General features: G+C 34.1%; 45 protein-coding genes. 22 read left to right on the top strand and 23 right to left on the bottom strand.

Features of this window, described 5'->3' with window-relative positions; genetic code table 11:
- Positions 1–32: 32 nt before the first annotated feature.
- Positions 33–515, bottom strand: coding sequence for an NTP transferase domain-containing protein (locus tag A9Q93_RS02030; RefSeq protein WP_303685716.1), 483 nt, complete (start codon positions 513–515; stop codon positions 33–35).
- Here A9Q93_RS02030 and A9Q93_RS02025 point away from each other — a divergent pair.
- Both A9Q93_RS02025 and A9Q93_RS02020 read left to right on the top strand, forming a co-directional pair.
- Positions 399–3938: a T9SS type B sorting domain-containing protein gene (locus A9Q93_RS02025; protein ID WP_303685715.1), complete on the top strand. Its 3540-nt coding sequence runs from the start codon at positions 399–401 to the stop codon at positions 3936–3938. The two genes, A9Q93_RS02030 and A9Q93_RS02025, sit on opposite strands and share 117 nt — an antisense overlap.
- A gap of 259 nt (positions 3939–4197) precedes the next feature.
- On the top strand, positions 4198–4608 hold the full coding sequence (locus A9Q93_RS02020) for a DUF2452 domain-containing protein (protein WP_303685714.1): 411 nt from the start codon (positions 4198–4200) through the stop codon (positions 4606–4608).
- On the opposite strand, the gene A9Q93_RS02015 is transcribed toward A9Q93_RS02020, so the two are convergent.
- The 3 genes from A9Q93_RS02015 to A9Q93_RS02005 all read right to left on the bottom strand — a co-directional run bounded on the left by A9Q93_RS02015 (position 4605) and on the right by A9Q93_RS02005 (position 6263).
- Positions 4605–5666, bottom strand: coding sequence for a DUF3137 domain-containing protein (locus A9Q93_RS02015; RefSeq protein WP_303685713.1), 1062 nt, complete (start codon positions 5664–5666; stop codon positions 4605–4607). The two genes, A9Q93_RS02020 and A9Q93_RS02015, sit on opposite strands and share 4 nt — an antisense overlap.
- 8 nt (positions 5667–5674) lie before the next feature.
- Positions 5675–5923, bottom strand: a complete 249-nt coding sequence (locus tag A9Q93_RS02010; RefSeq protein ID WP_303685712.1) for a LemA family protein — start codon at positions 5921–5923, stop codon at positions 5675–5677.
- 88 nt (positions 5924–6011) lie between these two features.
- Positions 6012–6263 (bottom strand): LemA family protein, encoded by a 252-nt coding sequence (locus A9Q93_RS02005; protein WP_303685711.1) that lies wholly within the window; start codon positions 6261–6263, stop codon positions 6012–6014.
- 613 nt (positions 6264–6876) lie between these two features.
- Here A9Q93_RS02005 and A9Q93_RS02000 point away from each other — a divergent pair.
- The 7 genes from A9Q93_RS02000 to A9Q93_RS01970 all read left to right on the top strand — a co-directional run bounded on the left by A9Q93_RS02000 (position 6877) and on the right by A9Q93_RS01970 (position 15384).
- Positions 6877–7005 carry a hypothetical protein gene (locus A9Q93_RS02000; RefSeq protein ID WP_303685710.1) on the top strand — a complete coding sequence of 43 codons (129 nt, stop codon included), beginning with the start codon at positions 6877–6879 and terminating at the stop codon, positions 7003–7005.
- Positions 7006–7185: 180 nt separating this feature from the next.
- Positions 7186–8379: a PQQ-dependent sugar dehydrogenase gene (locus tag A9Q93_RS01995; protein ID WP_303685709.1), complete on the top strand. Its 1194-nt coding sequence runs from the start codon at positions 7186–7188 to the stop codon at positions 8377–8379.
- A 152-nt stretch (positions 8380–8531) separates the two neighbouring features.
- On the top strand, positions 8532–9962 hold the full coding sequence (locus A9Q93_RS01990; RefSeq protein WP_303685708.1) for a S41 family peptidase: 1431 nt from the start codon (positions 8532–8534) through the stop codon (positions 9960–9962).
- Between the two features lie 5 nt (positions 9963–9967).
- On the top strand, positions 9968–10345 hold the full coding sequence (locus tag A9Q93_RS01985) for a VOC family protein (protein ID WP_303685707.1): 378 nt from the start codon (positions 9968–9970) through the stop codon (positions 10343–10345).
- Positions 10346–10393: 48 nt separating this feature from the next.
- Positions 10394–10810, top strand: coding sequence for a hypothetical protein (locus A9Q93_RS01980; protein WP_303685706.1), 417 nt, complete (start codon positions 10394–10396; stop codon positions 10808–10810).
- A 115-nt stretch (positions 10811–10925) separates the two neighbouring features.
- On the top strand, positions 10926–12179 hold the full coding sequence (locus A9Q93_RS01975) for a hypothetical protein (RefSeq protein WP_303685705.1): 1254 nt from the start codon (positions 10926–10928) through the stop codon (positions 12177–12179).
- A 73-nt stretch (positions 12180–12252) separates the two neighbouring features.
- Positions 12253–15384 (top strand): hypothetical protein, encoded by a 3132-nt coding sequence (locus tag A9Q93_RS01970; protein WP_303685704.1) that lies wholly within the window; start codon positions 12253–12255, stop codon positions 15382–15384.
- A gap of 224 nt (positions 15385–15608) precedes the next feature.
- Here the strand turns inward: A9Q93_RS01970 and A9Q93_RS01965 are convergent, their stop codons facing one another.
- Together A9Q93_RS01965 and A9Q93_RS01960 are read right to left on the bottom strand one after the other, a co-directional pair.
- On the bottom strand, positions 15609–15755 hold the full coding sequence (locus tag A9Q93_RS01965) for a hypothetical protein (RefSeq protein WP_303685703.1): 147 nt from the start codon (positions 15753–15755) through the stop codon (positions 15609–15611).
- 75 nt (positions 15756–15830) lie between these two features.
- Positions 15831–16415: an RNA polymerase sigma factor gene (locus A9Q93_RS01960; RefSeq protein WP_303685702.1), complete on the bottom strand. Its 585-nt coding sequence runs from the start codon at positions 16413–16415 to the stop codon at positions 15831–15833.
- A gap of 208 nt (positions 16416–16623) precedes the next feature.
- Between A9Q93_RS01960 and uvrA the strand changes: the two genes are divergently transcribed.
- The 3 genes from uvrA to A9Q93_RS01945 all read left to right on the top strand — a co-directional run bounded on the left by uvrA (position 16624) and on the right by A9Q93_RS01945 (position 21615).
- Positions 16624–19428, top strand: coding sequence for an excinuclease ABC subunit UvrA (uvrA, locus tag A9Q93_RS01955; protein ID WP_303685701.1), 2805 nt, complete (start codon positions 16624–16626; stop codon positions 19426–19428).
- Positions 19429–19493: 65 nt separating this feature from the next.
- Positions 19494–20570 (top strand): magnesium/cobalt transporter CorA, encoded by a 1077-nt coding sequence (gene corA, locus A9Q93_RS01950; RefSeq protein WP_303685700.1) that lies wholly within the window; start codon positions 19494–19496, stop codon positions 20568–20570.
- Positions 20571–21078: 508 nt separating this feature from the next.
- Complete coding sequence (locus tag A9Q93_RS01945; protein WP_303685699.1) at positions 21079–21615, top strand: hypothetical protein; 537 nt, start codon at positions 21079–21081, stop codon at positions 21613–21615.
- Positions 21616–21696: 81 nt separating this feature from the next.
- On the opposite strand, the gene A9Q93_RS01940 is transcribed toward A9Q93_RS01945, so the two are convergent.
- The 3 genes from A9Q93_RS01940 to A9Q93_RS01930 all read right to left on the bottom strand — a co-directional run bounded on the left by A9Q93_RS01940 (position 21697) and on the right by A9Q93_RS01930 (position 26375).
- Entirely contained in the window at positions 21697–22953 is a 1257-nt protein-coding gene (locus A9Q93_RS01940; protein WP_303685698.1) for an aminotransferase class I/II-fold pyridoxal phosphate-dependent enzyme, read from the bottom strand.
- A gap of 208 nt (positions 22954–23161) precedes the next feature.
- Positions 23162–24202, bottom strand: a complete 1041-nt coding sequence (locus A9Q93_RS01935) for a PLP-dependent cysteine synthase family protein (RefSeq protein WP_303685697.1) — start codon at positions 24200–24202, stop codon at positions 23162–23164.
- 121 nt (positions 24203–24323) lie between these two features.
- A complete protein-coding gene (locus tag A9Q93_RS01930) occupies positions 24324–26375 on the bottom strand; it encodes a S9 family peptidase (RefSeq protein ID WP_303685696.1) in 2052 nt (683 codons plus the stop codon).
- Positions 26376–26522: 147 nt separating this feature from the next.
- On the opposite strand from A9Q93_RS01930, the gene A9Q93_RS01925 reads away from it, so the two are divergent.
- Positions 26523–26846 carry a YbaB/EbfC family nucleoid-associated protein gene (locus A9Q93_RS01925; RefSeq protein WP_303685695.1) on the top strand — a complete coding sequence of 108 codons (324 nt, stop codon included), beginning with the start codon at positions 26523–26525 and terminating at the stop codon, positions 26844–26846.
- Positions 26847–26927: 81 nt separating this feature from the next.
- On the opposite strand, the gene A9Q93_RS01920 is transcribed toward A9Q93_RS01925, so the two are convergent.
- From A9Q93_RS01920 to A9Q93_RS01890, 7 genes are all read right to left on the bottom strand, one after another.
- Positions 26928–27305, bottom strand: a complete 378-nt coding sequence (locus tag A9Q93_RS01920) for a LysM peptidoglycan-binding domain-containing protein (RefSeq protein ID WP_303685694.1) — start codon at positions 27303–27305, stop codon at positions 26928–26930.
- A gap of 186 nt (positions 27306–27491) precedes the next feature.
- Positions 27492–28235, bottom strand: a complete 744-nt coding sequence (locus A9Q93_RS01915) for a YebC/PmpR family DNA-binding transcriptional regulator (protein ID WP_303685693.1) — start codon at positions 28233–28235, stop codon at positions 27492–27494.
- Positions 28236–28349: 114 nt separating this feature from the next.
- A complete protein-coding gene (locus A9Q93_RS01910; protein ID WP_303685692.1) occupies positions 28350–28727 on the bottom strand; it encodes a hypothetical protein in 378 nt (125 codons plus the stop codon).
- Positions 28728–28820: 93 nt separating this feature from the next.
- Positions 28821–29753 (bottom strand): hypothetical protein, encoded by a 933-nt coding sequence (locus tag A9Q93_RS01905; protein WP_303685691.1) that lies wholly within the window; start codon positions 29751–29753, stop codon positions 28821–28823.
- 97 nt (positions 29754–29850) lie between these two features.
- Complete coding sequence (locus tag A9Q93_RS01900; protein WP_303685690.1) at positions 29851–30735, bottom strand: OmpA family protein; 885 nt, start codon at positions 30733–30735, stop codon at positions 29851–29853.
- Between the two features lie 86 nt (positions 30736–30821).
- Positions 30822–31832 (bottom strand): glycosyltransferase family 2 protein, encoded by a 1011-nt coding sequence (locus A9Q93_RS01895; protein ID WP_303685689.1) that lies wholly within the window; start codon positions 31830–31832, stop codon positions 30822–30824.
- Entirely contained in the window at positions 31829–32275 is a 447-nt protein-coding gene (locus tag A9Q93_RS01890; RefSeq protein ID WP_303685688.1) for a type I restriction enzyme HsdR N-terminal domain-containing protein, read from the bottom strand. The genes A9Q93_RS01895 and A9Q93_RS01890 overlap by 4 nt, the downstream gene beginning before the upstream one ends.
- Before the next feature lie 33 nt (positions 32276–32308).
- Here A9Q93_RS01890 and holA point away from each other — a divergent pair, with 33 nt between their 5' ends.
- From holA to A9Q93_RS01875, 3 genes are all read left to right on the top strand, one after another.
- Positions 32309–33319, top strand: a complete 1011-nt coding sequence (holA, locus tag A9Q93_RS01885) for a DNA polymerase III subunit delta (RefSeq protein ID WP_303685687.1) — start codon at positions 32309–32311, stop codon at positions 33317–33319.
- On the top strand, positions 33319–34380 hold the full coding sequence (menA, locus tag A9Q93_RS01880; protein ID WP_303685686.1) for a 1,4-dihydroxy-2-naphthoate octaprenyltransferase: 1062 nt from the start codon (positions 33319–33321) through the stop codon (positions 34378–34380). The genes holA and menA overlap by 1 nt, the downstream gene beginning before the upstream one ends.
- A 529-nt stretch (positions 34381–34909) precedes the next feature.
- Positions 34910–35107, top strand: coding sequence for a hypothetical protein (locus tag A9Q93_RS01875; RefSeq protein ID WP_303685685.1), 198 nt, complete (start codon positions 34910–34912; stop codon positions 35105–35107).
- Between the two features lie 129 nt (positions 35108–35236).
- Here A9Q93_RS01875 and A9Q93_RS01870 read toward each other — a convergent pair whose 3' ends face one another.
- Entirely contained in the window at positions 35237–36175 is a 939-nt protein-coding gene (locus tag A9Q93_RS01870; protein ID WP_303685684.1) for a hydrogen peroxide-inducible genes activator, read from the bottom strand.
- Positions 36176–36308: 133 nt separating this feature from the next.
- Between A9Q93_RS01870 and A9Q93_RS14395 the strand changes: the two genes are divergently transcribed.
- From A9Q93_RS14395 to A9Q93_RS01855, 3 genes are all read left to right on the top strand, one after another.
- Entirely contained in the window at positions 36309–36755 is a 447-nt protein-coding gene (locus tag A9Q93_RS14395; protein WP_369674682.1) for a cytochrome c, read from the top strand.
- A 67-nt stretch (positions 36756–36822) separates the two neighbouring features.
- Positions 36823–37323 (top strand): thiol peroxidase, encoded by a 501-nt coding sequence (gene tpx, locus A9Q93_RS01860; RefSeq protein WP_303685683.1) that lies wholly within the window; start codon positions 36823–36825, stop codon positions 37321–37323.
- On the top strand, positions 37324–37701 hold the full coding sequence (locus A9Q93_RS01855) for a diacylglycerol kinase (protein WP_303685682.1): 378 nt from the start codon (positions 37324–37326) through the stop codon (positions 37699–37701).
- Between the two features lie 53 nt (positions 37702–37754).
- Here the strand turns inward: A9Q93_RS01855 and A9Q93_RS01850 are convergent, their stop codons facing one another.
- The 6 genes from A9Q93_RS01850 to A9Q93_RS01825 all read right to left on the bottom strand — a co-directional run bounded on the left by A9Q93_RS01850 (position 37755) and on the right by A9Q93_RS01825 (position 43362).
- Positions 37755–40460: a carboxypeptidase-like regulatory domain-containing protein gene (locus A9Q93_RS01850; RefSeq protein ID WP_303685681.1), complete on the bottom strand. Its 2706-nt coding sequence runs from the start codon at positions 40458–40460 to the stop codon at positions 37755–37757.
- 2 nt (positions 40461–40462) lie between these two features.
- The gene (locus tag A9Q93_RS01845) at positions 40463–41275 is read right to left on the bottom strand and encodes a GLPGLI family protein (protein ID WP_303685680.1); all 813 of its coding nucleotides are present in this window, start codon (positions 41273–41275) and stop codon (positions 40463–40465) included.
- A 329-nt stretch (positions 41276–41604) separates the two neighbouring features.
- Positions 41605–41910, bottom strand: coding sequence for a hypothetical protein (locus A9Q93_RS01840; RefSeq protein ID WP_303685679.1), 306 nt, complete (start codon positions 41908–41910; stop codon positions 41605–41607).
- Positions 41911–42011: 101 nt separating this feature from the next.
- Positions 42012–42236, bottom strand: coding sequence for a hypothetical protein (locus A9Q93_RS01835; protein ID WP_303685678.1), 225 nt, complete (start codon positions 42234–42236; stop codon positions 42012–42014).
- A complete protein-coding gene (locus A9Q93_RS01830; protein ID WP_303685677.1) occupies positions 42220–43047 on the bottom strand; it encodes a GLPGLI family protein in 828 nt (275 codons plus the stop codon). The genes A9Q93_RS01835 and A9Q93_RS01830 overlap by 17 nt, the downstream gene beginning before the upstream one ends.
- Before the next feature lie 18 nt (positions 43048–43065).
- Positions 43066–43362 carry a hypothetical protein gene (locus A9Q93_RS01825; protein WP_303685676.1) on the bottom strand — a complete coding sequence of 99 codons (297 nt, stop codon included), beginning with the start codon at positions 43360–43362 and terminating at the stop codon, positions 43066–43068.
- 191 nt (positions 43363–43553) lie between these two features.
- On the opposite strand from A9Q93_RS01825, the gene A9Q93_RS01820 reads away from it, so the two are divergent.
- Genes A9Q93_RS01820 through A9Q93_RS01810 form a run of 3 tightly spaced genes read left to right on the top strand, consistent with a single transcriptional unit; the run spans position 43554 to position 48059 of the window.
- Positions 43554–45986 carry a DNA translocase FtsK gene (locus tag A9Q93_RS01820; protein ID WP_303685675.1) on the top strand — a complete coding sequence of 811 codons (2433 nt, stop codon included), beginning with the start codon at positions 43554–43556 and terminating at the stop codon, positions 45984–45986.
- Between the two features lie 9 nt (positions 45987–45995).
- Positions 45996–46640, top strand: a complete 645-nt coding sequence (locus A9Q93_RS01815) for an outer membrane lipoprotein carrier protein LolA (RefSeq protein ID WP_303685674.1) — start codon at positions 45996–45998, stop codon at positions 46638–46640.
- Positions 46641–46682: 42 nt separating this feature from the next.
- Positions 46683–48059: an LptF/LptG family permease gene (locus A9Q93_RS01810; RefSeq protein ID WP_303685673.1), complete on the top strand. Its 1377-nt coding sequence runs from the start codon at positions 46683–46685 to the stop codon at positions 48057–48059.
- The last annotated feature ends 91 nt before the right edge of the window (positions 48060–48150 follow it).

Here is a 48150-nt window from a genome sequence, read left to right as displayed (position 1 = left end):
TTATTTGTAAGTGGTGAAAGCTCTTTTTTACTTCAATTGGTATTATAAAGTTTTTTTAGTTCTGTCAGCTGTTTAGGTGTATCTAAATCAATAAAGGCTGCTGGCATGCGAATGCTTCGTAATATTTTAGTGTGTTGATCAATCACTGATTTTGCTCCATGGCCTCGTTTGAGTTGGCTCAAATCACTAAAGCAGTGCTGTGGAAATATTACCGGAGGCCCTTTAATACCAGTGTCATTAGAGGCTGTATAGATATATTCAGGTTTTTTCTGCCACTTCCGTATAAATAATGTAAGCTCATCAATACCCAACTGCCATTGGTCAACCAATAACAACATCACGGCTTGAGTATTAGAATTAAGAGCAGAAACCCCTTTAGCAATTGAAGAAGCAAGACCTTGCTGCCAATTTTCATTAATAATATATTTGATCGCAGTTTTACCCTTCCTGATGACAGTGGATTTAGATTTCCATGGAATGGTGCACCAGGTGATGAGATAAGAATTACTGCCCAAAGTAATACACAGATATTTCCTGGTGATGATGTTAGGATAGGGATTTTCTTTACCATCGATTCAAGTTTAACACCAGGAACTATAGTTACAAACTGTGTCGACTTAACTGCTGATATTGTTCTCAATAATGCACCAAATCTTCCTACTGGAAATGAATCCTGTATAGATTTACTTATTGAAGCGCCATCTATGGACGTTTGTATCAATAAAAATGTGAGACTAGCAGATTCTTTGAATCCATTTGTTACTAGTATTACAAATATTTCTCCTAATGATGAAGTTGAATTTGAAATATGCGTTCAAAATAATGGGAGTTTAGACTTTAATGGCCGGATGGAAGATATACTAGACCCTAAATACGAATTCATTTCTGTAGATAACTCAAATATGCCATTAGGAGTTACTTTTACCCAGAATGGTCAGAATTTAATCTGGGATAATTTAAATGTTGATCAAACATGTGATGTATTTGAATATGATACCGGATGTGCGATCACTGGAATCTTTTATTGCGCAAGGGTAAAGGCAAGAGTTAGACCTCAAACCGTAGCAGGCAACATAGATAATAATGCAAGTTTAATTGATAATTCTGGAGTAATTCTAGAAACCTCCGATTTTGCAAAGGTTAATGTTATTGAATCTTCCGTATTTGTAATTAGAAAAGAAGTCTCTGTTGATAATATCAATTTTCAATCAGCTCCATTAGTTATTGATCCTAATTGTGATAATACTGTATTCTATCGTATTACTGTTGAAAACATAGGTAATAGAGATGCTACACAATTCTTGCTTTTTGATGAACTACCATTTCTAGGAGACGTGTTTTATCCTACCTCGTTAGGTCGCAATAGTACATTCTCCTTTATGAACGCAACTAGTACTACCAGTGATTTTAATACCAGTTATTTAAATTATTATCCATCCTTTAATTTTTCACCTAGTAATTTTAATTGTAACTCTACTCCTATAGGGACCTCAAGTTTTGATGCTAGTAGTAGAACAATCCGTTTTGAGAACAGTCGTACATTAACAAATGTAGATATATTTGAGGTAGTGATAGAACTAGAATTACCTAATTCATTAACTTCAAATGATATAGCCATTAATAGTGCATATGTTGTAAACTGCGCGGTTCCTGGTAGCATTATATCTACATCAAGTATTACTTCACCAGCAATAATAGACATTCAAAAAACTGTAGAAGCTGGTTTTGATATATCTACAGATTTATGTTCCACTAGTGCTGCAGTAGATTTATTCAGTTTAATACCTGGAAATCCAGATGCAGGAGGAACTATATCACCTGTACTTGCTAGCGGCAGTAATATTTTTGACCCAGCAATTGATGTCGCAGGAACCTATACTTATACAGTAACAGGAACTCCTTCTTGTGCAACTGATAGTTCTGAAATAACGATAACCATAACACCACAGCCAGATCCTGGGCTAGATGCTACTATCACACTTTGTGAGACAGATACTGCTGTAAATTTATTCAATTTTTTAAATGGAACTCCAGATAATGGTGGATCATGGACACCATTATTAATGAGTAACAGTGGTATTTTTGATCCCGCGATAGATCCAGCAGGAACGTATACTTATAGCATTCCATCATTAAATTCTTGTCCAGGAGTTAGTGCAAATGTTACAGTGATAATTAACTCAGCGGCAAACGCTGGAATGGATAATTCTATAGATTTATGCTCCACCGATAATCCAGTAGATTTGACATCATTGCTCTTAGGAGCACCTGATCTAGGCGGAACTTGGTCGCCAGCTTTAGCCAGCGGAACTAGCATGTTTGATCCGAGTATAGACCTTGCTAACACCTATACATATACCGTTAGTGGTAACGCACCTTGCACTGATGATACTTCTCAACTTAATATAAGTATTACTACAGCACCTGATCCTGGAATTGATGGAACAGTAGATATATGCGCAAATGCAAATTCTATAGATCTTTTTAATAGTATTAACGGTACACCACAACCAGGTGGCGTATGGACACCTACCTTAAATAGTGGTAGCGGTATATTTGACCCTTCAATAGATCTTGCAGGAAATTATATGTATACTATTGCCGCCACGGGCTCATGTCCACCAGTTTCTTCACAAGTATCAGTAAACATTACGCCAGCACCAGATCCAGGTTTAGATTCTATAGTCAACATTTGTACAACTGGGCCAGAAATAAATTTAATTACTCTTCTTGATGGTACTCCAGAAAATGGTGGAGTCTGGAGCCCTACATTAGCATCTGGAACGGGACTTTTTGATCCTGCATTAGATAATGAAGGTATCTATACTTATACCGTAAGCCGCAATGGTTGTAATGATGAAAGTTCTTTATTACAAATTATATTTAATCCTGATGTTGTTATAGCCAGTGCAAATGATCAAGAAGAATGTGATGCTATAGGTGATAATGATGGCCTTACCTTATTTGATTTGTCTATAGAAGAATCTGCTATTTTAAATGGGCTAAATACTACTGATCATACGATAACATATCACCTATCTAATGAAGATGCATTAAATGGGAATAACAGCGTTAATGTCAATTACACAAATTCAAATATAACCGAAACAATTTATGTAAGAGTTGAAAATAATACGACCGGTTGCTTCTCAATTACCACCTTTAGTATTACCGGTATTAAACTTCCAGAATCACAATTATTTGATGAATATGAAGCTTGTTTAAATGAAAATGGTGTCCCAATAAATCCATCGAGATTACCGATTTTAGACACACAACTATCTAACGCTTCCTATGAGTTTAACTGGTTTTATGAAGGAAATCCTATAGCAGGTGCCGTAAATAGCACTTACACAGCAAACGCTATAGGAAACTATAGTGTAGAGATAACTGATAGAAATACAGGATGTGTAAACGTAGATGAAACCGCTGTAATTCAAGAGCCTTATCTTGTGGCACAGGCGATTTTAATTACCAATCAATTTGATCGTAATCCTACCATCGAAGTGAATGTTTTAAATGATCGTGGTGACACCTATTTATATAGATTAGATAATGGACCATGGCAAGAAAGTAATAGGTTTGAAAATCCTGAAGATGGTATTCATACTATAAGTGTAAAGGGACCTAACAGTTGTGGCATCGCGACAGACCGAATCCTAGTTTTACGATATCCTAGGTTTTTTACACCTAACAATGATAATTTTAATGACTACTGGCAAATTGAAAACCTAAGAGATCGCGATGGTAATAAATTATATATCTATGATCGTTTTGGAAAGTTACTTAAACAACTTTCCTTAGATGGTCCTGGATGGGATGGAACGTATAATAATAAACCTTTACCATCGTCAGATTACTGGTTTACAATTGAATATGTAGACCCCAATACTGGTGAAGAAGCCGTATTGAAATCACATTTTTCTTTAAAGAGGTAGTAATATGATTGTCCCGCTTTCGCGAAAGCGAGATTAAATCAAATCAATTCAAGTATACGGTTTATGGAATGAAACTTGAACTTAATGGATTGCTATTATATCAAAGAAGTGTACGCCCCTATATTTACAATGTAATTTTACAATTTGGGGGAATTGAAAAATTGGCCAAATCGAGACGGTGAAAGCTGTCTCGATTTTTTGTTTAAGAAAATCATGTTAATCTTCTACAAGAAAAGCTGCCAAGTCGTAACTTTGTCACATGAGTGAAGAAAAAAAACCAGATTACGTAGTTTACGACGAAGAAACAGGCACCTATAATGCTGCGCTTCTTCCCTACTCTAGTGGCGTGTCTGCCCCTAAAATTACTACTCCAGACATCACTTCATGGAAACAAACTAATATCAATAAGGTGAACCATGAGATTAAATCACAATTTGACCAACTCAAAGAGCAGTACGATGCCATGGTTAAAAAATATGAGGATAATCAACTAGTTTATGGTGCAAAATTCTCCTTTGAACCTATCGTAGGAGAAACCTATCATCTCTACAAAGGTCGCAAAGATGGATTACCATTCTTATCTGTAATACATCCTACAGAGTGTTCATGGGATTTTGTAGGGACGTACCGATTAACTTCTGAAAAGCTTTGGGAAGAAATAGATAACTAGGATTTACTCCATATTTTTACATCTAATTTTAAGTGCTTAATGATTTTTTCAAAGGATTTAATGTCTTCTATGTAATTAGTAAAATAAGCCGCTCCGTTTACTGGTTCATTGATATCTACACTGAAGTAATCACGATCCCAAGGAATAGTCATATACATTTTGCCAGATCTAAAGGAAATCATAGGATGTACTTTCTCTGTTTCAATAATCTGGACTATAGAGTTGATCAAGCTAGGCGATAATACATAATATGCCATTTGCGCGTTAGTGGTATAAACAGAGTAATTACTGCTTACTGTATGATTATCTATTTCCATTTTTGAATAAGACGATCCAAAAACAGCATCGCTAAATTTATCCCAATTACTTTCTAGTTTTTTAGGGATCAATATCACATCACCTTCAAAACTTTTATTAAAATTTGCATAAAGAAATAAACCTCTGTAATACTTAATGGTATCACGTACAAAACCAAATTCAACTATAGGTTGAACGCCATCTTCCTGATTAAACAATCCGTGTAATATCGCTATAGGAAATAACAAAATGGCTAGAATAAACCCACCAAATGATTTTAACCAATTAATATCTTTTCTATAAAACGCAACTTCAGTAAAATCAACTGTAACATTATCTACGATTCCTGTAACACGATCTTCTCCATGTATGAAGACATTATTTCTAAAAAATGATTTATTAAAAAAACCACTGTTACTTAATGCCTCGTTGTTGATACCAAATGGATGATATTCATAATTAGGATGAACTTCTTTAAAAATTTGAGGTAAAACATCTTCCTTTACGTAATCGTGGTAACTCTCCTTAGGATGTGGTACAAAGCTTAGTCCTATATAGACCACAAATAGTAAAATAAGCCAAAGCCAAAACGGTGGAAAAAAAATTCCGCCCACTACCACGACAACAGTAGCAATTTGCAGTAAAAAATTGAGAGGTAATATGGTTAAATTATACAAACCGTAAAAGCGTTTTAATCTAATACGCTTTTTCTCTAATTGAGTTGCTGTGGTTTCCAGCAATTGAAATAGTTGATGCTCCATAAATTTGATTACCTAAATAAAAAACTAACGTTTGGGTCACTATTCTCACTTTCCCTAGCTTCAAAACATATAGCTGGCTGGTACTCTAAATATGCGGCTAGAACAATAGTAGAAATACTTACTATTTTATCATTAAGCACGAGAACATTAGAATTGTAAGCTCTTATTGCGCTGTTTATTTGTTCTTCCATGACTCTAAGTGTTCTTTGCAACTGTATCATATTTTCAAATGACTTTAAATCTAGATAGTTTTTCATAAAACATTGATCACTCCTAAAAGTTGGGACACTTCATTTTCCATCTCAAATCGTTCTTCTTTGGAACTTGCCTTGAGAATTTTACTTCTCAACAAAGTAATACTTTCAAAGAGCTTTTTTCATAATTCTTATATTCTTTTACACTTGCAACAAGATTAGGAATAAAATCGTATCTCTTTTTAAGAACAAGATCAATACCGCTGCCGCTCATGTCTACCCTATTCTTCTGTCGTACCAAAACATCGTAAGAAGTAAGTAATACAAGAATTCCATTGAAATAAAATGGACTTGTAAGGATAAGAAAAACGATGGTGATAATTAAAGCGGTAGACTTACTCATTTGAATAACTATTATAATGCAAAATACTTCATTTAGAGTTTTGAAAAAATAGTACAAGCATGATGATAAAATTGCCATTCCATTAAATAGAGACATATGCTAATGCACTAGACATAAAATCTTAGGCTAAAAATGTTGAACTTCAAGAAGAAGTTTCTTGTGTCATCCATATGCTGCCTCAAATGATTCCAAGAAAGCAAAATAGTCAAGCGGTAATATTATATATACGTTACCTATAATTTTTCAAGTTCAAGAGTAACTAGTTTATGATCTCGCTTTCGCGAAAGCGGAACTCTCATCCTAAAGCGGTTCTTTACTAATAAGAATCGCTTTTTTATTTTTTTTGCTAAAATAATTAGCAATTTATGACATTGTAATTCAGTTATTTACATATTTTATCAAAATTAAATTTAATAATTACTGTAACAATTAAAAAGTAGTGTCGTCTATTAGATATAACCACAAAATATAAATATTATGAAAACGACTAAAGGATTTTTAAACGGAAACAACGCAACGAACAACAGAACTAGCAACCAGAATACTTTTGCAGATTCTTGGAATTCTAAACGTAGACACAGATAATTTAAAACGAACTCTTAAAACCAAAAACATGAAAAATTCAAACCGAATTCTCAACCTCAACTCAGACTTCCCGATGCTTTCTAGAAATCGCTCTTTTGATGAAAATCTACCATTTGATGAAGATATGGAAGCTTCAAGATTGTTTTTCTTATGCTAGAAAAAAAAGTGTTTTTTACAAACGATTTCATTGAATTAGCCATCTTTAAATTTATTAGAAAACACTACCATATAATAACCACCAGAAACTGATCAATCCCTTAGTACGTACTTAGGGATTTTTCTTTTTATTAACGTTTTGTAACTTGTGAAGATTTAATTTTAAATTAAATATTGAATCATGAAACGTATTGCCTTTTTCTTCCTATTCACATTACTTTTTATAAGCTGCAAGAATGAATCTCAAAAAACTGATCAACTCGCAGTGAATGAAAACACTACTGCCGTAAATTCAAATCAAGAGAGCAATCAATCTAAGCCAATTGTAGAGAACATTCCATTGATTGAAGACCAAAAAGATTATACTGTTACTCCTATTATAAAAGATCTTACTAATCCATGGGGAATGACTTGGTTACCTAATGGTGATCTTATTTATACAGAAAAAGAAGGTGAAATGTACAGGTTTGATGGTACTACCTCACACAAAATATCCGGAGTTCCTGAGGTTTACTTACGAGGACAAGGTGGTTTGCTAGATGTAATTATTCATCCTAATTTTAAAGATAATAATAAAATCTATATCTCTTATGCAAGCTCTGAAGGTGAAGGCTCTGGAGGTAATACTGCTATAGCGAGTGCTGTCTTAAAAAATGACCAGCTTATAGATTTAAAAGTACTTTATAAGGCAACTCCTAATACTAAGAGAGGACAACATTTTGGAAGTCGTTTTGCTTGGGACAGTGAAGGATATTTATATTTCTCTATTGGAGAGCGTGGTGAGCGAGATGTGAATCCGCAAGATTTAACTAGAGATGGTGGTAAAATATACAGGATTCATGCTGATGGACGTATTCCAGAAGATAATCCTTTTGTAGACGTTAACGATGCAAAAACTGCTGCTTTTACTTATGGAAATAGAAATCCACAAGGGATGACTGTTCATCCTAGGACTGGAGAAATAATTGCTCATGAACATGGTCCACAAGGTGGAGACGAGATTAATTTTATTAAAGCTGGTCGTAATTACGGCTGGCCAGTAATTAGTTACGGAGAAAATTATGGTGGTGGAGAGTTTGCAGAAAGCACTGCAAAAGAAGGAATGGAACAACCTTTTTATTATTGGGTACCGAGTATTGCGCCTAGCGGTTTTGCAATTATCGATAATGAAGCTTACAAAAACTGGAACGGCAATTATCTCGTAGGTTCTTTAAAGTTCCAATATTTAGAGATGCTTTACGTTAATGATAAAGGAGTTACCAAGAGAGAAAAATTAGTCGACGGATTAGGTCGTATGCGCAATGTAAAGATAGGTCCTGATGGAATGATCTACATAGGCGTAGAAGGAAAAGGAATCTTTAAAATTACTAGGTAATAATAGACAAATACCCTAAAACATTAAGCAAACACTATTATATCTATATTGATTATAAAACAGATTTGAATAGATGTAGCTGTCTGTAACATCAGATTCATTAACCTTTTGTGACGTGTTTTCCTTAGTTTTACTTCAAAATAAGCAATTAGATGAATAATTTTTTTAAGTACATAATTTTTACGTTATTAACGGTAATCACACTATCAAGCTGTTTTCAGGATAATGATGATGTTTTTGCTGGCAAAAGCGAGATCAACAACTTTGTATATCGTGGTATGAATGCATTTTATTTATACAAGCCGCAAATAGATGTGCTATCCGATGATCGATTTGCAAATACCGCAGAGCTTGAAGCTTTTCATGCACAATATGCTAGTCCGGAAGAATTTTTTGAATCACTAGTTTTTGATAGAGCGAGAACAGACCGTTTTAGTGTCATATTTGATGATTATGTGGCTCTTGAAAATATTTTATCTGGTAATTCACTTTCAAACGGTATGGAATTCGGTACCGTTGCTGAAGCTGGTAGCGCTACAGATATTTACGGATATGTAAGATATGTTCAACCCAATACCAGTGCTGAAAGAGAAGGCGTTACTCGTGGTATGATCTTTAATACTATAGGTGGCATTAGAATGACCAGAGAAAATATTAGAACCTTACTAGCTCAAGACGTTTATACTATTGGGCTTGCAGATCTTAATAATGGGATGACTACTTCAAATGGAATTGAGATTACACTTACTAAAGAAGTAAATCAAGAAGATCCTATATTAGTCACTAACGTGATAGATCAAGGAACTCAAAAAGTAGGTTACTTAATGTACACTGGATTCTTATCACAGTTTGATGAGCAACTTAATAATGTTTTTGGTGATTTTAGAGCTCAAGGAATTACTCACCTTGTTTTGGACTTGAGATATAATGGTGGTGGCTCTGTAAATACAGCTATTATTCTAGGAAGTTTAATTTCTGGAAATCCAGTTACTGATGTGTATTCTACTGAAGAGTGGAATCCAGATATTCAAGCGCAGTTATCAGCAAATTCACCTCAAGATTTAATTAATTTTTTTAAAAATCAAACTAACGCAGGTACGCCATTAAACAGTTTAAACCTCAATAAGGTTCATATAATTACAACTGGTAGTACGGCGAGTGCAAGTGAGTTAGTCATTAATTCTTTAAATCCATATATTGATGTAGTTCAAGTAGGTGATGACACAGCAGGGAAATTTCAAGCCAGTGTAACGTTGTACGATAGTCCAGACTTTAGAAGAAATGGAGCTAATCCAGCTCACCGATATGCGATGCAACCGCTCGTTCTTAAAAGTTTGAACTCCGTCGGGAATACAGATTATTTTGACGGATTATTACCAGATATAGCACAAGCAGAAGACTTTGAAAATTTAGGAATTCTAGGTGATGAAAATGAACCACTTCTCGCTCTTTGTTTAGAAGATATAAGACTCAACGGTCGTTCTTCAAGGTCTACTTTAAATTCTAGAACTTATGAAGAATTTATGGGTAGTAATGAGTTGCAGCCTTTTGGTAATGAAATGTGGAAATCCTTTGAAGATTAAGTAATATGAACTTAAATCAAATTACACTTCCTGCTTTAGACATTCCTAAATCCATTGCATTTTATGAAATGTTAGGGTTAAACTTGATCGTTCATACACACAATGCTTATGCTCGTTTTGAATTTCCTCATGGAGATGCTACTTTGAGTATCTCTGTGGTAGATCAATTACCACAAGGATCAGGTATCAAAGTTTTCTTTGAATGTGATGATCTGGATAAAAAGGTGGCGTTTCTTAAAACACAAGGTATCGAGTTTACGTCAGATCCAGAAGATCAACCTTGGTTGTGGAGAGAAGCTCATTTATTTGATCCAGATGGCAATCATTTAGTTCTTTATCGCGCTGGTGAAAATAGAAAAAATCCGCCGTGGAGGAAAAAGTAATCTCCTATTGAAATTTCATAACGGAATAATTATTGAGGTTTCTATTTTATGAAATTCGTTTACTCCGTTTTATTTATTCTAGTCAGCTCCTTTGTTTTTTCTCAAAATGAGACGTCATTGTCCACTGGTTATATAGTGGAAAACTGGAATCAAAGTCAGATCAATTTTATCGATGGTAAAGAAGTAACCACTTTTGTGAGAAGCAATTATAAGGAAAACGCAAATATGTTTCGTTCTTCCCGAAATTTCATCGTCACTTACATTCCGTACGATAAGCCATCAAAATCTCAAAAAACTATTGGCTGGTGCGGTAATGAATTAGGGAATCGTCAAAAACCCTATTACTACACTTATGATCCAGAAAAGGTTCAATTGATTTACTCAAATGACGATCATAGTGTTATAAATCAAATTAAGCTTATTGATAAGAATACTTTTATCATGTACACAGTCTCAGATAATTAATAAAAATTGTTGAAACTCCGCTTTCGCGAAAGCGATATCTATAAAAGGTTACAAGGATATTGCTAAGCGTTATACTTATAAAGATCTAAATTTAATAATATATTTAATGCTACCAATGCGACTCACAACTCTAATCATATTTCTTTCAATTACATATATAACAGCAGGTCAACAAGTATATATCGATCAAAATGGATTTGATATTTCTAAGAAAGAATTTAGAAAATTGAAAAGAAAGGGAAGTGATAGTTTAATAGCCATCTCTTCATATGATGGAATATATAATGAATTATTTCTAAGAAGAAAATCTGTAAACATCAAGGATTCAAAAAAAGAAATAGCATCCATTAATCTCATAACAGATAATGAATTTGATGTAGATCAACCACTTCTCATATTGTACTATCCATCAATAGAAGAAGCGACTTTATCACGAGACGAACTTTTACAATCAATACATTGGTACACCACACAATATTCTATTGTTTTAAGAGATATTCAAAATAATCTAGGCAACATACTCATCGTGGCGGCACCTAATTTTAATAATATTAGCTTACCTGGTATTTATAATGATGACCTCAATTTCTTTAACCTTCCTTATTTTGATTCTACAGTAAAGACACCACAATTCTTATGGATTTCAAAAGAAAATAGTTTCATTGAGCCTATAGATTTTATACAGAATTATGCAGTTTTAATCACTAGAAGTTTTATCACAGTTTCTAATGAAGTTAATTCTGATAATATTGTTACGGTAGATAAGACTTTTAAGAAAGTTGAGAAAGCCACCATGGAAAAACCTATTTCTAGGGTTGAACTTTTAAAAATTGATAATTCTAAACTATTTAAAATAATCTATGAGGATGATACAGAGCGGAAATTAGATACCGTAATCAGAAATGGTTATGCGGACTATTTCAGTGAATTAACAGGTGAAAACATTAAACGTAACGATACCATTATTGTAGACTTTCATATATACACTTCTAACTATAGGTCCTTTAAATCAGAACTTCAACGCAGGAGAAAATTACAAAAAGAAATTGATAAAAAGGATTCTATGAAGCTCGTGTGGATTGCTCAAGCAGGTTCTTTATATCTTCCAGATGGCTGTGTTTATGATAACAAAGATTTAATAAGGAAAAAACTAGCTACATATGGACCTACAGATGGCAACCACTTTATATTGTATCCCAATGGTAGGTTGCTTACTTTACCTGATTATCACGACGACTATATCGATTTAAGTAAATTAAAAAAAGATAAAGAACATTTTAAGAATAAAGAACTTGAGAAAATGCCGTATACCTTACTTATAGCTAAGAAACAGTTACCACCACCCAAGGTTTTAAATCCTGCGGAATAATCTTTTAAAAAAGTTAAAGGTTCTTAACATTTATTTTTAAGGTTTTATCTTTAGGTTTTAAGAAAAACCAAAAATGAAAAGACTCTTACTTCTAGTGTTGCTCTGTATCGTAGCAACCACAAATGCTCAAAAATTAGACTTAGAACTTGTCAAAAACCTAGAACCTAGAAATATAGGTCCTGGCGGTATGTCTGGACGTGTGACTTCCATAGATGTCGTGCACAATAATCCAAATATTATATATGCAGGAACCGCTAGCGGAGGTTTATGGAAATCTTCTAATGGTGGGATCACTTGGGACCCTATTTTTGATGATCAAGAAACTGCATCAGTAGGAGCTGTTGCTATACAGCAGTCTAATCCCAGTGTGATTTGGGTAGGAACAGGTGAAGGAAACCCACGTAATTCTCTAAATGGTGGAGAAGGAATCTACAAATCTCTTGACGCTGGAAAAAGCTGGACACGCATGGGGCTGGAAAAAACACGTAATATTCATCGTGTAGTTATAGACCCTACAAATCCAGACGTAGTATATGCTGCTGCAATAGGTTCTCCATGGGGAATTCATCCAGAACGTGGCGTTTTTAAAACTACCGATGGCGGGAAATCATGGAAGAAAATACTTTACACTAACGATAAATCTGGAGCGGCAGATCTTGTTATGGATCCTACTAATCCTAATAAGTTAATCGCTGCCATGTGGGAACACAAACGCGATCCATGGTTTTTTAAATCTGGTGGAGAAGGCTCTGGACTTTATATGACTCACGATGGTGGAGCTAGCTGGAAAAAAATAACTGAAGAAGATGGATTACCTAAAGGAGAGTTAGGTCGTATAGGTGTAGCTATAGCTCCTAGCGAGCCTAACGTAGTTTATGCACTTGTAGAAGCTAAGAAAAATGCGTTGTACAAATCAAAAGATGGTGGTTTTACATGGAAAATGATTAACAAAAAAAGTGATATAGGAAACCGTCCATTTTATTACTCAGAAATCTATGTAGACTCTCAAAATGAAAATAGAGTCTATTCCGTTTTTACTTATGTAAATGTTTCTGAAGATGGAGGTAAAAATTTTTCGCAATTAATGCCAGCTTATGGTGCTAATAATGGTGTGCATCCTGATCATCATGCGTTTTATGTACATCCTGAAAACGGTAAATTCTTGATAGATGGTAATGACGGTGGACTTAATATTTCTCGTGATCGAGGTAAAACATGGCGCTTCATAGGAAATCTTCCTGTGGCACAATTTTATCATATTAATGTAGACATGGAGACGCCATATAATGTTTATGGTGGTATGCAAGATAACGGTAGCTGGCGCGGTCCTGCTTACTCGTGGAGAGCGCAAGGTATAAGAAATAGTTACTGGCAGGAAATTAGTTTTGGAGATGGATTTGATGTAGTACCAGATCCAGATAATAGTAGATTAGGCTATTCTATGAGCCAGCAAGGATTTGTAAGTCGCTACGACTGGCAAACTGGTAATAATTACAGCGTTCGTCCTACGCATCCTGATGCAGATGTAAAGTTAAGGTTCAACTGGAATGCTGCCATTAATATAGATCCATTTGATAGTTCTACATTATATTTTGGAAGTCAGTTTGTACATAAGTCGACTGATAAAGGTCTGACTTGGGAAGTCATCTCTCCAGATTTAACTACTAACGATCCAGAAAAACAAAAGCAATCAGAATCTGGAGGCTTAACAATGGATGCTACTGGAGCAGAAAACCACACTACCATTCTAGTGATTGAACCTAGTGCTGTAGAAAAAGATGTTCTCTATGTAGGAAGTGATGATGGACTTGTTCATATCACTAAAAACGGTGGAGAAAGCTGGGAGAATATTACCAAAGGCCTAAAAGGACTACCAGAAGGCAGCTGGATTGCACAAATCAAAGCTTCAAAAACTAAAAAAGGACATGCGCTACTGGTTGCAAACGATTACCGAAGATTTAATTTTGAGCCCTATGTTTATCGTACTACTAACTATGGTAAAAGCTGGACGCGCATAGTCGATAAAAATGATGTGATAAGTTATGCGCTGAGCATTATCGAGCATCCAGAAGAGAATAACTTAATGTTTTTAGGTACTGACGATGGCCTTTATGTAAGTATTGATGCTGGTGCTAACTGGACAAAGTATACTAACGGTTTCCCTACAGTTTCTGTTAAGGATTTAGTGATCCATCCACGTGAGGATGATCTTGTAATCGGTACCTTCGGTAGAGCTGCTTGGGTACTTGACGATTTAGAACCTCTTAAAGCTTTCGCGAAAGCGAAACAAAGAAAAGCAATAGAATTATACGAGCCTCCTACTGCCTATTTTGCCCGCTATCAGCAACCTACAGGAAGTAGATTTGGCGCAGATGCAATGTTTCACGGAGAAAACCGTAGCCGTCCTATAGGTCGTTTCAAATACTTTTTTAATAAAGACCTAAAAGCAAAAAATGATACCGTAAAAACCGATTCATTATTTCTAAAAATATACGATGGTAATGAATTAATACGAACTTTGAGTAGTAAAGTACCTAAGGAAAAAGGGATCCATGAATGGTCATGGAGACTAGACGAAAAGGGAATCGAATATCCGTCCCGAAGAGTTAGAGACTCTAAAAGAGAACCAGGTGGAAATAGTGTTTTACCAGGAACATATAAAGCCGTTTTACACTATGGCGAGATGACCAGCGAGCAAATGATCGAGGTTAAGGAAGACCCAAGGATTGATGAATTTACTATGGCAAATCGCAAAGAACAACTCGCTGCTCTTGATAGGTTACAAAATTTAATTGCTGAAGTGGAATCTGTAACATTACAACTTGCAAAGAATAATGAGACAGCGACTAATTTTAAAAAGCTTTTAAAATCTCAAGATAAAGAGGCTTATAAAGAACAAATAAAAGCTACCGATTCTATTGTAAAACAAATAGAAAAATTGCAAAATAAATACTTCGGTACGCCGGATGATCGTCAGGGAATTACTCGCAATCCAGAAGTAACAGTTATGAATCGTATAGGTAGTGCTCGTAGTTATATAGGTAGTCGTCAAGGTTCACAAACAGAAACTGAGGAGCAATTGTATAATCAGGCGGCAACTCTTGCAAGAGAAGTTAATGCAGAATCAAAATCATTTCTTGAGAAAGAATGGGCAGCTTTCGTAGCAGAGATGAAACAAGTGACTATAGATATGTTTGAGGAGTAATTATCCTACATTATACTTAGATTTTAAAAAGCAGCTTAATACTAAGCTGCTTTTTTAATTTTAATTAATTTTAAAAAAAGAAAAAGAGCTAGGAAGTAAGCATGAAGTATTAAAAATTAAACCTCTGAAATAAGATATAAATGTTGATCAAAAAGAAAACCCATTCACAGTAGCTTTGTGAATGGGTTTTCAAATTGAAAACAAAAATTGACACTGGTTAGATGTCAGTTGTTAAGCGTTTCAAACGTCATATTCTTATATTTAGTAACACTTAATGCTTTAGAAAAATTAAGTAGGAAACTTATAGTTTCTGCTTTTGGACCTGTAGGCTTCACTGGTTCTTGTAATGATTCATTGTAAAGTTTTGCCATGCTATATTATTCGTTTAGTTATTAATACAACGAGCATTATCTTCATTTATTATGAATCATTAAAATTTATATTATTTATCTAGTAAGCACAATATTGTGCTTATCAATTACTTTGCGCAAGTTGATTAGGGCATACCTCATTCTTCCTAGTGCAGTATTGATACTTACATCTGTGCAAGCAGCAATTTCTTTAAATGACATCTCTTTAAAAATACGCATTGTAAGCACCTCTTTTTGATCTGCTGGTAGCTCTTCTACTAACTTACGTACATCCTCATGCATTTGATTAGTAATCATATCATACTCCATACTTTCTTCTCCATCACTGATCACATCAAAAATATCAAAGTCATTACGAGATTGAAACTTAGGCATACGCTTGTTACGTCTAAAGTGGTCTATTACAAGATTGTGCGCAATACGCATTACCCAAGGTAAAAATTTACCTTCTTCATTATACTTACCTTTCTTAAGAGTACGAATAACTTTTATAAAAGTGTCTTGAAAAATATCTTCAGTAATATCTCGATCCATTACCTTAGAAAAAATAAAACTGTAGATTCTTTGTTTATGGCGAGTTATTAAGACTTCCAGTCCTTTCTCACTACCATTAATATACTGTTTAACCAAAACAGCATCTTGTACATTTTCTATATTCATAATATAACAACTTAATTGATCTCAGTAAATGAGCCCTTGATCAGATTTTTAAAGTAATGTTATACTATACGCAGATTGTTTAAAAAATGTTAACGGGCTAAATATAGCAACATTTATTCCACTTATCCAAAGATTAGTAACATATTTTAACATATAAATTACAATATTCAATTCTTTCAAGCAAAACCTCACACTTATCTTTGTACTTATGCCTGAAACAAAATTGTTTGCCAACATAGATCAATTAAGCCCTAAAAAGAACATTCTAATTAAGGGCGCCGAACTTCATAACCTCAAAAGTCTAGACGCTGTAATCCCTAGAAATAAATTAGTGGTCATCACCGGTTTATCTGGTAGTGGTAAATCATCTTTAGCTTTTGACACTTTATATGCAGAAGGTCAACGTCGCTACGTGGAAAGTTTATCTTCCTATGCAAGACAATTCTTAGGACGTTTGAACAAACCAAAAGTAGAGTACATTAAAGGAATTGCTCCAGCAATAGCCATTGAGCAAAAAGTAAACTCTACAAATCCGCGATCTACTGTAGGTACTACTACCGAGATCTATGATTATCTTAAGTTACTCTTTGCTCGTATAGGACGCACCTACTCTCCTATTTCTGGTGATGAAGTAAAAAAAGATACAGTAACTGACGTTATTAATTATGTGAAGAAACAAAAGGAAGGTGCAAAACTATTACTAACGACCAGACTAATAGTCAAAGGTAAACGAGATATTAAAGAGCAACTTCAAGTCCTACTGCAACAAGGATATACACGTATTAAAATTAACGATTCTGTACATAGAATTGATGAAGAAGGTCTTAGCTATACTAAGAAAGATGAAGTTAAAATAGTTGTGGACCGTATTATAGTAAGAGACGATGAAGATTTTTACAATCGTCTAGCAGATGCTGTTGACACCGCCTTTTTTGAAGGAAAAGGAGTTGCATTTATTGAATATATGGATGGCAGCAAAGTCCGTGAATTTACTAATATGTTTGAATTAGATGGGATGGAATTTCTGGAGCCTAATCCACATCTTTTTAGCTTTAATAATCCTTATGGAGCATGTCCTAAATGTGAAGGTTATGGAGATGTGATAGGAATTGACGAAGATCTTGTCATTCCTAATACGGCACTTTCTATTTATGAGCAAGCAGTTTTCCCATGGCGCGGCGAGAGCATGTCTTATTATAATAATCAACTTATTAAAACGGCAAGCAAATTTGATTTTCCTATCCACCGTCCATGGTTTGAGTTGACAGATAAACAAAAACAGTTGGTCTGGGATGGTAACCAGTATTTTGAAGGAATTCATTCGTTTTTTGAAGAGCTCGAGGCAAAAGCTTATAAAATTCAAAACCGTGTGATGCTTTCTAGGTATCGTGGTAAAACTAAATGTAGCAATTGTCATGGTGCTCGATTAAGAAAGGAAGCTAATTATGTGAAAATTGCTGGTGTTACTATTACCGATTTGGTCACCATGCCTATTAAAGAGTTGGTTCCGTTTTTTGAACAATTAGAATTGAGCCAAAACGATCAAGATATCGCTAAGCGATTACTCATTGAAATCAACAATAGGTTGGCTTTTTTATCTGATGTAGGACTGGATTACTTAACCTTAAATCGCAAATCTAATAGCCTTTCTGGTGGAGAATCACAGCGTATTAATCTAGCGACTTCTTTGGGAAGTAGTCTTGTAGGTAGTATGTACATTCTCGATGAGCCTAGCATAGGGCTGCATCCACGCGATACTAAAAGATTAATAAAGGTTCTCAAGAATTTGCGAGATTTAGGTAATACGGTAATTGTTGTAGAACATGATGAAGAGATCATGCAAGCTGCAGATGAGATCATTGATATAGGTCCTGAGGCAGGAACACTTGGTGGTGAGGTTGTCGCTGCAGGAAACTTAGAAGAGATTTTAAAATCTACTAGTCTTACAGCACAATATTTGAATGGATCTATGGAGATTCCGCTTCCGCGAAAGCGTAGGTCGCATAAATATTATATAGATATTAAAGGTGCGAGACAGAATAATCTTAAAAACATAGACGTACGATTTCCATTAGGCGTTCTTACTATGATTACCGGAGTTTCTGGTAGTGGTAAATCAACCTTAATCAAACAGATATTATATCCAGCGATATTAAAAAAGCTAGATGGTTACGGGAAGAAAGCTGGCCAATTCACTGAGATATCTGGTAAGTTTGAGAATGTGAAAACAGTTGAATTTATTGATCAAAACCCTATAGGTAGAAGTTCGCGATCTAATCCTGTAACTTATATAAAGGCGTACGATGACATTCGTAATTTATTTGCAAATGAAAAGGTTGCCAAAATAAGAAATTATAAACCCAAGCACTTTTCATTTAATGTGGATGGTGGAAGATGTGAAACCTGTAAAGGAGATGGAGAAGTAACAATCGAAATGCAATTCATGGCCGATGTTACTCTGAAATGTGAAACCTGTAATGGCAAACGTTTTAAAAAAGAAATTCTTGAAATCAAGTTTCACGATCACAACATAGACGACGTGTTAAACCTCACGATCAATGACGCCATCGAGTTTTTTGATACCAATGGAGAAGCAAAAATAACTAGAAAACTAAAGCCATTACAAGACGTAGGTTTAGGATATGTGACTTTAGGACAAAGCTCCTCTACCCTATCTGGTGGTGAGGCGCAACGTATAAAACTAGCGAGCTTTCTGGTTAAAGGCACTACATCAGATAAAACGCTATTTATTTTTGATGAGCCTACAACAGGATTACATTTTCATGACATCAATAAATTGCTAGATAGTTTTAATGCTTTGATAGAAAAAGGACATTCAGTAATAGTTATAGAACACAATATGGATCTCGTTAAATGTGCAGATCATATCATCGATCTAGGTCCTGATGGTGGTAAAAATGGTGGACATTTAATTGCAGCTGGAACGCCAGAAGAAGTTGCAAAAGTAAAAGACAGTTACACAGCACCTTATATTGCAGAGAAGTTGAAGTAAATTCCTAGTTTAGGTTTAAACTTATTACATTTGATTGTGAAGCAATTCACATAACCAGCTGATTCATGAAAAAAATTAATCTTAGATTAAGACGTAAGGCAACGCCTAAATCTACTGGCACTGTATTCCAGCCGCCAGGCACTATTTCCTATGTAGGAGAAGAACGTACTGGTGAAGTATCAACTGAAACTATTCTATATGATACAGAGCATTATTCTAAGCAGGAAGGCATTTATCTAGATCAACTCAAGGAAGATCGTGTCAACTGGTTTAACATTGATGGTGTGCATGATATTGATTTGTTAGAAAAAGTAGGTAACAAATTTCATTTACATCATTTACTTCTGGAAGATATTGCAAACACCACGCAACGTCCTAAAACAGAATTTTATGGAGCCTATATCTATCAATGCATCAAAATGATCTCTTATGATGCACAGAATAATGAGTTGAATGAAGAACAGGTAAGTATCATTTTAACTGAAGATGCAGTAATATCTTTTCAGGAAAAAACGGGAGATGTTTTTGAGAACATTAGAGAACGGATTGAAAACAGTCGTGGACGTATAAGAAATGTAAAGAGTGATTACTTATTCTATGCCTTAATTGATAGTATTATAGATCATTATTTTTTAGTTATTGAGCAAATAGGAGAATATCTAGATCAGCTGGAAGATGAAATTTTTGATAATCCTCAAAAAGATTCTTTAAATCAGGCACAAAAAAATAAAAGAATGCTTTTAAAATTGCGTAGAGCTATATTTCCTTTGCGCGAGTCTATTTCTAGATTACTTAAAGAAGACAGCAGCTTAATTGAGTCTAAAACCCATGCCTACCTACAAGATGCTTACGATCATTGTATTCAAATTATAGAAACCGTAGAAACCTATAGAGAAATCAATGCCGGTCTACGAGACATGTATTTATCAAGCGTGAGTCATAAAATGAACCAAATCATGCAAGTGCTTACTATAGTATCGTCTTTATTTATACCTATGACATTTGTGGCAGGAATTTACGGGATGAATTTTGAACATATTCCAGAATTAACTTGGGATCATGGTTATCAATATTTCTGGATCATCAATGCTATTATATTTTTCAGTTTACTTGGTTTCTTTAAGTGGAAAAAATGGATTTGAAAAATGCAATTCATAACATTTAAGAAGGAACACCTTTATAGTATATCGGATAGTACTTAATTTTATAGTAATGTAGTCAACATTAACTTTCTAGTACTTCATTCTTTACTTAAACATCATGATTTATTAGTGGATATAAGTAAGATATGACAGTGACGTCATAATGTCATGTCGCATTACTAATTGCCTTATAATCAACTAAAACGATTAAGAAGAAAGATTTTACATTTAATTGCCACAAAAGAATCACTTTATAAAAATTTACTGTGCATGCATAACAGTTTGGCACAGGTATTGCACTGTAATACATGAAGGTTATTAAGAGTAATTTTCATAAAGTTTTTTGGTTGGTTAGTAGGAAATCCTGAGATGTCATTTATGGCTACTTGGGATTTCTTCATTTTAAAGAGGTTTTATTTTTTTCGCTTTCGCGAAAGCGAGATCCATATTCCAACACGTTGAAAGAATTTATTATTTTTAACGCATGACAAAATGGTATTACATAATATTGCTACTATTACTAAGCAGCTGTAAAGATAATAATCGTGAAGAACCGTTCACGAATAATGAGAACGCTCAAGAGTTTAAGAAGGAATTGTTTTTTCCTGATGATTTTTTAGGAGTGTATAAGGGTACTTTGCTCAATACATCAAGTAAGGGAACTGAAAATATCCCCATGGAATTGCATTTGTTAAAAACACCAGACTCTATGCGTTATGATTATAAAATATTTTATGGTGAAGAGAGATCTGAGAGAGGTTATACTCTTGTCAAAACAGAAAACCCAAACATTTACGAATTAGATGAAAATAACGGTATTATTTTACCTATCGCTCATTCTAAAAATACATTATTCAGCACGTACGACGTAGCTGGAAACTTATTACATACTAGTGAGGTTTTCTATGAAGATAGAATGGACTTTATGATCACTATGTCAAGTCTTGAAACAAAAGAACAAGCTGGTGAATCAGCAGGTTATGAAGTAACTAGTTATCCTGTATTAGTCATGCAACAAGCTACTCTTTATAAAATTGAAGAATAATGTATATGATCAATCGCGATTTAATGTAAAAAAAATGCCCTGTTTTCACAAGGCATTTTTTTTTATTGTCATTTTCTTAAATTAAGCCATTGCAGCTGCTACGCCTGCACTTAACCTTTTATAAACTCCGCCATCTAGACGCTCACGGATACCTTCAAACGCTGTGAGTGTTTCTTCAATATCTTGCATTGTGTGAGAGGCTGTAGGAATCAATCTCAATAATATCATTCCTTTAGGAATCACAGGATACACAACTATAGAACAAAATACTCCAAAATTTTCTCGCAGGTCTTTTACTAGAGCCATCGCTTCTGGAATACTTCCTTTAAGATATACTGGTGTTACACAAGATTGTGTCGTACCTATATCAAAACCTCTATCTTTTAAACCATTTTGTAACGCATTTACGTTTTCCCATAACTTTTCTTTGAGCTCTGGCATAGTGCGTAACATGTCTAAACGTTTTAAAGCTCCTACCACTAATTGTGATTGAAGAGACTTTGCAAACATTTGAGAACGCAAATTATATTTTAAGTAGTCTATTATTTCTTTATCGGCAGCAATAAACGCACCTGTACTTGCCAGTGACTTTGCAAATGTCGCAAAGTATACATCAATTTGATCTTGTACTCCTTGCTCCTCACCTGCACCTGCACCAGTTTTACCTAATGTTCCAAAACCGTGTGCATCATCTACAAATAACCTAAAATTATATTTCTCTTTTAAAGCAACAATTTCTTTAAGTTTTCCTTGCTCACCTCGCATACCAAAAACACCTTCAGAAATAACAAGGATACCACCACCTGTTTGCTCAGCAATTTTAGTAGCACGTTGTAAGTTCTTTTCTATACTATCTAGGTCATTATGCTTGTAAGTAAAACGCTTTCCATGATGCAAACGTACACCATCTATAATACATGCGTGAGCATCTACATCATAAACAATTACATCGTCTTTTGATACTAAAGCATCAACTGTAGAAACCATACCTTGATAACCGAAGTTCAATAAATAAGCTGCTTCCTTATTTACAAACGCCGCTAATTCATTTTGTAATTGCTCATGTAAATCAGTGTGTCCACTCATCATACGTGCTCCCATAGGGTAAGCACTACCGTACTCAGCTCCAGCTTCTGCATCTATTTTTCTAACTTCTGGGTGATTTGCTAGTCCTAGATAATCATTTACACTCCATGTAATTACTTCTCTACCGTTGAATTGCATGCGGTTTGCAATAGGACCTTCTAACTTAGGAAATACAAAATATCCTTCAGCTACACTTGCCCATTTTCCTAATGGTCCTTTGTCTTTGTAAATTTTATCAAATAAATCTTTCATGTCATAAAATTAAGGTACAAATATACGATTCTAATAATTATTAGACTGTATGTTATGCATGCATAATAAATAAGTTAATAACAACAATCTATTGATAAATAGCTTATTAAATGTTGTAAGGAATTCTGCTTTAAGAAAACAGCTATAAAAAAATCGCTATCTTATTAAAAGACAGCGATTAACAATTATTTAGATATGCTTAGGAATATTATTTAATATATTCTATATGTTGCTCGTTTGCAGTTGACTTAGCATCTACAAAGCCTTGCTCCTGCATCCATTGATCGTTATAAATTTTGCTCATGTATCTTGATCCATGATCAGGGAAAATTACTACCACATTTGCATTTTCATCAAATTCACCTTGTGCGACTAGTTGTTTAACTGCTTGTAAGGCTGCACCGCTAGTATAACCTACAAAAAGACCTTCTGTTTGAGATATTTTTCTAGCCATGTGTGCTGCATCTTCATCTTTTACCTTTGTAAAGCTGTCGATCACATCAAAATCTGTAGCCGTAGGTATTAAGTTTTTACCTAAACCTTCTATACGATAAGGATAGATTTCATCTTTATCAAATTCTTGAGTTTCATGATATTTTTTAAGAACGCTACCATAAGCATCTACTCCTAAAACTTTAATCTTAGGATTCTTTTCTTTTAAGAAACGTGCCGTTCCTGAAATGGTTCCTCCTGTTCCACTGCATGCAACTAAGTGCGTAATTTCACCAGCAGTTTGATTCCATATTTCTGGACCAGTAGATAAATAATGAGCTTCTGTATTTAACTCATTGAAGTATTGATTGATATAAATACTGTTTTTGATCTCATCGTGTAATCGTTTGGCAACTTGATAATAACTGCGAGGATCATCTGCACTTACATTTGCTGGACATACGTATACCTTAGCTCCCATAGACTTTAACATGTCTATTTTATCTGCGCTTGATTTTGAACTTACAGCAAGGATGCAATCATAACCTTTGATACGACTTACCATGGCAATACTAAAACCAGTATTACCAGATGTAGTTTCTATTATAGTATCTCCTGGATTTAAAATTCCCTTTTTTTCTGCCTGTTCTATTATATGAAGGGCTATGCGATCTTTTGAAGAATGACCTGGATTAAAGGCCTCTGCTTTTGCATAATAATTACCTGGAAAATCTTTTACAGTTTCAGAGAGCTTAATAAGTGGTGTTTCTCCTATTAATTCCAGTACATTATCGTACGCTTTTATGTTGTTACTCATATTTAGGGTTTTGCTTAGAAGCTCGACATTTCTCTCTTTTTAATTACAAGCGTTTTTAATGTCTGAGTTTCCAGATATGCATTCATTTTTGCACAAACGTTGCAAATTTACACAATTTTATCTAGCCTTTCTTATTTTGAAGATCCAGCAAGAAAGCGAAATCGATTGCGACCTCTTTAAGTGCATCATACCTGCCCGACGCGCCGCTATGTCCACTCGCAAGATCTGTCTTGAACAATAACAAATTGTTATCTTTTTTGAGCTCTCTTAATTTTGCGACCCATTTTGCCGGTTCCCAGTATTGAACTTGAGAATCATGATAACCTGTAGTTACTAGCATATTAGGATACTCTTGCTCCTTTACTTGATCATATGGAGAATAGCTCAACATATAATCATAGCTATCTTTGTTATTAGGATTTCCCCATTCGTCATATTCTCCAGTTGTAAGTGGTATACTTTCATCTAACATAGTTGTTACAACATCTACAAAAGGGACAGCACTCAGTATACCGTTATATAATTGAGGAGCCATATTTATTATAGCGCCCATTAACAATCCACCAGCACTTCCACCTGATGCATAAAGCTGGCTGGCAGTTGTGTATTTTTCTTTTATTAAATGCTCACTACAAGCTATGAAATCTGAAAACGTATTTCTTTTAGAAAACATTTTACCGTTTTCATACCATTCTCTTCCTAGATACTCGCCTCCTCTTACATGCGCAATGGCAAATATGAATCCTCGGTCTAACAAACTCAATCTGGAGATAGAAAAATAGGGATCAATAGTATGTCCATAGCTACCATAACTGTACTGCAATAATGGATTACCTTCTTCTTTTATCAACTCTTTTTTATAAACCAGACTTATAGGAACTTTTACTCCATCTTTTGCTGTTGCCCATATTCTTTCAGATTGATAATCAGTTGCATTAAAATTAGGATCTTCTATGGGTTGCGTTTTTAAAATAACCTCTTCCCTAGTTTCCATGTCAAATTCAATGACAGATGGCGGCATGGTCATAGAATTATAATTGTATCTCAGTTTTTTAGTTTGAAACTGAAAGTTTGCACTGGTAAACGCAGTATAAGTTTCATTATCAAAGGGCAAGAAATAATCTACCGTATTATCCCAGGCTTTAATCCTAATACGGTTCAAACCATTAAATCGGTCTGAAATAACAAAGTAATCTTCAAATAAATCAAAGTCTTCTAGCAGTACATCATGATCATGAGCTATAAAGTCCTGCCAGTTTTCCATTTCTGGGGTTTCAATAGCCGTTTTCATGACTTTAAAGTTAGTGGCTCCATCCTTATTAGTCATTATATAAAAACTATCTTGATAATGAGAGACACTATACTCCATGGCATCTTGTCGTTCTTGTACTACTTTAAAAGTACTATCAGGAAAGTTTGCATCTATAAATCGTACCTCATCAGATAATGTAGCAGATGATTTAATCATGATAAATCGCTCAGAAAGCGTCTTATACACAAAGCAATTAAATATTTCATCTTGCTCTTCAAAAACCAGCTGGTTTTCAATTGCTTGATCGCCTACTTTATATTTAAAAATTTTATTAGCTCTTAGAGTTTGTGGATCTTTTCTTGTAAAAAATAGAGTCTCATTATCATTTGCCCAGACAGATCCACCAGTGGTCAATTCTAGTTCTTGGTCCAGCGTCTCACCTGTCTCAAGATTCTTTATGAAAATTGTATACTCACGGCGTCCCTTTACATCTACACCATAAGCTAGCATTTTGTTATTAGGTGAGATATTAATAGAAGTAAGCTTATAATAATCATGGCCATTTGCCATGTCATTTACGTTAAAAAGCAATTCTTCTTTTTCTTCTCCGTCTTTTCTTCTATAATAATAAGGATAACTCTCACCTGTTTTCATTTTACTGATGTACCAGTAACCATTTAATAAATAAGGAACAGACTCATCATCTTCCTTAATGCGTCCCTTGATTTCTTCAAATAGTTGTTCTTTCAGGTCATTAGTATGTTCAGTTACCTTTTCATAGTAATCATTTTCTTTCTTCAAGTAATCTAATACTTCTGGCGCATCACGTTCTGTCATCCAGTGGTAATTATCGATTCTTTGATGACCGTGTTTATCGTGAATGTGAGCTATTTTCTTTGCAATAGGAGCCTTTAAGGACATATATTTCTAGTAATTTAAAGCGCTGCAAGATATAAAATAGCACTGCATTTGCGAGTATGTTATTGAGATAGTTATTTTTGTAAAAATTGTATGTAAAAGTTCCGCTTTCGCGAAAGCGGTATTTCAATAAACCTTAAAAATAAAAATATGTTCGGAGATATATCAGGAATGATGGGTAAGCTGAAAGAGACTCAGCAAAAAGTAGAAGACACAAAAAAAAGAATGGATACCGTTTTAATAGACGAGCAATCTAGTGATGGGTTATTAAAAGTAACCGTTACCGCTAGTCGCACGATTAAAAACATAATTGTAGCAGATGAACTTCTTGAAGATAAAGAACAACTGGAAGATTACTTAGTTATGGTAACTAATAAAGCACTTTCTAAAGCAGAAGGTATTTATGATGCAGAAGTTGCTGCAGTTGCTAAAGATGGCATGCCTAACATACCTGGAATGGATATGTTTAAGTAATCGCTATTTAAAAAATATAAAAGCCGTTTTCATAAGAATGAAAACGGCTTTTTTAATTGAATACGTAAGTATATTTACCTATTACAAGTTAGGAATTGTTAATTCCTGTCCAGGATGAATAAGATCTGGGTTTTTAAGTTGATCTGTATTTGCCTCAAAAATTTGCTTATATTTCATTGGGTCGCCATAATAATGCTTAGCAATAAGACTCAAAGATTCTCCACTTTCTACAGTGTGCTTTGCATAAATAGAATCGTCAGCTACTTTAATATCTGCCATTAAATCAGATGGGTTCTCGCCACCTACTTTTTTAATTTCATCCCAAAGTAGATTTTTGTGATGCGGCGTTGCTGCAGTACCTCTTATTTCTAATTTATCACCGTTAACTTGTACGTCACCGTCTTGAATATTTAATTGCTCTCCTAAGTCTAGAACGCTTTGATATTTTGCTTTAACCATTGTTTTATCTCGTTTTTAATTAATAATTTTAAAGTTAAGAATATTAATTGGTATTTAGAGAATTGTGTTTACAATATTATTTTAATCGGTAAAGGTTAAAAATATAGGTTGAATGAACATTATCTCGCTTTCGCGAAAGCGAGAGCCTCAACTATACTTTGCGATTAATTTCAATTTATGGAATTGTTATTCTTCGTCTTTAAGAGTGGTGTACACGTTATTTACATCATCATCTTCTTCTAGTTTTTCTAGAAGTTTATCTACATCTTCTCTTTGTTCTGGAGTCAGCTCTTTTTGCACTGTAGGAATGTATTCAAAATCAGAACTTAAGATTTCTAAATCCATTTCTTCTAACGCTTTTTGAAGAGCTCCATAATTTTGAAACTCTGCATAGATCATGATTCCATCTACAGAGTTGTCGTCTTCTTCGTCTTTTTCATCTAGGAATAACTCCTCAGCTCCATAATCTATAAGTTCTAATTCTAATTCTTCTATATCTAGGTCGTTTGCAGCTATTCTAAAATGGCATTTATGATCAAACATAAATTCCACAGACCCAGAAACACCTAGGTTTCCATCACATTTATTAAAGTGACTTCTCACGTTTGCAACAGTACGGTTGTTATTATCAGTAGAAGTTTCTACTAGAACAGCGATACCATGAGGTGCATAGCCTTCAAACAATACTGTTTCAAAATTTGCGGTGTCCTTATCTGTTGCCTTTTTAATTGCTCGCTCTACATTTGCCTTAGGCATATTAACTGCCTTTGCATTTTGAATAACGGCTCTCAATCTCGCATTTGAATCGGGATCTGGTCCACCTTCTTTAACAGCAATTACAATATCCTTACCTATTCTTGTAAAAGCTTTAGACATTGCGCTCCATCTTTTCATCTTACGCGCCTTGCGAAATTCAAATGCTCTACCCATTTCTTAATTTTTGATTTATAATGTGTAAATATAAAATCTTGTCTCAAGGCTCGCAACTAGAAATAAAAAAAGCCACTTTAAAAATGGCTTTTGTACAGATTTTATCAAATTTTACTATTTTAGAATAACTATTAACGGATCAATTTTATTTCTTACTTTTTTATACACATCATATTGTGGCTGTGTAAGTATTTCTTTCATTTCATTTGCTTGCTCTTGATATAAAGCCAGCAACATACCATTGATTTCTTTTCTAGTTCTTTGCGAGTTCAGAATACTTTCATTGACAGCTATAAACTCGGCTTGTTTAGTTTGAAATAATAGCTCTTGCTTTTCTGTTAAAGAGAGTTCATCATCAAATTGTAAAACAATTTTATTTGCTTTTGCTTCTTGCTCTGGAGTCGCTTTAACTGATGAATAGGTTTGAGCACTCGCTAAATTAACAGAGAAGAAAAGTACGATGCTAACGAAGAGTAATTGTATGATTTTCATAACTATAGATTTGTTTTAATTAGTAATTATCTATAAGTTAAGAATAAATCGCTAGCATGTAGCTAATTTTAATATAATCGTTGTTAAAAATTCTTAATAGGAATGAATGTGCTTTTGTAAGAATTTAGGGTAGCTGCTATTCCAAAGCTCGTATATGTGTTTTCTATTTTTATTAGACCATTTTAGAGCTTGATTGTAGCGTTCTGTTTTGCGTGTAATTTGATCTCGATTACCTGTTAATTGATCTTCTTTGATAACGTAAATGGCTGGTAACTTTTCACTGACTGCGGTCTTCAAATAATTACTCATATCGTTTAAAATGTCTATCAAAGTAGCATCCTCATTAAAACTGTTTAAATTAGTAATTGTTTCTAGCTCTTGAAGATTTGTCATTACAATGGCAGCATCTTTTTTCAATGACACGATACTTTTTTCATTTATATCTGTCCATAAGATTCTATCAGCTCTTTGAAGTTTTAAAAATTGAATTTGAATAGTGTGGAAGTAGTCATATAATTCAATAGTATGACTCATTTGCCTAGCAAGAGTAGAGTTATTTTTTAAGATTTTGAAATCATATTTATTACTATAATTCAAGATAGCCAGATCATAATCAGTTCTCAATTGTAATATTGATTTTCTTATATGCTGTAACAATTCAATTTCATTGACACTAAGCGGCTTCTGGTCTTCTAATTGAATAAGTTGAAGAAATTCATTTTTTACAATGCTTAAGTTACCATTGAGGTATTTTATAACTGCCATTTTAAGCTGCTCGTCATAAGCTTCTATTTTTTCTACTTTTCTTATAGCGCTCTTTAGTACGTTTTCTAGTCGCTTGCGTTGTCCTTTAATAGCTCTATCATTCTTACGAGCGGTATAGGTTTCCATATAATTCCAAGTCTGTCCTACTACTTGTTCATGTGTTGAATCAATAAATTTTAAATAGCCTTGAGCACTATCTACTTTTTGTGCATTGAGCGATTGAAAAAAGAATGCAATGGTTATAAAAATGATACGTTTCATAATGCCAAAAATACTTCAAATCTCATGACTAACTTTTTAAAAACAAAAAAGGGCTGTTTTTACAAACAACCCTTTTGTATTAAGAAAATGTACAACCTTAGTTTTTGTTTTCTGTTTCTTTTTTTGCATTAGCTTTTGCCTGCTCCATTCCTTTCTCAACCATATCAAAGAATTGATCTAGTTTAGGAAGCACTACAATTCTGGTGCGTCTATTTTTAGAACGACCTTCAGCAGTATCATTGCTTGCCACTGGCATGTAATAAGATCTTCCTGCTGCTGTCATACGCTCCGGAGAAACCTGAAAGTCTTTTTGTAAAACTCTGGTTACAGCAGTTGCACGAGCTGTACTAAGCGCCCAGTTGTCAGCAAATTTTGCTGAAGAAATAGGCTGATCATCAGTATGACCTTCTACCATAATATCAATTTCTGGCTTATCATTAACTACTTTAGCAACTTTACCTAAAACTAACTTAGCGCTTTCATTTACTTTATCACTACCACTAGAAAAAAGTAATTTATCAGAAATTGAAATAAATACCACACCTTTTTCCACATTAACACTAATGTCTTCGTCTTGAAGGTTTCCTAAGGAGCTTTTCAAACTAGTTACAAGAGCAAGAGTTACACTATCTTTTTTAGTGATCGCATCATTAAGCGACTTGATCTGCAAGTCTTTTTCTCTAATGCTTTCTAAAGAACGCTCTAGGTTACGACTACCAGTAGTCGATAAAGTCACTAGTTCGCCTTGGTTACTTAGCAGCGCATTATTTGAATTCTTAAGAGTTTCTATTTGTTCACGCATGCTTTCAATACGTGCTCTAGCTGCTTGCTCATCTGCATAGCATGCATTTAATTTTACTGTTGCGGTATCAAGAAGTTCTTTCGTTTCTTTTTGTTTTGCAATTGCTGCCTCAAGATCTTTCTTTGATGCACATGACACTAGAAGTCCACCAGCAAGCAACATTAAAAATATTTTCTTCATTTTAGTTTTTTTCTTTTGTTTGTTAAATAGTAAGACAAATTTAAAAATAAACAGCACTATGTCATGCCTATTAACAAGGTTTTAGGTTAATCAACGTTATTATTATAAGTCTTATTTCCCTTAATGAAATATTGAAATACAATGCTTAAATCATTGTTTCTAGCTATTTTATAGTTCGTAAATGATTTTACCTTTTGACGTTTTTTCCAAACTTTTCTCAAATTGAGATAAAAATTAAAATGAGCTTTTAAAACGGCTACAAAATGATTCCATTGTAATGCATAAAGAAATTTTATTGCAGCAATTCCATCGAGAATCATCCTCACAAATAAAATCCATAGCCATTTACTAGAATGATCGTTCTTAACAATGTTATACAAACTATTTCTAAAATTATAGAAGGTCTTCCTAGGGTTCAAGCTATTCAAAGTTCCGCCACCTAAATGGTAAACCGTAGATGACGGCTCGTAACTTATGATGTATCCAGCATGTCGTAATCTCCAGCATAGATCGATTTCCTCTTGATGCGCAAAATAATCTTCGTCCATGGCTCCTACTTCATTATAACAACTTATTCTTAAAAATAGACAAGCACCACTAGCCCAATGAAGATCTACAACATTGTCATATTGACCTTCATCTTTCTCGATAGTATTAAAAATGCGACCTCTACAATAAGGATATGCATATCGATCTAAAAATCCTCCTGCAGCACCAGCATACTCAAAATGATCTCTTTTCTTATCGTCTAATATTTTAGGTTGACATGCGGCAAGTTGTGTATCTTTCTCGAATCTTGTAGCAATCGCATCGCACCAGCCAGACGTAACTGTAACATCGCTATTGAGTAAGCAAACTACTTCTTCTTCAACTTTCTTTAAAGCCACATTATAACCGCCAGCATAACCGCGATTCTCATTCATCGCTATGATCTTAACCTCTGGAAAGGTTTTTTGTGTCCATTTTATAGAATCATCAGTCGATGCATTGTCTGCTAGATAAATGACATGATTTTTACTGTGTTCTACGACACTAGGTAAATAAGTTTTAAGTAACTCGAGTCCGTTCCAGTTTAATATTACGATTCCTATTTTCATAAAACGTATTCTGGTAAGTCTGGAATAAAATTATAAGTCTGCTTGTCGTAATCCATAGTACAAAAATAATGATCCATTCCATTAGTCACCATTAAGTATTGCGCATTTAAAGCTAGATTGTAGCGAGCTATTTGATCAAAAACAGATTGATCGATCTTAATTTCTGGCGCCTTGCATTCTATGACTAGATGTATAGAACCATCTGTGTTATAGGAGATAATGTCGTATCGTTTTGTAGTTCCTGCGATGATCAATTGCTTTTCTATGTTAATGAGATTTTGCGGTATCCGCTTTCGCGAAAGCAAGAACAAAACAACATGTTGCCGCACCCATTCTTCTGGTGTCAAGTGTACAAACTTTTTCCTGATTGGGTCAAAGATAGCACGTCCTTTTTCAGTACTTTTGACTCTGAAATTTCCAGCTGGTAGTCGCAATGGCTTCATAGCGCAATATTACAAAAACCTCAACAGCTCTCGATGAGTGATGCAACAAAGATTATAGCCGATTTAAAGCAAAAGCGATATGCGCCTGTGTACTTTTTGTGCGGTGCCGAGCCCTATTTTATAGATCAAGTTAGTGATTATATAGAAGACAATGTACTGGACGAAGGTGAGAAAGGCTTCAATCAAATGGTGATCTATGGAAAGGAGACCACCATGGAAGAGGTTCTTGAAAATGCAAAACGCTATCCCATGATGGCCGAGCATCAGGTAATTATTGTTAAAGAGGCACAGCATCTTGTAAAGCAACTGGCCAAATTAGAAAGCTACGTAGAAAACCCACAAACTACGACGATTCTAGTTTTTGCCTACAAATACAAAACTCCTGACGGACGCAGCAAGATTACCAAATTGCTTAAAAAACACGCCGTTTACATGGAGAGCAAGCCACTTTATGAAAATAAGGTTCCTGCTTTTGTAACTGGTAGATTGAAGGAAATGGGATTTCAAATCGATCCTAATGCGACTAGAATGTTAGTAGAATATTTAGGAACAGACTTAGGAAAAATCAACAACGAGCTTTCAAAACTGGCAATAGTCCATTCTAAAGACCGACCTATCACACCACAAGTAATCGAGGACAATATAGGAATCTCAAAAGACTACAACAATTTTGAGCTGCGTAAAGCTATGGGAATGCGCGATGTGGTAAAAGTTCATAAAATCATCAACTATTTTGCAGATAATCCTAAGGATAATCCACTAGTGCTAACGACGGCTCAATTGTATTCTTTTTTCACACAGTTATTGAAAGTACATACGATTAAGAACAAGAATGATTCACAAGCTGTCGCTCGTGCCGCTGGAGTGAATCCGTTTTTTGTTCAAGAAATAATTACTGCGGCAAAAAACTACCCTATGAAATATTGCAGTCGTGCGATAAAAATCATTAGAGATATGGATGTCAAATCAAAAGGTGTAGGAACGCATCAAGCAAATCATCACGATCTTTTAAAAGAAGCTCTCGTTAATATCATGTCTAAATAATGGCTGAAGCAAGTAAATTAAAAGCCTGGATCAGTGCTGCACGATTAAGGACGTTACCATTGAGTATTAGTGGGATTTTGGTGGGAAGTGCGTTTGCATTTTCAAAAGTTATTAATTGGAGATCCACTCTTCTATATTTAAAAAACCTTTCTATTGAAGAAACCGGCGTGGTCGACTATTTACAATCCATTGGTTTCGAATTTAATTATCTTATTCCAATACTAGCTTTAATTACAACACTAGGTTTCCAAATCCTTTCCAATTTTGCAAACGATTACGGCGATGGTGTTAAAGGAACCGATAATGATGATAGAATCGGTCCCATGAGAGCGATTCAAAGTGGTATTATTAGTCCGCAAGAAATGAAACGCGGAATGATCATTACTGCTACTCTTACTTTAATTAGTGCTATACTACTTATATATGTAAGTCTTGGAATTGAAAGGTTATTAGTTTCTTTATTCTTTTTAGTTTTAGGTATTGCCGCTATTTGGGCAGCGATAAAATATACGGTAGGCGATAATGCTTATGGTTATCGAGGTCTAGGCGATGTATTTGTTTTTATATTTTTTGGTCCTGTAAGTGTTATGGGAATCTATTATTTAATCACTAAGACTCTAGACTGGGAAATGATATTTCCATCCATTACTATAGGTCTTTTGAGCGTTGCAGTTCTCAATTTAAATAATATGAGAGATGTGGAGAGTGATAAGAAAGCTGGTAAAAATACTATTGTAGTAAAAATGGGACTTGTTAAGGCTAAGTTGTTGCATTATGGATTTATTATTATTGCTTTTGTTTGTGCCATAATTTCGGTTTTAGCACTATTTGTTTCTGCTATGGAAGTATCAGTTTATAACGATGAAGAAATTTTTTACGCTAATAATTATTTCACTTTCTTACCACTCCTAGCCTTTATACCATTATTCATTCACTTATTTAAAGTAAAAAGAACCCAATCACCTGCCCTACTTGATCCTGAATTGAAAAAAGTGGCGCTATCTACTTTTTTGTTTGCGGTTTTATGTTGTTTAAGTGTTTGGATAGTTAGCTCGTTTTAAGACAATTGATTTATTTCTAGTTAAGCCCAATTATTGTTTTTAATTTTCTCCTTTATCAAGAAATGAATCATCAATCAAATCAATCGATGCATGTTAGGTTTCCTTTTGATTTCATAAGGGCAGAATTAATTCTGCCCTTATGAAATCAGATTACTAAAATCAGTATTCAATAACTTCAATAACCCTACTCGATCCTGAACAAAAAAAAGTAGCGCTATCTACTTCTTTGTTTGCACTTCTTTCTATCCTAAGCGTTTATCTTGTTACGTAATAAAACAGTTGGATCGTGATAAAAACGTTTAAACTATTTTATGGATTCCATAAGAAAGTTTTAAACATTATGCAAAGCATAATAACTAACTGAATATCAGTTTGCAATAGCTGTTTTACAATTTTCTAAGAAATTAAACCGACATTTTTTCACACTTAAACTATTGTAAATATGGTATTTAAAAACTATATTTAGCCTGTATAATAATAATCCCTCTAATTTATTGATAAAAAATTACTTAACTTAAATCTTGAAATTATGGCTAGGGCTATGTTTGAGTACACAAAAACAATACTTGAAAAAGTAAGTTTTAATTCGGCACTATTTAGTAAAGAATTACAAAAAGCAGTGACAAGGTTATTACCTTTTGAAATTCAAGAACTCGAGATTTGGATCAAACAATTGATACTTCAAAATCCAGAGTTGAAAACTTGTATTCCACTTTTAAAAGGTTGACCTTATTAAAAAAATAAAAAGCTGAAAATCTAATGCTCATTAGATTTTCAGCTTTTTTTATTGTTGCTTATAAGAAATCTCAGTTTCCTCTTTGATATTCAATAATAAATTAGCTAAAACTAAACAGTACTATCTTCCTGCTACTGGACTAATAATTTGTACGTTTTGAAAGGCAATAGCTCCTTTTATTACACCAGTAATCACCGCATGCAAAGCATCAATGATTTGCATTTTAAGCTCGCTCTTATGATAAATCAAACTTATTTCTCTAGCAGGTGATGGATCTTCAAAAAACCTTAAATTATCTTTCTTATGATCTGAAAGGTCCATAGTGTTTAAATAAGGCAATAGAGTCATACCTAACCCTTCATCGGCTAGTTTTATTAAGGTTTCAAAACTTCCGCTTTCTAACATAAAACGTTCTCCATCAGTATCACGCGTATTGCGACATAAATTTAAAATACTATCCTTAAAACAGTGTCCATCTTCTAGAAGTAGTAAATCGTCTACATTTATATCATCTACTTTTATTTTAGCATTTGGTTTACCTGATAGTTTAGGATCATATGCTACAAAAGGCTCATAATACAACGCGCGCTCTTTGATCAAATCATGTTTTAAAGGAGTAGCCGCAATAGCAGCATCTATACTACCATCTTGTAAACCATCAATTATATTTTCAGTGGTTAATTCTTCTATGCGTAGTTTTACCTTTGGATATTTATTGACAAAATTTGCTAGAAACATAGGCAATAAAGTAGGCATTACCGTAGGAATTACTCCTATTTTAAACTCACCACCTATAAAGCCTTTTTCTTGATCCACGATATCCTGAATACGATCGCTCTCATTAACAATATTACGCGCCTGATTCACGATTTTCTTACCAGTATCAGTCAGTTCGATAGGTTTTTTACTTCTATCAAAAATCTGCACATCCAGTTCATCTTCTAGCTTTTGAATTTGCATACTTAATGTAGGCTGCGTTACAAAAACCTTATCTGCTGCCTTAGTAAAATTCTGATATTGAGCAACGGCAAGCACATATTTTAACTGAGTTATCGTCATGATAGATATTTTCTACAAAAATAATACATGTTATTTGATTTATCTATGAAGTTGTACTGATTGTAGAACGTATTTTATGAAAGAATTATATGTAAGTTCGCTTTCGCGAAAGCGTACTAATTAAATAAAAACTATGTTTAACGATCTATCTAAAGGTCTTGCCATAATATCTGGTTTAATTCTAACCATGATTCTCGTCATATTTGGAGCGGCATTTTTTGTGGCCCAAGAACAACAAAAATATGCTATTCAACCACCGTCACAGCCTGTTGAAGTAAAGCCTGCTGTAGTACTAACGGAACAACAGACACAAGGAAAATCGCTTTTTCAAACTAATTGTGCTTCCTGTCATAAAAGATACAAAAAAGCAGTAGGACCAGCTTTATATGGAGTTACAGAACGTCGTGATCAAGAATGGCTCTACAAGTGGATTAAAAACAGCTCAAAATTGATTCAATCTGGCGATGCTCAGGCAGTCGCTATATATAATGAGTATAATCAGTCTAATATGAACGCTTTTCCACAATTAAGCAATGGAGATATAGATGCTATTTTATCTTGGGTGGAGATTCCTAAATAATTAACAAGACATTAGAAACGCAATGCAAGGTTAATTGTAAATTTATACCCAATTAAAAAATAAACGCATGGCGACGATTACAATAGGTGGAAATGAAATTTCTACGAGTGGGCAGCTACCTGAAGTAGGAACACAAGCACCAGACTTTAAACTTAAAAAAGCAGATCTTTCCGAAGCTTCTATAAATGACTATAAAGGAAAACGTGTTATTTTGAACATCTTTCCTAGTATAGATACAGACGTATGTGCAACATCTGTAAAAAACTTCAATAAACGTGCGACAGAACTTGAAAATACCGCAGTGCTGTGTATTTCAAGAGATACTCCATTTGCACAAAAGAGATTTGCTAGCGATGAAGAATTAGAAAACGTAGAAAATCTAAGTGATGTAATTGATGGATCCTTTGGAAAAGATTATGGGTTAACGATGACTTCAGGACCTCTTGCTGGTTTTCATTCTAGAGCAGTGGTTGTTCTTAATGAAGAAGGAAAAGTTATTTATAATGAGCAAGTTCCAGAAATAGCAGACGAGCCTAACTATCTAGAAGCTCTTAAATCGCTTTTATAATTGGGATTTATTAAATTTATTACAGGAAGGATTAAGGCCATGGGTTATGCGACAAAAGGCGCCATCATTCTTCTTAAAACCGAACCTAGTATTCAAGTACAAGCCACAATAGCTATTTTTATGACTATTGCTGGCTTTTACTTTAATATCACTGCCACAGAGTGGATCGCTCAAACCTTTTGCATAGGTCTGGTCATGGGAATAGAAGGAATGAACACCACCGCAGAGGCCATTGCAGATTTTATTCATCCTGATTTTCATGAAAAAATAGGACACATAAAAGACATCGCTGCTGGCGCTGTCGTGATTACTGCAATTGCTGCGGCTGTCGTTGGGTTTATTATTTATACGCCTTATGTTGTGGCATTTTTTGAGTAAGCTAAGATTCATAAAATCCCATCTTACACATATACTTGATCTATTTCTAATTACTAAAACCTATACTTTAAGTTGAGTAACAAATAGCGTGGTAATAAACGATAAGATACTGTAGATGAAGACACATCATTGATGGAACTGATTCTAAATTGCTCGGTATTGGTGAGGTTTCTTGCCATAAATGAAAAATAAAACGGGCTGTCTTTTATATTGTATCGCGCGTCGAGATCTAGGAAATAATAGGTATTATCTCCTTCATTGATATTACCGAAGAAATAGCGTTCTGATTTAATTTGCACATCAAACTGCTCGTTGAAAACAAAATTTAAATCTAGAAACGAGTTGTTGTCAACAAATGAATTTGTAGTTCCAGAAGCTGAAATTTCATTCCAAGTCCAAGTGGTTCCTATATGATAATTAAATATTCCATCAAATGCAGATCGCATCTCTAGACCTAAATTATAATTCACACTTTCTACTTCTCTAAGATTAGAATTATTGATGATGTTTTTAAAATTGCGTTGTGAATAACCACCTTTAAGTTTAAAATTAGAGCTTATTTTACCTATGTAATAATCCATGTTTGCATTAAGCGTTATAGATTCTCTATCTTCTATTAATATTTTCTCTGTTTGTGAGAAATTGGGCTGCAAAATAGAATTGGTAGAGAAAAAATCATGATCTTGCGTGTAGCTTGCTATAAAATTTGCAAAAAACTGATCGCTCCAGTTCCCTAGCTGGTAATTGAAATTGAAATTGCTCGCTTCAACCTGATTAAAACTGCCTGCTCCTTTGTAAAAAGATCTAAAACTGGTCAATACAAATTGATCATAAACGTCTAGAATACCAGCATTAGTTGTATTATGAGAACCACCTAATCCTATTCTGTTTTTTTTATTGATTTTATAATTGGCATCAAATTTTGGATTGATAAAAAACGGTTGCTCAGTATTATTCGCTCCTGACTGTTCTAGGCTATTAAATAATTGATGTGCATCTAGTGATCCTGTAAGTTTTAAATAGCTCCATTTGTATAAGTATTTCCCTTTTAAATACAAATCGTTGACTCTGTATCTGGTATTGTTTTCATAACCTGAAGATGGCTCGGTGGTGTTCCCGCTTTCGCGAAAGCGTAACCTATTCCCTAATCGATCTTCTCTATATTCATTACCTATTTGTATTTCTAGCAAGTGACCGTTTTCTTTGCGATCTAAATAATGAGCATTAAATCCAGCATAGGTCATCTCATTTTCTAGATCTTGAAAAACCGATTCTGGTTCTGGTGTGGTATTGAATAAATCCTGAAAGAAATATTGATTTACATCATAGCGTTGTGGTGCTTTTTCATCAATAAATCTTCCAGTAATAAGCAACACTTTAGAATCGTCCAGTCTATTAGTATATGTAATGATATGATCCAGCCGCTCGTTTGCTGCGGTGAGTGATTCTAAAGTAGAAACGCCATTAAACTGTAAATTGCTACCAGCATCGTTACAACGATCGCTATATGAGGTAATGGATTCTATGCTTGCAGTTTTAGAGATGTCATAATTCAGTTGGAATTTACCAAAACTGGTCTGGTACTTATTGCGCAATACATAATCTTCTGTATTAGTAAAATCAGTGTCGTTTGCAAAAAAACTGTTGGTACTGTTTTTAAAGAAGTCTTTCTCGTCCCAATTAAAAAAGCCTATGGTTTTGATTTTTAGTTTGTCGCTAGGGTTAAAAATAGCGTTTAGAGAAAGTAACTCTGCATTATTAAAATTAGAACGGCTGGCTTTAAAATTATACAATCCGGCTTCTAGACTTAATAAATTGCTGACTTGCTCGCCATCGCCCACGCGACCAGGTTCTCCATACCTAAAAGGATTGATTAAATTACTCACATCTCCTGTGGCGTCTTGCCCAGTAGAGTTTGCATTTCCTAAAAAATAAAATTTATTCTTTTTACCAAAGCTCATCAAGTTAAAACGTGCTTGATAAAAAGAATCGCCTTCTAGATCCTGACCTAGCTCCACATTACCAAACCACTGGCGTTTTGCGTCTTCGTCAAGTGTAAGGTTTAAAGCAACCTTATCGCTTTCTTCTACTCCTTTAAGGAGTTTATTATTAGAATAATGCTGCAATACCTCAATTTTATTGAGTTGTTTTGCAGGCATGTTTTTGGTGAGGATTTTATAGCCTTTTTCAAAAAAGTCATCGCCTTCTATCATGACTTTTTCTACTTCTTGATTGCCTATTTTAATAGTACCATCAATTTCTACAGTAAGTCCCGGTATTTTTTTAAGTAGGTCTTCTACCACTTCTTCATTGCCTTGCATAAAGGCTTTGGCATCTATAATTATCGTATCTTTTTTAACACGTATAGGTAAGTCTGCATTTACAATGATCTCATTAAGCTCCAGTTGTTGCTCTTGCATGATGACATTAATGGTCATTTCTTCCTTAATGTCTGTAATGGTTACCGTCACAGGAGCCGATTTATACGATAAAGAAGAAATGGTAAGAAAATGAGCGCCTGTATTTTCTGGTTGTATTTTATAAAAACCCAATTTATCGGTTTGAGTAAAAGCAACAATACTGCTGTCTTGTACTGTTTTAAGAATCACAGTAGCAAAAGCTACTGGTTCTTGTAACTCATTTACTGCAGTACCAGATATTTGAGCATTGAGAATACTACAAGTAAAAAATAGAAAAAGACCGGTTAGGGTCTTTACATTTCTGTTTTTTGGAAAAAAAATTCTATAAAAAACATTCACATTTACATGCTAAAATTAGTTTTGGATCTAAACTCATTGGAAGGTTCTAACCATTGTTCGGTTGAAAAACTATGCCTTACAGTAAAACCGCGCGAATCAGTTCTTGATTTAGCAACGCGTAACTTTTTTAATTTAGCATCAATCAAATTTTTATCAAATTCTTTATAGGAAACTTTTTTAAATTTCTCACTTCTACCATTAAAACTCTTAAATTTTTCATTTATGGATTGAGTCTCTTTTATTTTCTTGAGCTCCCACTTATATATGCCAGTTTCATCATAGATTGAAACGATAACACCAGGAAGACCATTAAACTTCCAAGGACCGATAGTTACAGGGATTTCGTTGGTAAAATATGCGGTATATTTTCTTCCTCTAAATTTCAATTTTGCTTTATGACACCTATATCCAGAAATTATGTTAATTTCCGATTCGATTTTCCAACTCATTTTAGGTAGTTCTTCTTGAATAGATAGAAATTCTTTTGTTCCACGACGGTCGAATGTATTCTCTTTTAAAATTAATTGATTGCGATCAATTAAAATTTCAGAAAAATACTCCTTTTTATCAACTTGTCCATCTAGAATTTGATCATAACTTTCTTTTAAACTTCCTTTTGACTTAGGAGAGTAATCAACATCATAATAACTAAATTTATCACTTACTATTAAAGTGGTATTTCTATAATTAAGTATTTCAGGAGTATAACTAACTGTCAAGAGATAATCTAGTTTAATAACTTCTTGTTGAGCAATTAAATAGTTAAAATTGAATATTATAATTAGTAAAACTTTAATAAATAGATGTTTACACATAAACATAATGAGATTTTTGAATATTTTATGATTATTTTTTTTACAACTATAATAATAACTTGTATATTCTTAAGTGCCTTAGAATTAAAACCCTCCTTAAAGAATTATCTCTTCCGAACCCAAAAAATACAATCATTTAATTTTAATATTGAATTATAAATTATACTTAATAAAAATTCCATGTTTATATTTTTTTCTGTTTAAAATAATACATCTAACAAAATTTGGTATTATTATTTTGTAAAATTAGTAAATAAATAATCTCTTAAAAAAGAAAAAATTTACCTAGTAAAAAAAACAATTCACTAGGTAAAACTTTTACTCAGTTATTAGCGCATCAAGTTTCGAATTCTTCTGGCTTGAGCTATTTGACCACTATCTGAACAACTTACACCTTCCTTTTTATCAAATTCTACAACCGCAGTAACTTCACCTTCACTATTTTTAAATGTATAACGACAAATAGTTCTAATGTATTCGACCGAAACTTCTGAATTGTCAAGATCTACATTCATAATGTCTACAAATTCTAAAAGATTGGTCGGATTTTTCGATTCGATAGAGTTATCCACAACAGAAAACCCACTACTCAACATAAATACTCCAGCAAGTGCCGCAAAAACTAATTTTCTCATAATAAAATGTTTTAATTGATTAATATGAGTTAAAGAAACTATGAAACTAAGAAACTAAGAAAGATCCTAATTTCCAATGAGTTATTTTATTTTTTAACAGTTTAATTGTTAATTTTTACTGTGAATTTAAATCGAGTGTCTGTAATACTGCTGTCTTGAGCAGTTTTAAGAATTACCGTTGCAAAGGCTACTGGTTCTTTTAACTCATTTACCGCAGTACCAGATATTTGTGCGTTGAGCACAAGGCATGTAAAAAATAGAAAAAGACCTGTTAAGGTCTTTTTCTTGTTAATGTAAATAAAGTTGAGTTTACTTTTTTTCTTCATCTTCGGTTTCCCATTCATAGATTAATTCCAGTGAATTTACATTTGATACAGCTTTGACATCTTCGCTAATCTGTTCATTTATAAAAGACTTATTATATTCTTTAACTTTATTCAACATTCTCGCTCTTGCAATTTTTAATCTGTTAGAACTGCGTTTTTCAATACAAGCTAACTCCGATCGATAAGATGTCATCCTATATAAGTCCGTAGGTATTTTAAAAAAAATTGTTGATAATTTAACATTACTTTTAAGTGATACAGCGGTGTAGATAAAATCTCCATCCGTTGAGTTCATTTCTAAAATAAGACCTGGTAGACCTAATATTTTATATGGCCCTACAGCCATAGGTATGCTTTCAGTAAAATAAGCTACTATTGGTCTTCCACGGTATATGCCAGTAGCTTTAATACATTCTAAATTTAGAATTTGTTTCTTATCCTTATGAATAGTCCATTGAATTTTAGGTATAGAGTCTACGACAATTACTTTACCTGAATTAAGACATGACTTCCTAACATGAAATTGCTTATTCTTTTTTAAGTTACCAATTGTATAAGAGCCTAGAACATTTTCCTTAAAGCCAGGTATCTTATATTGCCAGTTATCAATACTATCTTTTACTGTATTGCGATATTTATAAACAGAATCGTTAAAAGTCAAAACAACACTTAGTTCACTTGTAAGACTATTACCATATAAGGTTTTATTGCTTTTATTATAAACTACTTCATATAAATTATCCTCACTTTGAGCATTAATTATTTGAAACACAAAAAATAATAAGAAAATAAGATTTCGATTACCCTGCATCTAGTTTGTTTTTTGTGTTTATCGTGGTGCTATATTTAATTCTGAACGTTTACAATTAAAATCATCCCAAACAAAGCTATCAAATGATCCAGAATTAGAAAACAACTCGCATGCGCCTCTAGTTTGAGTATAAGTTATTAATTGTTCCATTCTAAGAACATTGTTCTCATCATAGTAAAAATTTACTGAATGGCAGGCGCATAAAGTAAATAAATCCACTGAAGTTTCTTCTAATAATAGCTGCTCATTAGATTCAACGAACCCACTACTCAACATAAAAATAGCCGCCAGTGCTGTAAAAACTAATTTTCTCATAATTAAATATTTTAATTAATTAATATGAGTACTAAGAAACTAAGAAACTAAGAAACTAAGAATAATCCTAATTTAATTGTGACTAATTTTTCATACTAGTTCACAACCTTTATTTCCTTTTAACTAATAACTCACAACTACTTCTTTAAATGCCATGCAATATTCTTATTTTTGCTCGTTCACTATAGTTCATGGCGCGTAAAAAATCTACAACCAAAAAATCTACAGCAAAGACTAAAAAACCTTTGCAAATCCCTAGCTTTAAACTCAATAGATTACAGCAAGTAATTCTAGGTAGTGCGCTTATGGTTTTCAGTCTATTATTGTTGTTCTCCTTTACTTCCTTTTTATTTACTGGAGCTCAAGATCAGAGTATAATAGATGAACTAGGCAATCGCAACCTTGTAACTCAAAACTGGATCAGCCAGCTCGGTGCTTGGTTAGGACATGTGTTCATTTATAAAGGATTTGGTATTCCCGCATTTTCTATTGCGATCATGACTTTTATCTCGGGAATTTATTTATTTGCCAGTGGTGATGATGCGTTCTCGCTTTCGCGAAAGCGGATTTCTAACCTATGGTTCTGGGGATTGCTACTAATGTTGTGGTTTTCTGTCACTCTAGGGTTTTTTCATAGATCTAATGCCTTGTTAGGCGGAAAAGTGGGCTATGAATTGAATGATTTCCTGCAAGATTATTTAGGTCTTATAGGTGCTGTTTTGGTCATGATTTTCATTGCGATCGTTTATCTCGTATTGCGATTAAAGCTAACTCCAGAAATTATCAGTGCGTATTTTTCTAAGAAAGCAGGAGAAGTAAAAGAAGAATTTGACGGAATTGCCTCTACCGACGAAGAGAGTGAATGGGAGAAAGCTACTGTAGAAGGCAGCTCGCTAGAAGATGAAACGGTTGGACAAGAGCCTAAAGAACCTATTAAACTTTCTGGAAATGATATGGAGGTTACCGTTCCAGAAGAAGAAGTTATTCCAGAGCCAGTTTTAAAGAAAACGGTCGCGCCTAAAGATGAGGACGATATAGGAATGGATATCGAGCCAACTCAAGAGGAAGAAGAAGTGGACAATAAAGCCTCTAAGCTTGTAGAGGATTTTGGCGAATTTGATCCTACTTTAGAGCTGAGCAATTTTCAATTTCCACCTATTGATTTATTAAAGGATTACACTAGAGGTAAAACCATCACAATCAATGAAGAAGAGCTGCAAGCAAACAAAGATCGTATTGTTGAAACGCTCAAGAACTACAAAATAGGGATCGCAAAAATCAGTGCTACCATAGGACCTACGGTAACACTTTATGAAATAGTACCTGAGGCAGGAATCCGTATTTCAAAAATTAAAAACCTAGAAGATGATATCGCCTTATCGCTCGCTGCGTTAGGAATACGTATCATAGCTCCTATTCCAGGAAAAGGAACTATAGGAATTGAGGTGCCTAATCAAAATCCTTCCATCGTTTCTATGCGATCAGTTATTGCGTCGCCTAAGTTTCAAAATGCCGAGATGGAACTTCCTATCGCTTTTGGTAAAAATATCTCTAATGAAACCTTTGTCGTAGATCTTGCCAAAATGCCTCACCTACTTATGGCTGGTGCGACTGGACAAGGTAAATCTGTAGGATTGAATGCAATTCTTACCTCGCTGCTTTATTCCAAGCATCCAGCAGAAGTAAAGTTTGTTTTGGTAGATCCTAAAAAGGTAGAGCTAACCTTATTTAATAAAATAGAACGTCACTACCTAGCCAAATTACCGGATAGTGAAGATGCCATAATTACTGACAATTCTAAGGTAATCAACACCTTGAACAGTCTTTGTATAGAAATGGATCAACGTTACGATATCCTGAAAGACGCGATGTGTCGTAACTTGAAAGAGTACAACGCAAAGTTTAAAGCACGCAAACTAAACCCAGCAAATGGTCATAAATTCTTACCGTACATCGTACTGGTAGTAGATGAATTTGCAGACTTGATCATGACCGCTGGAAAAGAAGTAGAAACACCTATCGCTAGACTTGCCCAACTGGCTCGTGCGATAGGAATTCATTTAATTATCGCGACTCAAAGACCGTCTGTAAATGTTATTACAGGTATGATTAAAGCTAACTTCCCTGCGAGAATATCTTTTAGAGTTATGCAAAAAGTAGACTCACGTACCATTCTAGACAGCGGTGGCGCAGACCAGTTAATAGGTCGTGGTGACATGCTGTACACCGCAGGAAATGAGTTGATACGTATTCAGTGTGCATTTGTGGACACTCCAGAAGTTGAAAAAATTACTGATTTTATAGGTGGTCAGAAGGCATATCCAGACGCACATTTACTGCCAGAGTATGTAGGTGAAGATGGTGGCACAAGTCTTGATAACAACATAGACGAGAGAGATGCAAAATTTAAAGAAGCAGCAGAAATTATTGTTGTAGCTCAGCAAGGAAGTGCATCGCTTTTACAACGTAAATTAAAGTTAGGCTACAATCGTGCCGGCCGTATTATCGATCAACTGGAGGCTGCAGGTATTGTAGGCGGCTTTGAAGGTAGTAAAGCGCGGCAAGTTTTAATTCCAGATCTAGCTTCTCTCGAAGTGTTTTTAAATGAAGAAAGTAATAAATAAAAAATGAACATGAAAAATTATTTCCTATCTGTTTTTATGATTTTCGCTTTCGCGAAAGCGGTAACAGCACAAGATGCTAAAGCAGATAAATTGCTTGATGAAGTAGCTCAAAAATTCAAATCCTATGATAATGTTTCCTTTACCTACAAAGGAAATTTCAAAAATTCCAAAACTGGGACGGACATGGATGTTCAAGGAGATGCAAAGATGGCTGGTGAGAAATACAACGTTAATTTTATGGGTACTACCTATATTTTTGATGGTACAAAGCAATATGCTATTAATACTGAAGACCAGCAAGTAACTATTTCTACTGTTACTAATGACGGTAATCAAATGATTACACCATCTAACATATTAACTTTTTATGAAAAAGGCTACGTGAAGAAATGGGATATTTTACAAAATGAAGGTGGTAGAAAAATTCAGTTTATAAAACTAACTCCTATTAAATCTGACTCTGAATATAAAAATGTTTTATTAGGAATAGATGTAAATACAAAGCACATTAATAAAGCAATCATCACTGAAAACTCTGGAACTGTTGCCACTTTTAAACTGATGTCTCTTAAAACTAATGAACCGCTTCCAAAAAATTCATTTTCGTACGATCCTAAGCAATACAAAAACTGGACAGTAGAAGAAATGAATTAAAGGACGTATCAATTAAGACCTACTTAGTTTTAAAAATATAGTGTGAAAATATTAGATCGTTACATATTAAGCCAATACATAAAGACGTTTTTAAGCGTCTTTATTGTATTAATGTTTATTCTTATTCTACAAGCGATCTGGTTATACATTAAAGAACTTGCTGGTAAAGATCTTGATGTGATTACCATAGTTAAATTTTTATACTACTCTACACCGGTTGCCGTTCCTATAGCATTACCATTAAGTGTTTTACTAGCTGCGATTCTCGTTTTTGGTAACATGGCAGAGAACTACGAGTTTGCTGCGATGAAATCTAATGGAATTTCACTGCAACGAGCAATGAGATCGCTCACGATTGTAATTTTAGGCATAGGGATTACATCATTTTTGTTTGCAAATTCTGTTATTCCATGGGGTCATTTAAAACAACGTAATTTAAGAGGTAACATCGCTAAAATGAAACCTGCTATGGCTATAGGTAAAGGAACATTTAATCAACTAGGCGATATTAACATCAAGGTAGCCGACAAATCTGGTGAAAATGGTAAATTTCTAACTGATGTAATAATTCATAAAAAGAATCCTAGAAAAAACGGGAATTATACTGTAATCAAGAGCAAACGAGGTGAATTAAAAAGCTCGTTAAAATCTAACGTAATACAATTAGTGCTGGAAGAAGGAAACTATTACGAGGATTTGTACCTGTTACAACCTAGAAAGGCAAAAAGTTCACCTTTTGTTAAAAGTTATTTTGACACTTACACTCTCAATATAGATGTGTCTCAGTTGAATAAGGTTGATGTAGACGAAGAATCTGTTACAGATAACCATAGGATGTTAAAAATCAATGAGCTGTATAACCGTATAGATACATTTTCATTAGCACTATCTAACAACTATAAGATTTATCGCAATAATCAACATAATGCTTGGGCTCCTAAAGCTTTAGATAATAGAGTAGAATTAGATTCCATAAAATCAAATCCAGATGATTTTCTAGCTTCTCTATCCATACATAACCAGCGTAGAGCCTTAGACGTAGCACTTTCTAAAATGCGTAGCCAGAGAGCTGCTGTTAAAAACCGAGAAGCACAATTAAAAGGTGAAGCTTCAAGACTTGCTAAACATGAAATAGAAATTCACAAAAAATATGTTCTAGGAGTAGCATGTATTATTCTTTTTTTCATAGGCGCTCCACTAGGTGCTATAATTAAAAAAGGTGGAATGGGATTACCTCTTGTGGTTGCAACGTTATTCTTTCTCACCTATCATTTTATAGGCATTTTTGCAGAGAAAGCCGCTACAGAAGGGGCTTTCCCAGCCTGGTTAGGTGCCTGGATGAGCACCTTTATAATTTTCCCGATAGGTATTTATCTTACCTATAGAGCAACTACAGATCAAGGCATATTTAGCAGCTAGTTTTTACCTTACTCTTTTAAAATAAGACTAAAATAACAGACCGACTTAGCTTAATCCTTATCTTTGTATTCAAAGAAATTACTATATGATT

The organism is Nonlabens dokdonensis (assembly GCF_002162835.1).
Classification (GTDB): Bacteria; Bacteroidota; Bacteroidia; order Flavobacteriales; family Flavobacteriaceae; genus Nonlabens; species Nonlabens dokdonensis_B.
The sequence above is the reverse complement of the archived record's forward strand: the minus strand, read 5'-3'. Positions and strand labels throughout refer to the sequence as shown.

Bases quoted from the DNA above. Each gene is read 5' to 3' on its own strand.
- A9Q93_RS02020 (WP_303685714.1), top strand. From the start codon at position 4,198: ATGAGTGAAGAAAAAAAACCAGATTACGTAGTTTACGACGAAGAAACA.
- A9Q93_RS02015 (WP_303685713.1), bottom strand. From the start codon at position 5,666: ATGGAGCATCAACTATTTCAATTGCTGGAAACCACAGCAACTCAATTA.
- A9Q93_RS02010 (WP_303685712.1), bottom strand. From the start codon at position 5,923: ATGAAAAACTATCTAGATTTAAAGTCATTTGAAAATATGATACAGTTG.
- A9Q93_RS02005 (WP_303685711.1), bottom strand. From the start codon at position 6,263: ATGAGTAAGTCTACCGCTTTAATTATCACCATCGTTTTTCTTATCCTT.
- A9Q93_RS02000 (WP_303685710.1), top strand. From the start codon at position 6,877: ATGAAAAATTCAAACCGAATTCTCAACCTCAACTCAGACTTCCCGATG.
- A9Q93_RS01995 (WP_303685709.1), top strand. From the start codon at position 7,186: ATGAAACGTATTGCCTTTTTCTTCCTATTCACATTACTTTTTATAAGC.
- A9Q93_RS01990 (WP_303685708.1), top strand. From the start codon at position 8,532: ATGAATAATTTTTTTAAGTACATAATTTTTACGTTATTAACGGTAATC.
- A9Q93_RS01985 (WP_303685707.1), top strand. From the start codon at position 9,968: ATGAACTTAAATCAAATTACACTTCCTGCTTTAGACATTCCTAAATCC.
- A9Q93_RS01980 (WP_303685706.1), top strand. From the start codon at position 10,394: ATGAAATTCGTTTACTCCGTTTTATTTATTCTAGTCAGCTCCTTTGTT.
- A9Q93_RS01975 (WP_303685705.1), top strand. From the start codon at position 10,926: ATGCGACTCACAACTCTAATCATATTTCTTTCAATTACATATATAACA.
- A9Q93_RS01970 (WP_303685704.1), top strand. From the start codon at position 12,253: ATGAAAAGACTCTTACTTCTAGTGTTGCTCTGTATCGTAGCAACCACA.
- A9Q93_RS01965 (WP_303685703.1), bottom strand. From the start codon at position 15,755: ATGGCAAAACTTTACAATGAATCATTACAAGAACCAGTGAAGCCTACA.
- A9Q93_RS01960 (WP_303685702.1), bottom strand. From the start codon at position 16,415: ATGAATATAGAAAATGTACAAGATGCTGTTTTGGTTAAACAGTATATT.
- uvrA (WP_303685701.1), top strand. From the start codon at position 16,624: ATGCCTGAAACAAAATTGTTTGCCAACATAGATCAATTAAGCCCTAAA.
- corA (WP_303685700.1), top strand. From the start codon at position 19,494: ATGAAAAAAATTAATCTTAGATTAAGACGTAAGGCAACGCCTAAATCT.
- A9Q93_RS01940 (WP_303685698.1), bottom strand. From the start codon at position 22,953: ATGAAAGATTTATTTGATAAAATTTACAAAGACAAAGGACCATTAGGA.
- A9Q93_RS01935 (WP_303685697.1), bottom strand. From the start codon at position 24,202: ATGAGTAACAACATAAAAGCGTACGATAATGTACTGGAATTAATAGGA.
- A9Q93_RS01930 (WP_303685696.1), bottom strand. From the start codon at position 26,375: ATGTCCTTAAAGGCTCCTATTGCAAAGAAAATAGCTCACATTCACGAT.
- A9Q93_RS01925 (WP_303685695.1), top strand. From the start codon at position 26,523: ATGTTCGGAGATATATCAGGAATGATGGGTAAGCTGAAAGAGACTCAG.
- A9Q93_RS01920 (WP_303685694.1), bottom strand. From the start codon at position 27,305: ATGGTTAAAGCAAAATATCAAAGCGTTCTAGACTTAGGAGAGCAATTA.
- A9Q93_RS01915 (WP_303685693.1), bottom strand. From the start codon at position 28,235: ATGGGTAGAGCATTTGAATTTCGCAAGGCGCGTAAGATGAAAAGATGG.
- A9Q93_RS01910 (WP_303685692.1), bottom strand. From the start codon at position 28,727: ATGAAAATCATACAATTACTCTTCGTTAGCATCGTACTTTTCTTCTCT.
- A9Q93_RS01905 (WP_303685691.1), bottom strand. From the start codon at position 29,753: ATGAAACGTATCATTTTTATAACCATTGCATTCTTTTTTCAATCGCTC.
- A9Q93_RS01900 (WP_303685690.1), bottom strand. From the start codon at position 30,735: ATGAAGAAAATATTTTTAATGTTGCTTGCTGGTGGACTTCTAGTGTCA.
- A9Q93_RS01895 (WP_303685689.1), bottom strand. From the start codon at position 31,832: ATGAAAATAGGAATCGTAATATTAAACTGGAACGGACTCGAGTTACTT.
- A9Q93_RS01890 (WP_303685688.1), bottom strand. From the start codon at position 32,275: ATGAAGCCATTGCGACTACCAGCTGGAAATTTCAGAGTCAAAAGTACT.
- holA (WP_303685687.1), top strand. From the start codon at position 32,309: ATGAGTGATGCAACAAAGATTATAGCCGATTTAAAGCAAAAGCGATAT.
- menA (WP_303685686.1), top strand. From the start codon at position 33,319: ATGGCTGAAGCAAGTAAATTAAAAGCCTGGATCAGTGCTGCACGATTA.
- A9Q93_RS01875 (WP_303685685.1), top strand. From the start codon at position 34,910: ATGGCTAGGGCTATGTTTGAGTACACAAAAACAATACTTGAAAAAGTA.
- A9Q93_RS01870 (WP_303685684.1), bottom strand. From the start codon at position 36,175: ATGACGATAACTCAGTTAAAATATGTGCTTGCCGTTGCTCAATATCAG.
- A9Q93_RS14395 (WP_369674682.1), top strand. From the start codon at position 36,309: ATGTTTAACGATCTATCTAAAGGTCTTGCCATAATATCTGGTTTAATT.
- tpx (WP_303685683.1), top strand. From the start codon at position 36,823: ATGGCGACGATTACAATAGGTGGAAATGAAATTTCTACGAGTGGGCAG.
- A9Q93_RS01845 (WP_303685680.1), bottom strand. From the start codon at position 41,275: ATGTGTAAACATCTATTTATTAAAGTTTTACTAATTATAATATTCAAT.
- A9Q93_RS01840 (WP_303685679.1), bottom strand. From the start codon at position 41,910: ATGAGAAAATTAGTTTTTGCGGCACTTGCTGGAGTATTTATGTTGAGT.
- A9Q93_RS01835 (WP_303685678.1), bottom strand. From the start codon at position 42,236: ATGAAGAAAAAAAGTAAACTCAACTTTATTTACATTAACAAGAAAAAG.
- A9Q93_RS01830 (WP_303685677.1), bottom strand. From the start codon at position 43,047: ATGCAGGGTAATCGAAATCTTATTTTCTTATTATTTTTTGTGTTTCAA.
- A9Q93_RS01825 (WP_303685676.1), bottom strand. From the start codon at position 43,362: ATGAGAAAATTAGTTTTTACAGCACTGGCGGCTATTTTTATGTTGAGT.
- A9Q93_RS01820 (WP_303685675.1), top strand. From the start codon at position 43,554: ATGGCGCGTAAAAAATCTACAACCAAAAAATCTACAGCAAAGACTAAA.
- A9Q93_RS01815 (WP_303685674.1), top strand. From the start codon at position 45,996: ATGAAAAATTATTTCCTATCTGTTTTTATGATTTTCGCTTTCGCGAAA.